Origin of the sequence: Rhodococcus sp. Eu-32, from assembly GCF_003336925.1 — a bacterium.
GTDB lineage: Bacteria > Actinomycetota > Actinomycetes > Mycobacteriales > Mycobacteriaceae > Rhodococcoides > Rhodococcoides kyotonensis_B.
Genome location: NZ_QGNK01000006.1, coordinates 57,672 through 111,860 on the forward strand (window position 1 = coordinate 57,672; position 54,189 = coordinate 111,860).

The 54,189-nt window shown below is 64.6% G+C and carries 63 protein-coding genes and 1 tRNA gene (1 of these 64 cut by a window edge); 20 read left to right on the forward strand and 44 right to left on the reverse strand.

The window, feature by feature from the left end; genetic code table 11:
- The 3 genes in view from DK926_RS09135 to DK926_RS09145 are tightly spaced (at most 60 nt apart) and all read right to left on the reverse strand, a layout consistent with a single transcriptional unit that may run on beyond the window.
- On the reverse strand, positions 1-157 hold the 5' end (the start) of the coding sequence (locus DK926_RS09135) for a DoxX family protein (RefSeq protein ID WP_114330302.1). 275 nt of this gene lie to the left of the window's left edge; only the first 157 of its 432 coding nucleotides appear in the window; it begins with the start codon at positions 155-157; the stop codon falls past the left edge of the window.
- Between the two features lie 60 nt (positions 158-217).
- Complete coding sequence (locus DK926_RS09140) at positions 218-577, reverse strand: GntR family transcriptional regulator (RefSeq protein WP_114330162.1); 360 nt, start codon at positions 575-577, stop codon at positions 218-220.
- An 18-nt stretch (positions 578-595) separates the two neighbouring features.
- Positions 596-1,261: an NAD(P)H-binding protein gene (locus tag DK926_RS09145; protein ID WP_165839544.1), complete on the reverse strand. Its 666-nt coding sequence runs from the start codon at positions 1,259-1,261 to the stop codon at positions 596-598.
- A gap of 54 nt (positions 1,262-1,315) precedes the next feature.
- Between DK926_RS09145 and arsC the strand changes: the two genes are divergently transcribed.
- Positions 1,316-1,663: an arsenate reductase (glutaredoxin) gene (gene arsC, locus DK926_RS09150; RefSeq protein WP_114330164.1), complete on the forward strand. Its 348-nt coding sequence runs from the start codon at positions 1,316-1,318 to the stop codon at positions 1,661-1,663.
- Positions 1,664-1,681: 18 nt separating this feature from the next.
- Here arsC and arcA read toward each other — a convergent pair whose 3' ends face one another.
- Positions 1,682-2,932, reverse strand: coding sequence for an arginine deiminase (gene arcA / locus DK926_RS09155; RefSeq protein ID WP_114330165.1), 1,251 nt, complete (start codon positions 2,930-2,932; stop codon positions 1,682-1,684).
- Positions 2,933-2,975: 43 nt separating this feature from the next.
- Here arcA and soxR point away from each other — a divergent pair, with 43 nt between their 5' ends.
- Positions 2,976-3,434 (forward strand): redox-sensitive transcriptional activator SoxR, encoded by a 459-nt coding sequence (gene soxR / locus DK926_RS09160; RefSeq protein ID WP_114330166.1) that lies wholly within the window; start codon positions 2,976-2,978, stop codon positions 3,432-3,434.
- Here soxR and DK926_RS09165 read toward each other — a convergent pair.
- A complete protein-coding gene (locus DK926_RS09165; RefSeq protein ID WP_114330167.1) occupies positions 3,429-4,259 on the reverse strand; it encodes an SDR family oxidoreductase in 831 nt (276 codons plus the stop codon). The two genes, soxR and DK926_RS09165, sit on opposite strands and share 6 nt — an antisense overlap.
- Positions 4,260-4,340: 81 nt before the next feature.
- Between DK926_RS09165 and DK926_RS09170 the strand changes: the two genes are divergently transcribed.
- Both DK926_RS09170 and DK926_RS09175 read left to right on the forward strand, forming a co-directional pair.
- Positions 4,341-4,940 (forward strand): sulfite oxidase-like oxidoreductase, encoded by a 600-nt coding sequence (locus DK926_RS09170; RefSeq protein WP_114330303.1) that lies wholly within the window; start codon positions 4,341-4,343, stop codon positions 4,938-4,940.
- 4 nt (positions 4,941-4,944) lie between these two features.
- Positions 4,945-5,658: a ferredoxin reductase gene (locus tag DK926_RS09175; RefSeq protein ID WP_114330168.1), complete on the forward strand. Its 714-nt coding sequence runs from the start codon at positions 4,945-4,947 to the stop codon at positions 5,656-5,658.
- Here the strand turns inward: DK926_RS09175 and DK926_RS26640 are convergent.
- The 4 genes from DK926_RS26640 to DK926_RS09190 form a co-directional block, all read right to left on the reverse strand.
- Positions 5,655-5,825 (reverse strand): hypothetical protein, encoded by a 171-nt coding sequence (locus tag DK926_RS26640; protein WP_165839545.1) that lies wholly within the window; start codon positions 5,823-5,825, stop codon positions 5,655-5,657. The two genes, DK926_RS09175 and DK926_RS26640, sit on opposite strands and share 4 nt — an antisense overlap.
- Before the next feature lie 48 nt (positions 5,826-5,873).
- Entirely contained in the window at positions 5,874-6,539 is a 666-nt protein-coding gene (locus DK926_RS09180) for a ScbR family autoregulator-binding transcription factor (protein WP_243636727.1), read from the reverse strand.
- A gap of 203 nt (positions 6,540-6,742) precedes the next feature.
- Positions 6,743-7,177 (reverse strand): effector binding domain-containing protein, encoded by a 435-nt coding sequence (locus DK926_RS09185; protein ID WP_068423920.1) that lies wholly within the window; start codon positions 7,175-7,177, stop codon positions 6,743-6,745.
- Positions 7,174-7,629 (reverse strand): effector binding domain-containing protein, encoded by a 456-nt coding sequence (locus tag DK926_RS09190; RefSeq protein WP_114330169.1) that lies wholly within the window; start codon positions 7,627-7,629, stop codon positions 7,174-7,176. Before DK926_RS09190 ends, DK926_RS09185 begins: the two co-directional genes overlap by 4 nt.
- 148 nt (positions 7,630-7,777) lie before the next feature.
- Between DK926_RS09190 and DK926_RS09195 the strand changes: the two genes are divergently transcribed.
- The gene (locus DK926_RS09195; protein WP_114330170.1) at positions 7,778-9,964 is read left to right on the forward strand and encodes an MMPL family transporter; all 2,187 of its coding nucleotides are present in this window, start codon (positions 7,778-7,780) and stop codon (positions 9,962-9,964) included.
- Between the two features lie 361 nt (positions 9,965-10,325).
- Here DK926_RS09195 and DK926_RS09200 read toward each other — a convergent pair.
- The 5 genes from DK926_RS09200 to DK926_RS09220 form a co-directional block, all read right to left on the reverse strand.
- A tRNA-Ala gene (locus DK926_RS09200) sits at positions 10,326-10,398 on the reverse strand.
- Positions 10,399-10,500: 102 nt separating this feature from the next.
- Complete coding sequence (gene glpR, locus DK926_RS09205) at positions 10,501-11,295, reverse strand: gephyrin-like molybdotransferase receptor GlpR (RefSeq protein WP_114330171.1); 795 nt, start codon at positions 11,293-11,295, stop codon at positions 10,501-10,503.
- A gap of 223 nt (positions 11,296-11,518) precedes the next feature.
- Positions 11,519-12,166: a GNAT family protein gene (locus tag DK926_RS09210; RefSeq protein ID WP_114330172.1), complete on the reverse strand. Its 648-nt coding sequence runs from the start codon at positions 12,164-12,166 to the stop codon at positions 11,519-11,521.
- Between the two features lie 81 nt (positions 12,167-12,247).
- On the reverse strand, positions 12,248-13,507 hold the full coding sequence (gene glp, locus DK926_RS09215; RefSeq protein WP_068423910.1) for a gephyrin-like molybdotransferase Glp: 1,260 nt from the start codon (positions 13,505-13,507) through the stop codon (positions 12,248-12,250).
- 34 nt (positions 13,508-13,541) lie between these two features.
- Positions 13,542-14,483, reverse strand: a complete 942-nt coding sequence (locus tag DK926_RS09220; protein WP_114330173.1) for a UTP--glucose-1-phosphate uridylyltransferase — start codon at positions 14,481-14,483, stop codon at positions 13,542-13,544.
- Between the two features lie 95 nt (positions 14,484-14,578).
- Between DK926_RS09220 and DK926_RS09225 the strand changes: the two genes are divergently transcribed.
- The 3 genes from DK926_RS09225 to DK926_RS09235 all read left to right on the forward strand — a co-directional run bounded on the left by DK926_RS09225 (position 14,579) and on the right by DK926_RS09235 (position 16,375).
- A complete protein-coding gene (locus DK926_RS09225) occupies positions 14,579-15,157 on the forward strand; it encodes a 5-formyltetrahydrofolate cyclo-ligase (protein WP_207890783.1) in 579 nt (192 codons plus the stop codon).
- A 143-nt stretch (positions 15,158-15,300) separates the two neighbouring features.
- The gene (locus DK926_RS09230) at positions 15,301-15,633 is read left to right on the forward strand and encodes an FmdB family zinc ribbon protein (RefSeq protein WP_084423665.1); all 333 of its coding nucleotides are present in this window, start codon (positions 15,301-15,303) and stop codon (positions 15,631-15,633) included.
- Between the two features lie 88 nt (positions 15,634-15,721).
- Positions 15,722-16,375 carry an SAF domain-containing protein gene (locus DK926_RS09235; protein ID WP_114330174.1) on the forward strand — a complete coding sequence of 218 codons (654 nt, stop codon included), beginning with the start codon at positions 15,722-15,724 and terminating at the stop codon, positions 16,373-16,375.
- Here DK926_RS09235 and DK926_RS09240 read toward each other — a convergent pair whose 3' ends face one another.
- Both DK926_RS09240 and DK926_RS09245 read right to left on the reverse strand, forming a co-directional pair.
- Positions 16,376-17,101 (reverse strand): MspA family porin, encoded by a 726-nt coding sequence (locus DK926_RS09240; protein WP_084423658.1) that lies wholly within the window; start codon positions 17,099-17,101, stop codon positions 16,376-16,378.
- A 51-nt stretch (positions 17,102-17,152) separates the two neighbouring features.
- Positions 17,153-17,821 (reverse strand): MspA family porin, encoded by a 669-nt coding sequence (locus DK926_RS09245; RefSeq protein ID WP_068423904.1) that lies wholly within the window; start codon positions 17,819-17,821, stop codon positions 17,153-17,155.
- Positions 17,822-18,039: 218 nt separating this feature from the next.
- On the opposite strand from DK926_RS09245, the gene mscL reads away from it, so the two are divergent.
- Positions 18,040-18,522 carry a large conductance mechanosensitive channel protein MscL gene (mscL, locus tag DK926_RS09250; protein ID WP_068423902.1) on the forward strand — a complete coding sequence of 161 codons (483 nt, stop codon included), beginning with the start codon at positions 18,040-18,042 and terminating at the stop codon, positions 18,520-18,522.
- 82 nt (positions 18,523-18,604) lie between these two features.
- On the opposite strand, the gene DK926_RS09255 is transcribed toward mscL, so the two are convergent.
- From DK926_RS09255 to DK926_RS09300, 11 genes are all read right to left on the reverse strand, one after another.
- Positions 18,605-18,910, reverse strand: coding sequence for a hypothetical protein (locus tag DK926_RS09255; protein ID WP_114330175.1), 306 nt, complete (start codon positions 18,908-18,910; stop codon positions 18,605-18,607).
- 163 nt (positions 18,911-19,073) lie between these two features.
- On the reverse strand, positions 19,074-19,691 hold the full coding sequence (locus DK926_RS09260; protein WP_114330176.1) for an MspA family porin: 618 nt from the start codon (positions 19,689-19,691) through the stop codon (positions 19,074-19,076).
- A gap of 340 nt (positions 19,692-20,031) precedes the next feature.
- On the reverse strand, positions 20,032-20,805 hold the full coding sequence (locus tag DK926_RS09265; RefSeq protein ID WP_165839546.1) for an MspA family porin: 774 nt from the start codon (positions 20,803-20,805) through the stop codon (positions 20,032-20,034).
- A gap of 158 nt (positions 20,806-20,963) precedes the next feature.
- Complete coding sequence (locus DK926_RS09270; protein WP_114330178.1) at positions 20,964-21,395, reverse strand: hypothetical protein; 432 nt, start codon at positions 21,393-21,395, stop codon at positions 20,964-20,966.
- A gap of 166 nt (positions 21,396-21,561) precedes the next feature.
- Positions 21,562-22,233 carry an MspA family porin gene (locus DK926_RS09275; protein WP_114330179.1) on the reverse strand — a complete coding sequence of 224 codons (672 nt, stop codon included), beginning with the start codon at positions 22,231-22,233 and terminating at the stop codon, positions 21,562-21,564.
- A 548-nt stretch (positions 22,234-22,781) separates the two neighbouring features.
- Complete coding sequence (locus tag DK926_RS26845; RefSeq protein WP_167674253.1) at positions 22,782-22,949, reverse strand: hypothetical protein; 168 nt, start codon at positions 22,947-22,949, stop codon at positions 22,782-22,784.
- Positions 22,950-22,960: 11 nt separating this feature from the next.
- Entirely contained in the window at positions 22,961-23,458 is a 498-nt protein-coding gene (locus DK926_RS09280) for a MogA/MoaB family molybdenum cofactor biosynthesis protein (protein ID WP_206031301.1), read from the reverse strand.
- An 89-nt stretch (positions 23,459-23,547) separates the two neighbouring features.
- On the reverse strand, positions 23,548-24,987 hold the full coding sequence (locus tag DK926_RS09285; protein WP_114330180.1) for a trypsin-like peptidase domain-containing protein: 1,440 nt from the start codon (positions 24,985-24,987) through the stop codon (positions 23,548-23,550).
- Positions 24,988-25,094: 107 nt separating this feature from the next.
- Complete coding sequence (locus tag DK926_RS09290; RefSeq protein ID WP_068423896.1) at positions 25,095-26,546, reverse strand: HAMP domain-containing sensor histidine kinase; 1,452 nt, start codon at positions 26,544-26,546, stop codon at positions 25,095-25,097.
- Entirely contained in the window at positions 26,546-27,232 is a 687-nt protein-coding gene (locus DK926_RS09295) for a response regulator transcription factor (protein ID WP_068423894.1), read from the reverse strand. Before DK926_RS09295 ends, DK926_RS09290 begins: the two co-directional genes overlap by 1 nt.
- 44 nt (positions 27,233-27,276) lie before the next feature.
- Positions 27,277-27,894, reverse strand: a complete 618-nt coding sequence (locus tag DK926_RS09300; RefSeq protein ID WP_114330181.1) for a trimeric intracellular cation channel family protein — start codon at positions 27,892-27,894, stop codon at positions 27,277-27,279.
- A gap of 119 nt (positions 27,895-28,013) precedes the next feature.
- Here DK926_RS09300 and DK926_RS09305 point away from each other — a divergent pair, with 119 nt between their 5' ends.
- Positions 28,014-28,280 carry a PASTA domain-containing protein gene (locus DK926_RS09305; protein WP_165839547.1) on the forward strand — a complete coding sequence of 89 codons (267 nt, stop codon included), beginning with the start codon at positions 28,014-28,016 and terminating at the stop codon, positions 28,278-28,280.
- A 1,228-nt stretch (positions 28,281-29,508) separates the two neighbouring features.
- Here the strand turns inward: DK926_RS09305 and DK926_RS09320 are convergent.
- The gene (locus tag DK926_RS09320) at positions 29,509-29,943 is read right to left on the reverse strand and encodes a VOC family protein (RefSeq protein ID WP_114330185.1); all 435 of its coding nucleotides are present in this window, start codon (positions 29,941-29,943) and stop codon (positions 29,509-29,511) included.
- 78 nt (positions 29,944-30,021) lie between these two features.
- Here DK926_RS09320 and corA point away from each other — a divergent pair, with 78 nt between their 5' ends.
- Positions 30,022-31,038 (forward strand): magnesium/cobalt transporter CorA, encoded by a 1,017-nt coding sequence (gene corA, locus DK926_RS09325; protein ID WP_114330186.1) that lies wholly within the window; start codon positions 30,022-30,024, stop codon positions 31,036-31,038.
- Positions 31,039-31,144: 106 nt separating this feature from the next.
- Here corA and DK926_RS09330 read toward each other — a convergent pair whose 3' ends face one another.
- The 6 genes from DK926_RS09330 to DK926_RS09355 form a co-directional block, all read right to left on the reverse strand.
- The gene (locus DK926_RS09330; protein ID WP_114330187.1) at positions 31,145-32,326 is read right to left on the reverse strand and encodes an RtcB family protein; all 1,182 of its coding nucleotides are present in this window, start codon (positions 32,324-32,326) and stop codon (positions 31,145-31,147) included.
- A 35-nt stretch (positions 32,327-32,361) separates the two neighbouring features.
- A complete protein-coding gene (locus tag DK926_RS09335) occupies positions 32,362-33,504 on the reverse strand; it encodes a lipase family protein (RefSeq protein ID WP_114330188.1) in 1,143 nt (380 codons plus the stop codon).
- 45 nt (positions 33,505-33,549) lie between these two features.
- The gene (locus DK926_RS09340; protein ID WP_114330189.1) at positions 33,550-34,611 is read right to left on the reverse strand and encodes a VIT1/CCC1 family protein; all 1,062 of its coding nucleotides are present in this window, start codon (positions 34,609-34,611) and stop codon (positions 33,550-33,552) included.
- A gap of 178 nt (positions 34,612-34,789) precedes the next feature.
- Entirely contained in the window at positions 34,790-34,954 is a 165-nt protein-coding gene (rpmF, locus tag DK926_RS09345) for a 50S ribosomal protein L32 (RefSeq protein WP_114330190.1), read from the reverse strand.
- A gap of 3 nt (positions 34,955-34,957) precedes the next feature.
- Positions 34,958-35,218: a type B 50S ribosomal protein L31 gene (locus DK926_RS09350; protein WP_068423879.1), complete on the reverse strand. Its 261-nt coding sequence runs from the start codon at positions 35,216-35,218 to the stop codon at positions 34,958-34,960.
- Positions 35,215-36,498, reverse strand: coding sequence for a GTP-binding protein (locus DK926_RS09355; protein WP_207890784.1), 1,284 nt, complete (start codon positions 36,496-36,498; stop codon positions 35,215-35,217). The genes DK926_RS09350 and DK926_RS09355 overlap by 4 nt, the downstream gene beginning before the upstream one ends.
- A 77-nt stretch (positions 36,499-36,575) precedes the next feature.
- Between DK926_RS09355 and rpmB the strand changes: the two genes are divergently transcribed.
- The 7 genes from rpmB to DK926_RS09390 all read left to right on the forward strand — a co-directional run bounded on the left by rpmB (position 36,576) and on the right by DK926_RS09390 (position 39,683).
- Entirely contained in the window at positions 36,576-36,812 is a 237-nt protein-coding gene (gene rpmB, locus DK926_RS09360; RefSeq protein ID WP_019664486.1) for a 50S ribosomal protein L28, read from the forward strand.
- Positions 36,809-36,979 (forward strand): 50S ribosomal protein L33, encoded by a 171-nt coding sequence (gene rpmG / locus DK926_RS09365; RefSeq protein WP_174551391.1) that lies wholly within the window; start codon positions 36,809-36,811, stop codon positions 36,977-36,979. Before rpmB ends, rpmG begins: the two co-directional genes overlap by 4 nt.
- 2 nt (positions 36,980-36,981) lie before the next feature.
- Positions 36,982-37,287: a 30S ribosomal protein S14 gene (gene rpsN / locus DK926_RS09370; RefSeq protein WP_068423876.1), complete on the forward strand. Its 306-nt coding sequence runs from the start codon at positions 36,982-36,984 to the stop codon at positions 37,285-37,287.
- Between the two features lie 14 nt (positions 37,288-37,301).
- Positions 37,302-37,556 carry a 30S ribosomal protein S18 gene (gene rpsR, locus DK926_RS09375; RefSeq protein ID WP_008719028.1) on the forward strand — a complete coding sequence of 85 codons (255 nt, stop codon included), beginning with the start codon at positions 37,302-37,304 and terminating at the stop codon, positions 37,554-37,556.
- 113 nt (positions 37,557-37,669) lie between these two features.
- Positions 37,670-38,593, forward strand: a complete 924-nt coding sequence (locus tag DK926_RS09380) for an AEC family transporter (RefSeq protein WP_114330192.1) — start codon at positions 37,670-37,672, stop codon at positions 38,591-38,593.
- A gap of 56 nt (positions 38,594-38,649) precedes the next feature.
- Positions 38,650-39,111 carry a hypothetical protein gene (locus DK926_RS09385; RefSeq protein WP_114330193.1) on the forward strand — a complete coding sequence of 154 codons (462 nt, stop codon included), beginning with the start codon at positions 38,650-38,652 and terminating at the stop codon, positions 39,109-39,111.
- Between the two features lie 14 nt (positions 39,112-39,125).
- Positions 39,126-39,683 carry a DUF1707 domain-containing protein gene (locus tag DK926_RS09390; protein WP_114330194.1) on the forward strand — a complete coding sequence of 186 codons (558 nt, stop codon included), beginning with the start codon at positions 39,126-39,128 and terminating at the stop codon, positions 39,681-39,683.
- A gap of 4 nt (positions 39,684-39,687) precedes the next feature.
- On the opposite strand, the gene DK926_RS09395 is transcribed toward DK926_RS09390, so the two are convergent.
- The 9 genes from DK926_RS09395 to DK926_RS09435 all read right to left on the reverse strand — a co-directional run bounded on the left by DK926_RS09395 (position 39,688) and on the right by DK926_RS09435 (position 51,595).
- The gene (locus tag DK926_RS09395) at positions 39,688-41,637 is read right to left on the reverse strand and encodes a VWA domain-containing protein (RefSeq protein WP_114330195.1); all 1,950 of its coding nucleotides are present in this window, start codon (positions 41,635-41,637) and stop codon (positions 39,688-39,690) included.
- Positions 41,637-43,022 carry a sigma 54-interacting transcriptional regulator gene (locus DK926_RS09400; RefSeq protein ID WP_114330196.1) on the reverse strand — a complete coding sequence of 462 codons (1,386 nt, stop codon included), beginning with the start codon at positions 43,020-43,022 and terminating at the stop codon, positions 41,637-41,639. Before DK926_RS09400 ends, DK926_RS09395 begins: the two co-directional genes overlap by 1 nt.
- Before the next feature lie 21 nt (positions 43,023-43,043).
- Positions 43,044-43,886: a hypothetical protein gene (locus tag DK926_RS09405; protein WP_114330197.1), complete on the reverse strand. Its 843-nt coding sequence runs from the start codon at positions 43,884-43,886 to the stop codon at positions 43,044-43,046.
- A 148-nt stretch (positions 43,887-44,034) separates the two neighbouring features.
- The gene (gene purH, locus DK926_RS09410) at positions 44,035-45,585 is read right to left on the reverse strand and encodes a bifunctional phosphoribosylaminoimidazolecarboxamide formyltransferase/IMP cyclohydrolase (RefSeq protein WP_114330198.1); all 1,551 of its coding nucleotides are present in this window, start codon (positions 45,583-45,585) and stop codon (positions 44,035-44,037) included.
- Positions 45,582-46,202, reverse strand: coding sequence for a phosphoribosylglycinamide formyltransferase (purN, locus tag DK926_RS09415; protein WP_240931091.1), 621 nt, complete (start codon positions 46,200-46,202; stop codon positions 45,582-45,584). Before purN ends, purH begins: the two co-directional genes overlap by 4 nt.
- A 115-nt stretch (positions 46,203-46,317) precedes the next feature.
- Positions 46,318-47,850 carry a DUF6350 family protein gene (locus tag DK926_RS09420; protein ID WP_114330200.1) on the reverse strand — a complete coding sequence of 511 codons (1,533 nt, stop codon included), beginning with the start codon at positions 47,848-47,850 and terminating at the stop codon, positions 46,318-46,320.
- A 104-nt stretch (positions 47,851-47,954) separates the two neighbouring features.
- Positions 47,955-49,151 (reverse strand): DUF5336 domain-containing protein, encoded by a 1,197-nt coding sequence (locus DK926_RS09425; protein ID WP_114330201.1) that lies wholly within the window; start codon positions 49,149-49,151, stop codon positions 47,955-47,957.
- An 82-nt stretch (positions 49,152-49,233) separates the two neighbouring features.
- Positions 49,234-50,346: a dimethylsulfone monooxygenase SfnG gene (gene sfnG / locus DK926_RS09430; protein ID WP_114330202.1), complete on the reverse strand. Its 1,113-nt coding sequence runs from the start codon at positions 50,344-50,346 to the stop codon at positions 49,234-49,236.
- A gap of 25 nt (positions 50,347-50,371) precedes the next feature.
- Complete coding sequence (locus DK926_RS09435; protein ID WP_165839549.1) at positions 50,372-51,595, reverse strand: acyl-CoA dehydrogenase family protein; 1,224 nt, start codon at positions 51,593-51,595, stop codon at positions 50,372-50,374.
- Between the two features lie 278 nt (positions 51,596-51,873).
- On the opposite strand from DK926_RS09435, the gene DK926_RS09440 reads away from it, so the two are divergent.
- Together DK926_RS09440 and DK926_RS09445 are read left to right on the forward strand one after the other, a co-directional pair.
- On the forward strand, positions 51,874-52,389 hold the full coding sequence (locus tag DK926_RS09440) for a hypothetical protein (RefSeq protein WP_114330203.1): 516 nt from the start codon (positions 51,874-51,876) through the stop codon (positions 52,387-52,389).
- 7 nt (positions 52,390-52,396) lie between these two features.
- Entirely contained in the window at positions 52,397-53,401 is a 1,005-nt protein-coding gene (locus tag DK926_RS09445; protein ID WP_114330204.1) for a hypothetical protein, read from the forward strand.
- A gap of 261 nt (positions 53,402-53,662) precedes the next feature.
- Here the strand turns inward: DK926_RS09445 and DK926_RS26450 are convergent, their stop codons facing one another.
- A complete protein-coding gene (locus tag DK926_RS26450) occupies positions 53,663-53,857 on the reverse strand; it encodes a hypothetical protein (RefSeq protein ID WP_125833394.1) in 195 nt (64 codons plus the stop codon).
- Positions 53,858-54,189: the final 332 nt, after the last annotated feature.

Genomic DNA, 54,189 nt, shown 5'->3' on the forward strand with positions numbered 1-54,189 from the left:
ACACAGCAGGTAGCGGTACGCCCATTCCTTCGAATCCGGCTTTGGTGGCGTCGAGACCGTTGGTGTTGAGCTTCTGCCAACCGTGGGCGATGAAGACGATGCCCAGGCCGATCCGGGCAACCAGGGTGGCGAAGTCGCGGAAGATGGTCGAGTTCATGAGAATTCCTTCGGGCACGGCAACGGGACCCGACCACCCTGGCACATCGTTGTTGAAGCGTCAACCTCGACGGAGTGCTGTGTCGACGAGTTCTCTGATGCGATCGTCGTCCATTCCCAACGCGCGCAACTCCGCCACGTACGCGACGGCTGCGCGTGCGGCGTTGTCCTCGGTGGGGTCACCACCCGACGCGATGAAGGTTCCGAGCCGACCGCGTGCTTCGATGACGCCCTGGGCTTCGAGTTCCTTATACGCCTTCGCAACGGTGTGCGGCGCGATCTGCAATTCCTCGGCGAGACCGCGCACCGTCCCAATCTTGGTCTCCGCGATCAGTTCTCCGCTACGCACCTGGTCGAGAATCCCGGCGCGAAGTTGTTCGTACAGCGGGGTCTTCGACGCCGGGTCGATACGCACGTGCATACGGTGAACCTACGCCGGCTACACGCCCTTGACCGCATCCTCGACCGGGGTGTCCCCCGACGTCAACATCACGGTCTTCCCGATCGTCGACGGCGTTTCGAGCATCAGGGCGATGACGTGCGCGACGTCGGCACGCGGCACGGTTCCGCGCTCCAGCGGTGGTTCCGACAGCGTGACGTGCCCCGTCGGGTCGTCGTCGGTCAATCCGCCCGGTCGGACGATGGTCCAGTCCAGCTTCGTTCGCGCTTTCAAGTCCTCTTCGGCCGCGGTCTTGGCCGCGATGTAGGCCTTCCACGTGTCCTCGGCGTCGTCGGCGACGGGTTCGCCCGCGCCGAACGAGCTGACCTGAACGAACCGCTTCACGCCTGCCTTCTCGGCCGCGTCGGCCAGCAACACCGAGCCCGCCCGGTCGACGGTGTCCTTGCGTTCGACGCCTCCCGACGCTCCCGCGCCCGCGGCGAAGACGGCCGCGTCGGCGTCGTGCAACAGTGCGGCGACGTCGTCGACCGACGCGTGTTCGAGGTCGATGACCTCGGGCAACGCCCCCAAGGCCGCGACGGCATTGCTGTGGTCGGGATTTCGGATCAACGCCACCGCCCGATCGCCCTGCGCAGTCAGCACTTCGGCCAACTGCTGAGCGATTTTTCCGTGTCCTCCGGCAATCACTACTCGTCGATCAGTCATTCCCGACGCCTACCCGCCGGGCCCCGTGGACAAACAGTGGCAAGATCCACTGTCATGACCACCAGCGCGATCATTTACCACAACCCTCGCTGCAACACGTCCCGCACGGTTCTGAAGGCGATCCAGGAGGCAGGTATCGAGCCGACCGTCGTCAAGTACCTCGAGACACCGCCGACGAAGGACGGGCTGCGCAAGCTGCTCGACGACGCGGGCCTGACGCCGTCGCAGGCCATCCGCACGAAGGAAGCCGTCTACAGAGAACTGGGTCTTGCGGACGCGTCGGACGAAGAATTGATCGCCGCCATGGTCGACCACCCCATCCTCATCGAGCGTCCGATCGTGAAGACCGACAAGGGGACCGTGCTCGCGCGGCCTGCGGACAGGGTGCAGGACGTCTTGTGAGTGCGAATGTATAGCGGGCTACACATTCGCACTCACGGGGGGCGAAGCCGCACTGTCCCGCGCAATCGGGCACGACATACAGCGCGGCCCACCTCGACCGGACCCGAGTTCCGACCCGCTGATCGTCAACACCTCGATTCCCGACGCGGCCAGCCGGGCATTCGTCTCCACGTTCCGCTCGTAGGCGACGACGACGCCCGGCGCTAGCGCGAGGGTGTTGTTCCCGTCGTCCCACTGCTCGCGTTCGGCGGTGACGTGGTCGAGTCCGGTGTCGATGACGCGGAGCTTCTCTATGCCCATCGCGTCGGCGGCGGCGGCGAGGAACGGGTCGGCGCCGCGGATGCGGACGCCATGGCCTTCCTTTCGAATCGTGAACGCGGACAACGCGTCTCGGATAGCCGGGTACATGACGACGGCGTCGGTGTCGACCATCGTGCACACGGTGTCCAGATGCATGGACGCACGCTCCTGCGCGATGGGCACCACCAGCACCGTGTGCGCCAGATCGTCCTCGAAGAGGCTGCGCGCCAACGCTTCCGCGCCCGCAGGCGTCGTCCGCTCGCCGACGCCGACGGCCACCACACCCGGCGCCAGCAGCAGCACGTCGCCGCCCTCGACCGGCGCGGTGCGCGACTCGTACGCCCGACGCACCCCGAGAAAACGCGGATGGAACGCGTAGATCAGATCCGTCAGCGACGTCTCCCGCAACCGAGCGGGCAGCGCGAGCGACGTGATGGCCACCCGGTTGCGGATCCAGAACGACGAATCCCGCGTGAACAACAGATTCGGCAGCGGATCGATGACGAAGTCGGCGCCGTGATGCATACGTCGCACCAACGAGGATCCACCCACCTCGGGCACCCCGGTCTCGGCAGCGAGCAGTTCGTCGAACGTCATGCCGGCCATCAGGACCTTGGCCAGCTCGGGGGCAGGAACGCCGCGAAGGTGAACGCTGAGGTCCTGCGCAAGAGCCCGGCCCAGTTTGCGCTCGTCGACCGCGGCAGAGATTCCCTGCATGCGCGCGGCACCGCTCGCCGTCAACGTCTCGGTGAGCAGATCCGACAACAACAGCACCTCGACGCCTCGGCCCCGCAGGAGTTCCGCGAACGCGTCGTGCTCCTCCTGCGCCCGGTCGACCCACGGCACACCGTCGAACAGCAGTTGGTCGTTGTTGCGAGGGGTGAGGCGGCGCAACTCGTCGCCCGGTCGATGCAACATGACGGTGCGCAGCGTGCCGACCTCGGAATCGGCGCCCAGTCGATCAGTCATCGTTCAATGATGCGCCTTCCGACCGCTGCGTACTCTCGTCACCATGCCGATGCCCGAATGGAACGTCCGCGAACTCACCCCGGGACAACTTTCAGATCGCAGCGGAGTTGCCGTGTCGGCGCTGCATTTCTACGAGAAGCAAGGGTTGATCAGCAGCAGACGGACGTCGGGCAACCAGCGTCGCTACCCGCGCGAGACGCTCCGGCGTGTCGCGTTCATCCGCATCTCGCAGAAGGTCGGCATTCCGTTGGCCGAGATTCGCGACGCCCTCGCCGAGCTTCCGGAGGAGCGCACGCCGACGAAGCGAGATTGGGCCCGGCTGTCGGGCCGCTGGCACGACGACCTCGAACATCGCATCGCGCAATTGATTCGGCTGCGCGACGACCTGACCGGCTGCATCGGCTGTGGCTGCCTCTCGCTGACCAGCTGCACTCTCGCGAATCCGCAGGACCAGTTGGCGCAATCCGGACCGGGCGCACGTCGACTCGATGTGGATCTATAGCAGTTTGCTGAACTGATCGTTCGCCTTCTGCAGCACGAACTCGTACGGCGGCGCGAATTTCCGAGCCCACCAGTACCCGAACCTGATGTCGTTCGACGAGTACACGAGATAACGGTTCTTGTAGATGCCCTTCAGAATGGCATCGGCCACCTTGTCCGGTGTGACAGCACGCTTTTCGAAGCGGTGCTGCAGCTTCTTCACCCGCGGATCGTCGCGGTCCACGCCCGCGATCTCGACGGTGTCGACGAGCCCGGTCTTCACCCCTCCCGGCACGACGAGGCTGACGCCGATGCCGTGCCGCTTCATGTCGTACCGCAACACTTCCGACGCACCGCGCAGACCGTACTTGCTCGCACTGTAGGCCGCGTGCCACGGCAACGGAATGAGTCCGGCCGCCGACGACACGTTGACCAGATGCCCACCGCGTCCGGCGTGGATCATCGGTGGCAGGAAGTTCTCCATCACGTGGATCGGGCCCATGAGGTTGACGTCGACCATGGACTTCCACTGCCGATGCTCGAGATTTTCGACGGTCCCCCACGCCGACACTCCCGCGACGTTCATGACGACATCGAGGCTGCCCGCCGCGTCGTGCACCTCGGCCGCGAACGCGGTGACGGCGTCGTAGTCGGAGACGTCGAACGCCTGCGACATCGCTGCGGCGTTGCCGACGGCCGCGACCGTGTCCTTCAGCGAAGCCTCGTTGATATCGGTCAGATACAGCTCGGCGCCCTCGTTCGCGGCGGCAAGCGCGGTGGCACGGCCGATCCCACTGCCCGCCCCGGTGATGAACGTCTTCTTTCCGCGTAGATTCGTGATGGTCATCGGGTGCTGGTCCCCCCACATTCGAAGATCGATTCCCTACTGCACGATACGCGGCAGGCACGCGGCACCACCGGAGGTTTCATGGCAATCGTCTCGAAGGGGTTCCACGGCAAGCGCCGCGGCAACGACGGTCGTACCCCACCTGGTCAACATCTGACGACGGATTTCCCTGTGCTGTCGGTCGGTCCGACGCCGCGGGTCACGACGGACCGCTGGGAATTCGCGATCGTCACCGAGCGGGGCGAGAAGCATCGGTGGAACTGGCAGCAGATGCGCGCGCTGCCGAACGAGAAGCCGGTGGTGGACATTCATTGTGTGACGACGTGGTCCAAGCTCGACACTCGTTGGCGCGGCGTGTCGCTCGACACGTTGTTGGATGGAATCGACACTGCGGCAACGCATGTCATGGCAAGCAGCTACGACGGTTACACCACCAACCTCCCGTTGACCGAATTGCGCGGTGGCAGAGCGTGGCTCGCGTTCGAATACGACGGCGCGCCGCTGCGGCCCGAACATGGCGGTCCTGCACGACTTCTCGTGCCACACCTGTACTTCTGGAAGTCCGCCAAGTGGGTGAGCACGCTGACGCTGATGGTGCGCGACGAGCCCGGGTTCTGGGAACGCAACGGCTATCACGACTACGGAGATCCATGGCAGGAGCAGCGGTATCAGGGAGACTGAACGCGTGAACTGGCTCGTCGCTACCCTGACCGACAGAACGACCGAAACGCCCACCTCGACCACACTGACGTTCGATGTCGACGGGTGGCCCGGCCATCGGCCCGGCCAGCACGTGGATGTCCGCCTCACCGCCGAGGACGGCTACAGCGCGCAGCGCAGCTACTCGATGGCAACACCCGCCGACGGCAGTACCGTCGTGCTCACCGTTCAGACCGTCGACGACGGCGAGGTCTCGCCGTACCTCGCCGACGTGCTGGAGGTCGGCGCACAGGTCGAACTGAAGGGGCCGATCGGAGGCTGGTTCGTCTGGGACGAGGCCGACGACGCGCCGGTGCTGTTGATCGCAGGCGGGTCCGGCATCGTGCCGTTGATGGCGATGATCAGAGCGCGTCGCCGAAGCGGTTCCACCGCACCGTTCCGACTGATCTACTCGGTGCGCTCACCCGCGGAGGTGATGTACGCGTCGGAACTCAGGGCGATGAACGGCACAGTGGAAGTTGCCATCCGCTACACGCGTGAGGACCCGAACGGCCATCCGGGACGGCTCACTCCCGACGCGATCGCATCGGGCGGCTGGTCACCGGACATCGCCCCGCGGTGTTTCGTCTGCGGCCCGACAGGGTTTGTCGAGATGGTCGCCGACGTCCTCGTGACGCAGGGACATATGCCGTTCAGGGTCAAGACCGAGCGTTTCGGCCCGGTCGGAATCGCACGCTAGAGCCGCCTGCTCATCTCTTCTCGATACTCGGCGACAGTCCGTTCGATGCTGTCCGCGTCCTGGTCGGCGCCGCGCTTGCGGGCGTCGTCGGCACGGCTCTGAAGTGTGCCGATTGCCTTGCGGAGTTCGGCGTCGGACATCCTGTGATTCACTGCTGTGTGCTCCATGTCACACAGTGTCCGCCCGACGCCGACTCCCCGCAAGGAGCATGGGAACTAGGCGTCGACGGGCGACGTCGCCATCTCGGCGGGCACGAAGCTGGACAGGCTGCGAGCCGCGAATTCCCGGAAGTATCCGAGCTTGTTCGGCGGCACGAGCGACGGCAGCACGGTGTGCCAGACCTTCTCCATGCGCGACGGTGCCGTCTCGAGCGTCGACTGAGCCTCGGACACCATCAGCACGCCGGCGAGCATCTCGCAGACGAGCAGTGCGGCATTGGAGGAGTCGAGGTGATCGGCGACGTCACCGTGTTCGATGGCACGGTCGAAGAGGTGCTCGAAGATGTTCCCCCACGTTCCGAACACGCTGCCCCGCGCGGTCTCGGACCCGTCGATCTCCATCTGCAAGCGGTACATGACGCGCACGAGGGGGTCGGAGGCAGCCAGTTCGAGCACCGAGTACGAGATGCCGATGACCGATTCGAGAGCAGGCGAGCGGCTGTCGACCAAACCCGCGCATGCCGTCGAGACGCGCTCGTGTCCCTCGTCGACGATCGCCTTGGCCAGCTCTTCCTTGGACGCGAAATGGAAATACAGCGCGCCCTTGGTGACACCGGACTGCGCGGACACCTGACTCAATGTCGCATTTGCATGACCTACAACTTCGAGAAAGAGATCGGCTGCCGCGCGCAGCGCTGCCGCACGTGTCGCTTCTGCCCTCAATTGCCTAACCATGTAGCTTCACCCCTGCTCAGTTGCCTGTTTGACACCGACGCCGACCAGCTGTGATCAGTGGTGGCCTGGGCGAATCCGTGGGCTCGATCTTCGCCGCACCTACCGTCTGTCCGGTTGCGCGAGATAATACTAACTGCAACGAACCACTCTTCGTGATCCAGAAGTGACATTCGGTCGGCATAATCGCCGCTTCACATAACGATCGAAATAAAAAGTTCCACTTCGCCGGAATTTGTAACGACCTCGATGTCCTCTTTGTACGCGCGGAATATCGCACCCGATTCCGTCGCTTCCTCTGCCTGCGCCCACACGTCCTGGATCGGGTCGCGCAGGGTGCCACTCGGAGAGAAGACGGCGTACACGCCGCTCGGAACCTCGACGAAAACGTCACCGATGGGCACGTCGCCGGGAGACAGATGCTTGACCGCCACGACCGCGTTGTAGACGCCGTGCGCGTCGGGCACGAAGACGGTGCTGACCACGATGTCGTCGGCCGAACGCTCGCGGATGCGCTCACGGAGGAAACGGATCAACTCGCTGTTGCTCACCTCGGCGCCGGGGGTGATACGTGGCGCGACCAGGCCGCCGAACAATTCCGCGGACCGCGCGGTCACTCGGTGCGTCACGCCTTGAATCCTGTCTGCTCGATCGACAGGTACAGATCGATCTTGTACGCGTGCGGGTAGTACTCGTAGTCCGCGGTGAAGGTGCGCGTGATCTCGCCCTCCTCCTCCGCGTGGTCGATCTGCTTCCACAATCGCGTCATGATGTCGGGAAAGTGGCCGACGGACGAGAACTTCGCGTACTTGGCGCGCGGAACCTTGGCGACGAGATGCCCACGCGTCACCTGGCTCAGCGCAGAACACCGATAGCCGACGATCTGCGTGTTGTACGAACCGATTCCGGGCGCGAAGTCCGTGTAGATCGACGCGAGCGGTCCCGGAATCTCCTGGTTCAACACCGACGACCACGCCGCATCCAAATTCGGATCGTTGAGTCTTCCCAGCGCCCGCTTGGGGCTACGAACCGGAAGACCGGCGACCCACGTTTCCTCGAGGTCGACAATCTCGAAAGCCATTCACACTCCACGTAGCGGCCAGTTGCGTACTTCTGACGAATGCTACCGGGATGCTCACCCCGTCGTTCCCTTCACCCGCGCGATGTCACCGTGGTCTACTTGGCCAGCGACTTTCTCGTGTGCATCCGGCATCTACAGGAGAACGACGATGGGTCAGACGGCGAAGCTCCTCTCCCGATGGCCGGTCTTCACCGTCGTCGCACTCGCGGTCGCGGCCCTGCTTCTCGGCGCGTTCGGTGGCACCTACCAAGGCAAGCTCGGCGAGGTACAGAAGAACGACAACGCGTCGTACCTTCCGGGGTCGGCCGAATCCACCGTCGTCGCGAACGAGTCGACGGCATTCCTGTCGGTTCAATCCATCCCCGGATTCGTCCTGTTCGATCGCGATTCCGGACTGACCGACGACGACAAGCGCGCGATCGAGGACGCGCGTCGGCAGATCTCGGGCACCGACGGGGTCGACGGCAAGGGCATGACGCCACCCCAGTACTCCGCGGACGGACAGACCGCCGCGCTGTACGTACCGCTGGTGGCCAAGGCCGACGGCGTCGACGTCAGCGGCGACGCCCTGGCCGCCACCGAGGAAGCCGTCGTCGACACTGCGCGTGGGGCCGTCCCCGACGGCGTCGACGTCCTTCCGGCCGGCCCCGGTGGCCTGCTCGTCGCGTTCATCGACGCGTTCGCCGGGCTCGACGGGGCCCTGCTCGGTGCGGCACTACTGGTCGTCGTGCTGATCTTGCTGGTGGTCTATCGCTCGCCCGTGCTCTGGGTCTTTCCGATCCTGTCGGCTGTGCTTGCGGTCGGGTTGGCGTCGGTGATCATCTACTACTTGGCCAAGCACGACGTCCTGACGCTGACGGGCCAGAGCCAGGGCATTCTCTTCGTCCTCGTGATCGGCGCGGGGACCGACTACGCGCTGCTGCTGATCGCGCGGTATCGAGAGGAACTACACGCGCATCCGAGCAGGTTCGACGCGATGGCCAGGGCGTGGAAGGAGTCGGCGCCTGCGATTCTCGCGTCGGCGGGAACGGTGATCATCGGCCTGCTGTGCCTGATGTTCTCCGAGTTGAACTCGAACAAGAGCCTCGGACCCGTCGCGGCGATCGGCATCGCGTGCACCGTCCTGGTGATGATGACGTTCCTGCCGGTCGCACTGTCCCTGTGCGGCCGGTGGGTGTTCTGGCCTCGCCGCCCCGACGTCGACGACAGGACCGACCTCGCGACGCATGGGCTGTGGGGACGCGTCGCCGGCGCGGTCGAACGCAGGCACCGGCCGGCATGGATCGGCGCGACGGTTCTGCTTCTACTGTGCCTCGTGGGCATCACCAGCCTCGACACCGACGGTTTGACGACGACCGAGAACTTCACCAACGAGCCGGAGGCCGTCGTCGGTCAGCAGTTGTACACGTCGAAGTTCGACCCAGGCACCGGCGCGCCCGCAGTGATCGTCACCTCCCAGGATTCGGCCGACGACGTCATTCGTGCCGCAGAACGCACTCAGGGCGTGGCGCAGGAACCCGGATCCGTTTGCGTACAAGTCGATTTCGCGAAGCTGACCGATCTGATCGCGACGGTCGGTCCGGCAGCACTGGCCGGCCAGAGGGGGTGTCCGCCCCCGACCCTGCAGGTTCAACCGGTCGACGGACGAATTCTGATCAACGCGACGCTCGCCGACGCGCCCGATTCCCCCGCGGCCTTGGACACCGTCGAACGACTGCGGGCGAATCTCCACGGGATCGACGACACTCTCGTGGGCGGCAATTCGGCCGCGACGGTCGACGTGCAGGCGGCGTCGGTGCACGACCGCAATCTGATCATTCCCATCGTGCTCGTCGTCATCTTCGTCGTGCTGTCGATCCTGTTGCGCGCGTTGTTGATTCCGTTGATTCTCATCGCGACGGTCGTGCTGTCGTTCGCGGCGACTCTCGGCGTCAGCGGTTGGATGTTCTCGCACGTGTTCCACTTCGCGGGCGCGGACCAGTCGTTCCCGTTGTTCGCGTTCGTCTTTCTCGTCGCACTCGGCATCGACTACAACATCTTCCTGATGACGCGTGTGCGCGAGGAGACCCTCGGGCACGGCACGCGACCCGGCATCCTTCGCGGACTCGCGGTGACGGGTGGTGTGATCACGTCTGCGGGCGTCGTCCTGGCGGCGACGTTCGCCGTGCTCGGGGTACTCCCGCTCGTCTTTCTCGCTGAGATCGGGTTCGCAGTGGCATTCGGCGTTCTGCTGGACACCATCGTCGTGCGCAGCATTCTGGTGCCCGCGCTGTCCTACGACATCGGCCGGACGATCTGGTGGCCGTCGGCGTTGGCTCGTCGCGCGTCGCGCTAGCCCTGGGACACACCACCAGAGGTTCTTTTCGGCGTAGTGCTATCTCCCAATCGACAAGAATTCATCCGAAAACCTCTTACGCAGTCTTCTTTGGTCCGGTATCAATACCTGTGGTTGGCAGCAATCCAGGGCACAACCAGTTCACATGCTTCATCCACTGAAACAAGGGGTTTTCCGAAATGGATCTCGCAACCTTCATCTCCAGCATCCTGTCCACCGACAGCACCACGGGAAGCTCTGCTTCCGACATTCCTCTGATCGAGCTCCTCGGCGCCCTCGGATCGGGATCCGCTTCCTGATCTTCCGCACTGAACGCAGTAAGGCCCGGTCGACGCCTGTCGACCGGGCCTTACTGTTGGGGTGGAGCTGAGGGGAATCGAACCCCTGACCTTCTCGATGCGAACGAGACGCGCTACCAACTGCGCCACAGCCCCTCGCGGTCGGTGAACCGCGCTGCGCAACAGTACCAAAGCACTGCTCGATCCACGAAATTCGGGGTCGCCTTCGTCGACGTAGCGACGGCACTCCTACCGGAATCACGCCCCCGATGCGCGGCGGATGTCGTCGTGCACCGGAGCGGACTGCTGGAACGGCTCCTCGTAGTGATCGAGGTGGTCGAATTGCGGGTCCTCGTCGTCGATTTCGAGAACGACAGCACCCGGCCGGCGCAGTCGCTGCGGCACGAGCCTGAGTTCCTCGTCGGTGCGGGACTCGACGCCGAGGCGCGATCGACCCATCCGGTTCATGCGCCGTCGGCGGATCTCCTGCTCGATCTGCACCTGGCGACGGAGGTAGTACATGTATCCGGCGAGGGCGACGACGGTCAGTCCGCACACCCACCACAACATCGACGAGACGATGACGGCCAGCGCACCCGACGCGATGATCGCGAAAACCAGTCCGAGAACGGCACGTTGACGGAACGAGTATCTGGCGGCCCGGGCGATCGCGTCGGCTTCGGGGTCGAATCCACCGCGTCCGCGACGGTTCGGAACGTAGGCACGCTCGTCCACGTCGTCCCGATCGGTGTCCTCGGCTTCTGCGTGAGTGTCCATCGGGTCCTCCGCGTCGATTCTCGGTACGTTGCGCCCGAAGACGACGCTCGCGGGCGCCGACACTCGCTCGTCGTATTCGGGTCGCCAATCTGGGTCGCTCGCATGCCCTACGGCGGGACCGCGGGCGGGCTTCTTGCTGCCGCCGCGATGCAAAACCCGCGTGGCGAGCGCCGCATCGGACGTCTGCATGATGCGCGGCCGCTTGCTCATCATCATCGGGAGCAGCACGAACAGCCAGATGGCGACCAGACCGATCCAGATGATCGAGTTGGGCATTCCGGCGTTCCTTCCTGTTCGTCGGCTGCGACAACGGTGACCTGATCAGGCTAGGCGGCTACACCGGCGGAACCGGGTAGACGCGCCGACCAGAACTACACTCACGTCACTTTAGTCACATCAGTCTCGAGCCTGCAGTGTCAGGCGGCGCCCCAGTGGGCGTGGTGTCCCACTCGGGCGCCGCAGACGTGGAATTCCTGACGACGCGGTCGCTGGTGGGACGTCAGGCCCAGGCAGCTCTGCCCGTGCGCACCAAGCGATCCGCGACGGTGGCCTGAACCTCGTCGACGGTCATCGCGACGAGAAGGTGGTCCCGCCACTGGCCGTCGACGTCGAGGTACCTGCGCAGCAGTCCTTCCTCGCGAAAGCCCACGTTGCGCAGTACGGCTTGGCTGGCCAGGTTCTCGGGACGCACCGTCGCTTCGACGCGATGCAGTCCGACGGCACCGAAGCAATGGTCGAGCCCGAGCGCCAATGCTGCTGTCGCAACGCCGCGCCCGTTGACTTCCTTGGCGACCCAGTACCCGATCCACGCCGAACGTAACGCGCCGCGCACGATGTTGCCGACGGTGATCTGTCCGCAGAACTCGCCGTCGATCTCGATGGCCATCGGGATCATGTGTCCCTTACGGGCTTCGGACTTCAGCCCGGAACACAGTGCGGGCCACGACGAAATGTGGTGTCGCGCTTCCCACGAACCCTCGCCGGTCGGTTCCCACGGCTCGAGATGTTCGCGGTCGCCGATCCGCAGGCGACTCCAGGCGGCCGCGTCGCGCAGACGCACGGGACGCACGGTGACGATGCCCGCAGCAACGGTGAGGGGTCCAAGTTTCGCGGGCCAACCAGGGTGGCTCGACCACGTGCGCGGCATCAGTCGATATTAGGCGCTCCGCCCACGTGCGCAGAAATGTATAGCCCGCTACACATTCGCGCGCACGTGCGACGCAGTCGCCTACCCCCGCTGCGCCAGGAAGGACACGTCCACTTCCTCACCCGTACGCACTTCGGTGACGTCCGGGTCGATGACGACGAGACAGTTCGCTTCGGCGAGCGTCGCGAGCAGGTGCGACGACGCCCCGGGCGCCCCGCCGAGTGCTTGGACGAGATATTCGCCGGTGGCCTCGTCGCGCATGAGCTGTCCGCGGAGGAAGCCCTTACGGTCCTCGATCGACGTGATGGGCGCGACGGTTCGCGCAGTGACGATGCGGCGCATGGGCTGTCGACGTCCGAGCGCGATTCGGATCAGCGGACGCACCATCACCTCGAACACGACGAGCGCGCTGACGGGATTTGCGGGCAACAGAAACGTCGGCACTTCGTCGCGACCCAGTTGTCCGAAGCCCTGCACGGATCCGGGATGCATCGCGACGCGCTCGACTTCGAGATCGCCGAGGTCCGAGAGTGCTTCTCGGACACCGTCGGACGCGCCTCCGCCGACAGCGCCTGCGATGACGACGATCTCGGACCGAATCAACTGACCTTCGACGACCTCGCGCAGTCGCTTCGGATCGGTACTGACGATGCCGACGCGGTTGACGTCGGCACCGGCGTCACGGGCCGCTGCGGCGAGTGCATAGGAGTTGACGTCGTAGACCTGGCCCGCGCCGGGCGTGCGATCGATATCGACGAGCTCGCCGCCCACCGAGATGACCGACAGCCTCGGCCTCGGATGCACGAGCACCTTGTCCCGGCCGACGGCGGCGAGCAGACCCACCTGAGCCGCACCGATGATGGTTCCAGACCGCACTGCGACGTCGCCGGGCTGGACGTCGTCACCGACCTTGCGAACGTAGTCGCCCGACCGCACCGGCCGGAACACCTTGACGCGCGCATGGCCGCCGTCGGTCCGGTCGAGCGGCAGAACCGCGTCGGCGAGCGTGGGCAACGGGGCGCCGGTGTCGACGCGCACTGCCTGACGCGGCTGCAACCGAATCGGTTGCCGCGAACCCGCGGTGACCTCGCCGACGACCGGCAACGTCAGGTCGATGCGCTCGTCGTCCTCGTTGCGCAGATCGGTGCCCGCTGCCGAGACGTCGACGCTGCGGACCGCGTAACCGTCGATTGCAGCCTGATCGAACCCGGGCAACGGCCGCTCGGTGACCACTTCTTCCGCACAGAGGAGACCTTGCGCTTCGGAGATCGCCACCCGAACCGGTCGTGGAGCTACCGCCGCAGCGGTCACCCGGGTCTGCTGATCCTCAACCGAGCGCAATGTGGCCCTTCCTCTATCCGGTCATACGTCGGGCCTACTCGTAGCTGGTGAGCTGCGGCGCCCAATCGTCGCTCAGACGCTCGGTCAGCCACTCACGCAACGCAGGCCCGTAATCGTCACGTTCGAGAGCAAAGTCAACCGCAGCACGAAGATATCCCCCGGGATTTCCGAGGTCGTGTCGGGATCCTCGATGGACGACGACGTGAACCGGGTGGCCCTCGGAGATCAGCAGCGCGATGGCGTCGGTCAGCTGCAGCTCGCCGCCCGCGCCGGGCTCGATGCGTCGCAACGCGTCGAAGATGGCTCGATCGAGCAGGTAGCGACCCGCCGCGGCGAACAGCGACGGCGCCTCCTCGCGCTTCGGCTTCTCGACCATGCCGGTGACCTTGAGCACGTTGGGGTTGACGGCGTCCGGAACCGTCTCGACGGAGAAGACGCCGTACGACGACACGTTCTCCTCGGGAACCTCGAACGCGCACAGCACAGTTCCGCCGCGCTTGGCACGCACGCGCGACATGACGTCGAGGACGCCGCGTGGGAGAACCAGGTCGTCGGGAAGCAGAACGGCGACCGCATCCTCGTCGTCATCGAGGACTTCCTCGGCGCAGGCGACAGCGTGCCCGAGACCGAGGGGCTCGTTCTGTACGACGGACTGGACGTCGAGCAACGCGGGTGCGACGCGCACCTTCTCGAGCATCTTGAGCTTGCCGCTGGCCTCGAGCTTGGTTTCGAGAACGAGGTCTTCGACGAAGTGCGCGACGACGCCGTCCTTGCCCGGCGAGGTGACGATCACGAGACGCTGAGCACCGGAGTCGGCGGCTTCACCCGCGACGAGTTCGATTCCCGGTGTGTCGACGACCGGCAGCAATTCTTTCGGAACCGTTTTCGTTGCAGGCAGAAAGCGAGTTCCCATTCCTGCTGCAGGAACGATCGCCGTCCGAAAATGGCGTGCTGCTGCTGTCGCGGCTTCTGTCATGCTTCCCACCCTATCCATGGTCCCTGCGGATCTGCTCCGCATGTTCTGACGCTTCCCTGCTTGCCTAAACTCGAATCCATGTCTCTGGAGACCCCGTGACGCCGATTTCGAAACAGGAATGGCGCAGCCGAATACTGGCCTCTCGCCGCACTGTCGAAGCCGACGTTCGCGTCGCAGAATCAATGAAACTTTGTCATGCCGCAGCCGATTCGGCGCGACGAACCACCGCGGTGGCGGCCTACGTGCCGGTCGGCAGCGAGCCCGGTTCACTCGATCTGCTCGACGCGTTACGCCGAGAATCGAATGAGGTTCTGGTGCCGGTCGCACGTGAACCAGGGCCGCTTCACTGGGCAGAGTACACAGGCCGAGACAGCCTCAGATCCGCTCGGTACGGATTGCTCGAACCGACCGGAGAAATACTGGACCCAGGGTCCGTGAGCAGGTGCGATGTCGTGTTCGTACCCGCTCTGGCGGTCGATCTTCGGGGCGTTCGCTTGGGCCGGGGCGCAGGGTTCTACGACAGGACGCTCGACCTCGTCGGACCGGGCGTTCCGATCGCGGCGGTAGTCCGAGACGGGGAGTTGGTCGACGAATTACCGGAGGAACCGCACGATCGTCGCGCGACGCATGCGCTCACGCCGTCGCACGGACTCGTGACGTTGAGCGAGGAATAGCCGACCGAATCGCTGTGTTGGCAGTCTTGACTGTAGAGTGCTAATGCTCTTGCAGTTTTCAGCAGTTTTTCGGCACACCATGGTCTCGACCGAGTAAGGCGACGTCTCCTTGGTGACCAGTGGACCAGCGCGGAGGAACATCGATGCCCACCTATTCGTACGCCTGCACCGAGTGCGACAACCGATTCGACATCGTGCAGTCGTTCAGCGACGATTCGTTGACCGTCTGCCCGCAGTGCAGCGGCAAGCTGCGCAAGCTCTTCAACTCGGTCGGCATCGTGTTCAAGGGCAGCGGCTTCTACCGGACCGACAGCCGCGGCGGATCGAGCACGGCCAGCGAGAGTGCGGGCGAGTCCAAGAGCGACAAGTCCAGCACCAAGACCGAGTCGACGACGTCTACCAGCACTTCCTCGACATCGAGCACGTCGTCGAGTTCGTCCTCCTCGACGACATCGACAGCTGCTGCCAGCTCGTAGATTTTCGGCTTTATCCACAGGCCCCGGCTATCCACAGCCGGGGCCTGTGGCGGCTTTAAGGGGTCCGCTCCCCCGCTAGCGTGACGCCATGCCTCAGCGATCATCGCGACTCGACGTCACTCTGCTCGATCGGCTTCTGCTCCGACCTGGCTGGACTCGGACTGCGACGGCTCGTCGCATCGTCGCGGGAGTACTCGCGCTCGTCGCGGTGGTCCTGTTCGTGAAAGACGCGTCCGCGAGTGATCGGGCGGCCGTCGTCGTCGCCGCTCGCGATCTTGCGCCGGGTGAGCCGCTGACCGAAGCCGACGTCCGTCTCGCCGAATTCGACCCCAGTTCGACGCCGTCCGGCGCCCTCACCGACATCGCCGACGCGACGGATCACACCGTCGCTGGTCCGATTCGTGCCGGCGAACCACTCACCGACGTCCGACTGCTCGGTTCCCGGCTCGCCGGGGCCGCGCTGGGCACAGCCGACGCCAGGATCGTTCCGATCCGACTCACCGACGCAGGCGTGACGGATCTGCTGCGTGAGGGCGACACGGTCGACGTCCTGACCGTCGGCGGCACCGAGGATCAGGCAGCACGGATTCTGGCGACGCGATCGGTCGTCGTACTCGTGTCACCGAAGGACGCGCGGGAACGCGGCAGCGACCGCGTCGTGCTGATTGCGATGCGCCCCGACGACGCGACGACCGTGGCCGCCGCGTCGTTGGTCAGCTCACTGACCGTGACACTGCACTGATCAGCCAATGCTGAAGGGCTGTCCCCACAGCGTGACGGTCGACGTCACGGTCGGCGTCTCGATGGTGACGTCGACGTACGACCGGGCTTCGGCGAACCCGGCACAGCCTGCGACGCTCAGCGTCTCGTCGGCGTAGGTGAATCCGCCGCCGTTGCCGTCGAACGAGAAGGAATTGTCGACCTGGGTGGCGACGTCGACGCCGTCGATCGTGGCCGTGGTCTCGTCGCCGACCAGTTTGACGTCGTTCAGCTGACCGGGCGCGAGGTCCAGGTAGACGCCTGCACCGATGTTGTAGGTGTTCGGCTGGGTGCGGTCGATGCTGAGCGACAACGGGTTTCCGGGATCCATCTCCACGGTGTTGCCCTGTCCGAACGATGCGCCGGCGCCGCCGCCGATGCCTGCACCGAAGTCGACCTGGCATCCGACGAGGAATCCCGGCTCGATCTTTCCGCCGGTAGCGTTGGACGTCTCGACCGTGTAGTTACCCGTGACCCAGACGTTGCGCTGTGTCGGGGTCGCGCTCATCGACGGCGAGATGAGTCCGCTCTGGCCGAAGCCCTTGACCGTGACGGTCGTGCCGTCGATCAGGGTCTTGCTGATCTCGTTGTCCGGCAGCGGTACGAACGTGTCGGCGCTTGCCGCACCCGCGGACCAGAAACCGATCGCGACGGCACCCACCGCACCGACGGCTGCCATACGAACAGCCGCAGTCTTGTTGTTCTTCAACGTCTTTCCATCCCGTCGTGAGGTTCGTGCGAAGTCTGGGGAGCGCATCGATCAGCCGATGCTGAACGGCTGGCCGTACAGCGTGCCCTTGTAGCGGTAGTTTCCGGTCAGCTCGAGCGTGGTGTACGCACGTGCCTGTGCGTATCCGCCGCAGTTCTGCACGGAGATGCCGACGTCCTGGTACTGGATGGCCGTCGTGGGGCCGGTGACGTCCTTCGACGCGATCTCGACGGCTGCGACCTCACGGTCCTGCAGCGGGATGTTGAACTCCGCGCCGCCTTCGATGGTGTTCTCGGTCCAGCCGGCGCCGCCGATGAGGAACGGGATCGGGAACAGCGTGACGATGTTGGTGTTGCCGCCTTCGATGCCCGCGCCCGCTTCGAGGCCGAGTTCGAGGTCGGTCATGTCGAGCTGGCAGCCGACGAGGTAGCCGGTCTTCAGCGTGCCCGTCGAGCCTGCGGGGACCTCGGCGAGAGCGGTGCCCGTTGCCCATGCGTTGCGGTTCAGACCGTTGAACGCGATCTGCGGGGCGACCTTGGCGGACTCGTCGAACCGGGCGATCTTGTACGGGCCGGCGACCTTTTCACCACCCGGCAGCGGGACGAAGGTTTCGGCGTTGGCCGCACCAGGCGACATCAATCCGACGGCTACTGCCGCTGCCGCACCGATCGAGGCCAGGCGGCCGAACCTGCGCAGCGCCGACGAACGAGACTTTCCCATGGTTCCCCTTAAAAGCACGACTCCGACTACCTCGAACCGAGAAACGAGGCACATTCTCCCGGGGAAGGATACGGGACGAATGCCTCACAGTCATTGACAAGAGTCCATTAATTTTGCTGTATCGGGGAAATACATACATTTTCAAGCAGTCCTCACGTGGGCTAGCCTCGTGGGGAGCGTCAACATCTCGTCCGCACCATCGACATCCGGGAGGGTTCATGCTCAAGGGGTTCAAAGATTTTCTGCTTCGCGGAAACGTCGTCGACCTCGCCGTCGCAGTGGTCGTCGGTGCAGCGTTCACGGCCATCGTCACCGCGTTCACCAACAACATCGTCAACCCGCTCGTCGCCGCGATCGGCGGGTCGAACGAATACGGCTGGGGCTTCCAGATCACCTCCAGCCCAGAGACTTTCATCAACGTCGGCGCAGTCGTGACCGCGGCGATCAACTTCATCATCATCGCCGCCGTCGTCTACTTCGTCCTCATCCTTCCGGTCAACACCGCGAAGAAGCGCTTCGTCAGCCAGCCCGAGAAGGAACTGAGTGACGTCGACGTCCTCGTCCAGATCCGGGACATCCTGGCCGGCGGCACCGACGTCGGACGGAAACTGTCGACGCCCGCCGACGACACCGGCGGCAGCGGCGAGGCAATCGGCGACACCGACGGTTCGGCGCCCAGCGGTCAGCACGCGAAGCCATAACTTTCGACGGAATCCAAAAAGCCCGCTTTCCCGTATTCCCCGGGAAAGCGGGCTTTTCGTTCGAAATTCTTTGCTGCGGGGTTCAGTCGTCCTCTTCGACGCCGCATCGGACGCCCAGAAGGATAGTGAACTCGCCTTCGAACTCGTTCTCGAAGTCCGGCGGCCGCGTCGTAGGCGACTGACTCAATACCGTGCATTCATCACCCCCACCGATACGCGTGCTGACCACACCTTGATAGTCGGCCACCGCGAGCGTTCCGATGGCGTCATCCAACTCCATCCCCACCACGTACGGAGGTGGGCCGGTGGGCACAGCCTGAGCCACCCCACTCACCCCCAGCGCCAGCAACCCTGCCGCCCCCATCGCAAAGACACCCTTGTTCCACATCGCAGCCCCCTTGTCCGACGGACTGCGTGCGCGGTCCGGAACACGAATACGTGCAATCTCGATTCACTCTCGCGCAGATCGAGTCCGTGCACAAAGGGCAAAAGACCCGTTTCCGCACTTGAAACGGAAACGGGTCTGGTCGAGCACAGCGCCGAGGCGTCTGTTAGTTCAGCCGCCACGGCGCGCCGTACGACACCACGGTGCTGCCGCTCGACGACACTGCCTTCACGTAGGGCCGCACAGTCACGTTGCCCAGAATTCCCGTAGCGGTCCCATGGACGTTCGCGAACTGGATTTCTGTGAGTTCTCCCGACGCGGATCCCGACGCCACCTCGACCTCGGTGACGCCCGGCCCCGGAGCGATTGCAGCATTGAAGCCGACCGTCGGCGCCGAGATAACCACCTTGGGCTTCACCGCGGAATCGATTGTCACCGTCGCCTCTGGTGTCTCGAACTCGAACGTCACCGAACCACCCAAGCTCATCGGATACGCAATCTGATATCCAGCGCTGACAGTGCCGTCGAAATCGACTGCGTTCGAGCCGGTCACCGCTACCGAGGCTCGTCCGTTGTGAAACCACTCGCGGGTTAGAGGACTGCCGTCGAGCGGCGCAACGCCATTGATGAACGTGTCCAGCTGCGTCACCTCGATGGTATTTCCGCTATCGGTGATGCTATTGACGCTGTCGACGCCGGCCTGCGCAACGCCCGCTGTCGCGAGAGCTGCGGCGAGTGCGAGCACACCTCCGGCCATCACGCGCCGACCATTTTTCGAAGCCATTTTCGGACTACCCCTTCCCAGCCGAACGCTAAATCCGTTCGGATACAGGACATCTCGCCTTGAATGGCGAGGACCCAATCAGTACCTCATGCTTGAGGATGAAGTAACCTTAACCTAACCTAACTCCGAACATGCCGGTCAGTTTTGTGAACCACGTCACCAACCAGGACCGGGCGCTTGAACATCGGGGCCGGTGAAAGTGCTTGCGCGATAGCCACTTCGAGAGCAGCGCTCGTTCTGCCACAACGAAAAGCCCGTCGTCACCGAGATCGGTGCCGACGGGCTATCGGAGCATGGCGTTGCTGACTGCGTCCAGATTTCGGACGCAGTCAGCAAGTGGTCAGCCGAGGGTTTGCGGGTCCCCGTACGAGACGACTGACGAGCCATCGTCAGCGGTGACCTTGACGTACGGACGAATCGTCAGGTTGCCGAGCACACCCGTGGTCGTGCCGTGGATGTTGGAGAACTGGAGCTCGGACAGCGCACCCGAGACATCACCAGCGGCAACCTCGACTTCCTGAGTACCGGGGCCGGGAGCGATGGTCAGCTGCGATGCGGTACGAGGAGACGTGACAACGAGCTCTGATTCGACCGTGGTCGTTGTCTTGGTAGTGGCTGCAGGAGCCCCATCCTCAGCGGCAGAAACGGTGGCGTCGCCTGCATCTGCGCCAGCGTCGCCTTCGTCTGCGCCAGCGTCGCCTTCGTCTTCGTCTTCTACAGGCGACGTTGTGGTCGGTTCAGGCTTGACGGTCTCGGTCTTCTGCTTTGCCTTGGCCGTCAGGCTCGGGGTGTCGAACGAGATATTGATCGATCCGCCGATGCTCATCGGGTAGGCGAACTGGTACCCCACACTTACAGTTCCGGCAAAATCGTCCGCACCAGCGACTGCGATCCGGCCGTTGTGAAACCACTCGCGTGTCAGCGGGCTGCCGTCGAGCGGAACAACACCGTTGATGTACGTGTCCGACTGCGTCACCGTAACGGTATTTCCACTTCCGTCAACGAACGAGTCGACGCGGTTGACATCCGCCTGCGCGACACCGGATCCAACCACCGAGGCCAGGACTCCCGCCGAGACCACCGCAACTGCGCGCGAACGCGCACCGATCTGCATGTTCAAAACACCCCTCACGTTCCGGATTTCATTACCCGGCATTGGAAGCGACCGACACAGAATGGAGTGCGCGGCCGACTGTACGTCTCCTCAAGTTTGAGACTTGTTTACCATACCGCAGATTTTATGAAATTCGTGGACTACGTTTCATGCGCAAGTCAGTTGAACTTCTGGAGTGGGAACTCGGCGAGTGTTATTGCGGTGCCGTCACTTTCACACGCCGATGACACAGCGGCAGAGTTGTCGACGAATGCCTGACCGGACTCGCTGTCCGCTTCGGTCAATTCGAGCGAATCGGCCGGAAGAGCAGTCACCAAAGTCTGAATCTTCTCTTTCACGCCACCTTCGGCCTGGTCACCCAACGGCGCGAACTTCGCGACGGCAGCATCCTTGTCCGCGGTCCAAGCGTCGACGTCACCACCGACGGGGCCTGCCTTGGTGAGTTCAGTGAACTCGTCGTACGCCGCCGCGAATTGCTGGCACGCATCTGCATTTGCGCCCGAACCCGAGTCACCGCCCGAGTCGTTGCTGCAGCCCGCGAGAGCGAGCAACGCCGAAACGGCAACTACTGGAATCAATGTGGAGCGCATGAAGTATCAGCCATTTCTCGCACGCTCGAGCGCACCAGCTCGGCGGACGGTCTCTTTTGTATACGAGGAAGAACACGAAAATCGGGCCCGACCGGAAAGATCCGGTCGGGCCCGATTCTATTCAGCGCGTCAGCGCTGGGATGAGGCTGTCATCAACCGATCGAGATCAGTTGAAGGTCCACGGGACACCGTAGGTGACAGCAACGTCACCCGTGGAGCTGGTGACCGAGACGTACGGGCGAACGCGGACGTTGCCGAGGATGCCGGTCGCGGTGCCGTGAGCGTTGGCGATCTGGATGGTTCCCGAAGCGCCTTCAGCGTCGCCGCTGGTGCCCTGGATTTCACCCGAAGCTGCAGTGGCGTCGACGATGCCCGGTCCCGGAGCGATCTCAGCCTCGAAACCAGCCTGCGGGATCAGGTTGCCGAACCCAGCGGCGAGCCCGTCCTTGTCCGCCGACAGGTCAAGCGTCGGGGTGGAGTAGTTGAACGTGATGGAGCCGCCGAGGCTGGCCGGGTAGCCGACCTGGTAGCCGACAGCAACCGTGCCCTCGAAGTCGTCGGCGTCAGGTCCGGTGACGGTCCAGCCGGCAACGCCGTTGGCGAACCACTCACGGGTGAGCGGGTTACCGTCGAGCGGCGGAACGCTGTTGATGAAGGTGTCGGACAGCGACACGGTGATCGTGTTGCCGTTGGCGTCGACGACCGTGTTGGTGCTGTCAACTGCAGCGGACGCGGTTCCGGTACCGAGCACCAGGCCGGCAACCGAAGCGCCGGCAACGACCGTTGCGGCAATGGACTTCAGTCCACGGCTGCGCCGCGGCTTCTGGATCTCCGTCATTTAAATCCTCATCATGTTCAGTCCCAAGCGCGTTCGCACGGGAAGCTTGTGGCTTGCACCCTCGAGGCCAGTCGGCATGTTGCCGAAGGTTCCCGAGCAGAACTAGATCCTGGGATCACGTTCGTAAGTAGTCCCGACACAGGGGCTCGGAGCGTGTGTTCCAGCCCTTGCTGCCGAAGCTGAGGGGAACATTAGAGGAGTTGCCGGATCGTGACAATCCCTACGAACCTGCGCCAAACATGGCCGAATCGTGATGTGTTTCCTGTGTGTGAACGGCTTTCACACCATACTTGCGGGTAACCTGCGTCACAAAATGGGCGTTGTTGCCGTTCCGTTACAAACCTCACCGCTAGTTGAAACGGCTCTGAAATGGGCAGACATTGCAGGGGACGGGCGAGAAGCGGATCAATCGGTCTTTTGGGACGCACTTCTGCTCATCGTGATTCGAACCCGAAAGCTCGGCACCGCGGGCCGCGTCCCGCTAACACCAGGTAAACGTTCGCCCAACACGGATGTGATTTACATTTCCAAATGTGTTGTGGATCACATCACAAGTGGTGCGGGGGGCGCTCTCGATCGAACCAATCGTCCGTCGTGCCCTCGTCGCGGCGCGAGCGCTCATCGCTCGTCGTGTCGGGCAGGACGTCCCCGAAGATGCGAGCGAGCCGGGCCCGATCGATACGGGCCCGGCTCTCGTCGTTGTTCTTCTCTGTCATGTCAGGTGCGGTCAAGCATCGAGCCCGGACAGTTCTGCGATCACTTGGCTCGCCAGCGGGGTCAGGGTGGCCATGCCGTCGCGAATCGCCGCGCGCGAGGACGCGAGATTGACGACGAGGGTGCTTCCCGACACTCCGACGAGCCCCCGAGACAGGCCTGCGTCCATCGCTCCAGCTGCAAGCCCGGACGAACGCAGCGCCTCGCTGATGCCAGGAATCTCACGGTCGAGGATCTCGGCGGTCACGTCCGGGGTGACGTCGCGCGGAGACACCCCGGTGCCTCCGACCGACACGACGAGGTCGACTCCGCCGATCACGGCAGTGTTGAGAGCGTTACGAACATCCACCTCATCCGACGTGACAGCCACGACTCCGTCCACCAGAAAACCTGCTTCGGTAAGGAGTTCCGTTACCAGCGGGCCGGTCGAATCCTGTCCATTACTGTGCGCGGTGCGGTCGTCGACGATCACGACCAACGCTCGGCCAGCCAGAGGGGTCTCGAGTTCCATACTGCTCACCGTAGTAGTAGCCCTCTGCTCGGTCTCACGCTGTGCGTAAATCGTTGCAACGGTCGCCAGGCGCTCGGTGTCCGAGAGCATCAGCGGCCTCCGGGAAAGCCAGGGATCTCGAATGGCGACTGCGAGGTCGAGGACGGTGTCTGGACCGACGCGGTCTGCGGTTCGGCGGTTCCCAGCGTCACGTCCACAGTCTTCTCGTTGCCACCCTCGGTGTAGGTGATCTTTACCGAGTCGCCGGGTGCATGCGACCGCACCGCGGCAATGAGGGCGTCACCGCTCGAGACCACGCGGTCGTCGACCTTGGTGATGACCGCGCCCTTCGGAATGCCTGCCGACGCCGCCGGACCGCCTTCGGTGACCTCGACGACCGTCGCACCGTTCGCATCATCCTGCGACGGCACCTGGACGCCGATCATGGCCTGCGTGGCCTTGCCGGTCTTGCTCAGCTCGTCGGCTATCCGCTTGGCCTGGTCGACCGGAATCGCGAAGCCGAGGCCGATGGACCCGCTCTGCGTGCCGGAGGACTCGCTGCCGCCGAGCGTCGCGATGGCCGTGTTGATACCGATCAGCTGCCCGTCCGTATTGACGAGTGCGCCACCCGAGTTGCCCGGGTTGATGGCCGCGTCGGTCTGGATCGCGTCGATGACCGAGTTCTGATTGCCCGACTCGCCGCTCGTGGATACCGGACGATTCAGCGAGGACACGATGCCCGTGGTGACGGTTCCGGCGAGACCGAGCGGGGAACCGATCGCGACGACCTGTTGTCCCACTTGCAGATTCGACGACGTGCCGAGCTCGATGGGCGTCAGATCGCTCTTGCCTTCGGCCTTGATGACGGCCATGTCGGAGACCGCGTCGGCGCCGACAAGCGTTGCGTCGGCAATCGATCCGTCCGAGAAGGCCACGGTCAGCTTGCCGTTGGCGCCCGCACCCGTCGCTACGTGGTTGTTGGTGAGGATCAGGCCGTCGGACGACAGAATAACGCCGGAGCCCTCGCCCTCTGCTTTGCTGCCCTTGACCTGGATCTGCACGACGCTCGGCAACACCTTGTTCGCGACGGCCTGGATCGAGCCGTCCGGGATGTTCGCGGCCGGTTGCGCTGCAGTGACAGTCGAGTTCAGCGAATTGGTCGCCGCGCCAGTGCCATTGGCACCATTCGTAGCCAGAGCGCCTACAGCACCGCCGATTCCACCTCCGACGAGGACCAGGGCGATTGCTCCGGCCACGAGCGTGGTGCGACCCGGCCGACTCTTGACGGCTGCCGGGGCCTGCTGCGACGGCTGGTGATTCTGCGGCGCAGCGTGTTGCTGGTTGTAGCCGTAGTTCGGCTGCTGATAAGCGTTGTGGCCGTAGGCGGAATGACCGTATTGTCCGGCCTGCTGGCCGTACCCACCCTGCGGTGCGTGCTGCTGCGTCGGGAACTGCTGGGTCGAATTCTGCTGTGCCGAATTCTGTTGGGTCGGATGCTGCTGCGTGGACTCGGAGTCGTTCTGCTCGGAGTCTCTACGATCGTCGGTCATCGGCTTGTCGCTTCTTTCAGTAGAAACCTCGCCCTGAGGACGAGGTCGCCCGCCTTGTTAACGACTACTTTGCCGTGCGGGACTGAGAGCGCGCTGAGACAGAGCTATCAGTTTGCCGAGACTGTTCCAGACGGGTCGATACCACTTTCACCAGGCAAGACGACCCGAATCAGCGCCCCACCACGGTCCGAGACCTCGACGCCGATCGTCCCACCGTGCTTGATGACGACCTGACGCACGATCGCGAGACCCAGCCCGGAGCCCGGCATCGAGCGAGACGCCGTCGAACGGTAGAAGCGCTCGAACACCAGCTCGCGGTCCTCTTCCGGAATACCGGGACCTGCGTCGTCGACGGTCAATTCCATGAGCCCATTGCCGATCTGACGCATGATGACGCGCACCTCACCGCCACTAGGACTCCATTTGGCCGCATTGTCCAGAATGTTCAGTACGGCGCGTGACAGTCCCGCCTGATCGCCGTACACGAACCACGGTTCGAGGACGGCCTTGAACTCGATCTCGTTGCGGCGACGTCGCGCACGCTCGAGACTGCGTTCGACGGCGTCGGCAAGATCGACCCGCTCGAACACCGTCTCGGGCGCATCCTCACGGGCCAGGTCGACGAGATCGCCGACGAGCGTCGACAATTCCTGAATCTGTGCGACGACATCGGACCGCAGTTCTGCCATGTCTTCGTCCGGAATCGACGGCGCCCCAGGACGTCCCGACGCGATCAGCAACTCCATGTTCGTTCGCAGCGACGTCAACGGCGTCCGGAGTTCATGACCGGCGTCGGCGACGAGACGGCTTTGCCTCCCACGGGATTCGGCGAGAGCCCGAAGCATCGTGTTGAAACTCTCGGTGAGCCGGGCCAACTCGTCGTCGCCAGTTACTGGAATCGGCGTCAAGTCGTCGGTGCGCGCGACGCGTTCGGCTGCCGCGGTCAACCGCGCGATCGGCCGCAGGCCTGTTCTGCCGACGGCCATTCCCGCCCCTGCTGCGAGTACGACACCGCAGCCGCCCACGATGAGCAGAACCCACGCGAGCCGGTCGAGCACTTGCCCTGTGGGAGAGAGCCTTTGGGCGATCACGATCGCGCTGCCGTCCATCGCACGCTGACTGAGGACGCGTTGTCCGTCGACCGTGCGCAGCGAACTGTCGACCTTGCCCTCGGCGACGGCGATCTCGTCCTCGCCGATCGGCACCTTCGAGCCAGGCGGGACGTACTTGGTGAGGTCCGGGAAGATCAGTGCGACGGACACATCGGTGCTGTACAGCGTCGCACCGGCCACGTACCGCGGGTCGAACGTGACGACGTTGCTGTTGATCAACGCGTCTGCGCGACTCCGCAATTGGTTGTCGACGTCGCCGTACAGGGCGCGGGACACCACCGCGTAGGCCGCGATCGCCATCACCGCGACGGCGATGGCCACCACCGACGCAGCGAGGAGCGTCACGCGCCAACGCAGCGACACCGACCGGGTCAACGGCATCGGGGGACGCATCGACGAGTCGGTGGTGAGTGGGCCAGGAGGCCGTCGAGCGAAAGGAGCGACCATCACGGAGGCGTTTCGCGGAGAACGTATCCGACACCACGGACAGTGTGGATCAGGCGCGGCTCGCCGTCGGCCTCGGTCTTGCGACGCAGATACCCGACGTACACCTCGAGGGCATTGCCCGACGTCGGGAAGTCGTAGCCCCACACCTCTTCGAGGATGCGGCTGCGCGTCAGAACTCGACGCGGGTTCATCATGAGCATCTCCATCAGGGAGAACTCGGTGCGGGTCAGGCTGATCGACCGGCCGCCGCGTGTGACTTCGCGCGTCACCGGGTCCAGCGAGAGGTCGGCGAATTCCATCGCTTCCGATTCTTCGCCTGCTTCCATCGCCGTGCGACGGAGAAGGGCGCGGAGTCGAGCGAGAAGTTCTTCGAGCGCGAAAGGCTTCGGCAGATAGTCGTCGGCACCCGCGTCGAGACCTGCCACGCGCTCGGACACCGAGTCGCGGGCGGTGAGGACGAGGATCGGAAGGTCGTCGCCGGTGCTGCGCAGCCGGCGGCACACTTCGAGGCCGTCGAGGCGGGGCATCATGACGTCGAGAACCAACGCGTCGGGGCGAGCCGCCGCGATCTTCTCGAGTGCATCCAAGCCGTCGACAGCGAGCTCGACCGTGTAACCGTTGAAGGTGAGGGACCGCCGAAGCGAGTCGCGGACGGCTCGATCGTCGTCGACAACCAGGATGCGCATCGTTACAGTTTGGCCCGACGGACTGAGATATGTCTGAGAGGGTCCTAGTCTTCGGCGGGCAAACGTCGGGCAATGGGTAAATTCCAGCGTCGCCACAGCGCAAGAAGGCGCAGGCCGGTCGCGATGACGGTCCCCGCGATCAGTCCGATGTTCACGGGCCACCCGAAGCCCACGACGGCCGCTACCGTCGTCGAGCCTAGCAACGCGGGCACCGCATAGAGGTCACGACGAAGCAACAACGGAACCTCGTTGACCAGGACGTCACGGATGACGCCACCGGCGACCGCCGTCGTCGCACCGATGAGGCAGGCGGCCAGTGAGCTACCGCCGGTGTCGAGGGCGATCGTTGCACCCGTCGACGCGAACAGGCCCATTCCGAATGCGTCGAAGATCAGGACGCCACGACGTACCCGGCTCATGGCGGGATGCGCGACGAACACCAGCAGCGACGACGCCAACGCCACCGCGATGTTCGGCCACTGGTCGAGCGACGTCGGCGGATGAATGCCCAGCAGAAGGTCGCGGATGATGCCGCCGCCAATGCCCGTCGTGATTCCGACGACGCACACGCCGAACAGGTCCAAGCGTTTCCGGACACCGATCAACGCGCCGGAGGCCGCGAACGCGGCGATACCGACATAACCGAGGACATCTACGAGCACGGGGTAATGGTCGCACTTGACTCGGCTGTGACCTCCGAGAGTCGATCGGTATGGGCTTGGTACCTCGAACGCTGCCGGCCGTCCCAGGTGCGGATGACGATGGGGACATGAGAACTTCGATGAGAAAGGTTGTGGCGGGTGTGGTGGTCGCGGCAGCCGTATCGTTCGGCGCGGCCGGGGTCGCACAGGCTGATGAGCTGATCCGGGTACCCAACGTGACGGGGATGTCGGTGTTCGGTGCGACGGAAAGACTCAGCGAGGCCGGTTTCGACAACGTGATCGCCAGCTCCCCCGATGCGACGGGTCTGGTCGCCGGTACGACGCCCCGAGCCGGAACCTTGGCTGACGAGGACACGACGGTGATCTTGTTGGTGCCGAGCGACTGAGCCGTCGTGGTGGGTCGATAGTGGTCGTTCAGGGCCGGATGCGGCTTCTCGGCCGACTACGCCATGGAACCGCGCCGCCTGCCTCTGCGTCTAAACCCTCGACAGCGACGAGGGGGGGCCGATGCGGAAACGGTGGGCGGTGATCGCTGCTGTGACTTGTTTCATCGCCGGATGTGGGGGCGGCGTCGATGGGGTCGAGGTCAGGGGGGTGCCTCAGGAGCGTTGGGATCCCTGCAGCATCCCCGCAGACGCCATCGCGGGGACGGGGTTGGATCCGGCGAGCCAGAAAACGTGGTCCGCTGGTGTGGTCGTTGACGACTGGACCATGTGCGCTTGGCGGGGCCCGATTAGCACACCTTGGTACTTCTTCAGTGTGCGATTCTCAAATGACTACACGCTCGACGATGCCCGTGCGGACTCGACATACTCAGACGTCATCGACGTAGCTGTGCAAGAGCGACAGGCAGTTCGCTACCGAACGAACATCCGTGGTCAGCCTGAGAACTGCAACCTTGCAATGGCATCGGTAGACGGAACAATCAAAACCTCGGTCGATGTCATAGGCAGCGAACGCGCAAAGCTCGACCCATGCACGGTACTGCTTGCGCATGCAACTGACCTGTTGGCCTCCTTCCCGCCCCATACGAGATGAGCCCCTATGAATCCAATGGATCCCGCTGTCGCATATTGGAATTCGCTATCAGACGCCGCGGAGTCCGGGCAACTGTACTTGTCGCCAGAGGCGGCTCGAAAGTGTGATTACGCGTGCACCGACTTCCTCTCCAAGCTCTCCGACCACCAACTTGAAGCGGGTCTGCTAGCAGACGTAAAGGGGCTCGGAAGCCTTCCATCCGGAATTAGTCTTGCGACACGTTTCTCCGAGAAGGCAGCAGGCGGTCCTAACAACCTCGTCGACGTGCTGCAAAGTCACATCGACGTTGTCATGGCTATGCAAGCGGTATTCAGGAAGTTCTTCACCGACACTGCAGATACCGATCGGGAGAACGCGTCGGGAATCTCGGCGCAGGGCCCGAGGTAGCTCCGCTCCCGGCTATGAACGACCGGGGCACCGCAGGCTCATGCGGAATCCTAATCCTCACTCGATGCATCGCTTGAGAATCGAGAACCGGGGTGAGGATTCGACCAAAACTCACCCCGCGCGCACCTTCCAGCCGGCGCGCATGTTGCAACCTGCGCATCCGCTGCAACCTGCGCGCCTGGGGGGCGGCTACAGTTCCTGCAGCCGAACGGTCCCGTCGTCGGCGATGGAGAAGCCCGGGTTGTGGCAGATTTCCCACAGCACACCGTTCGGGTCCGCGAAGTGCCCGTGATAACCACCGAACGCCGCTTGCTGGGGTGGCTTCACCAGCGTCGCGCCGGCCTTGACAGCTCGGTCGACGATCGCGTCGACCTCGGCCGGACCGTCGACGTTGTGCGACAACGTCAACCCGCTGACCTTTGCCGGGCCACCGTCGTGCCCAAGGTCCTCCGTGAACTTCTGCGCGTCGAACAGCCCCATGACCAGCCCTGGGCCGATCTGGAAGAACAAGATTTCACCGGGGACGTCCAACAGGGCCGTCCAACCCAGGCCATCACGGTAGAAGGCGCGGGCAGCGTCGAGGTCGGGGGTGGCAAGCGTCGTGAAGTGAATGCGCTGGTCCATCCACCCATTCTGACGGCTGAGGCCGCGGTCTGGCAGGCTTTGCACTGTATGAACTCCCACAGACCAGAGTGAGGAACGTTGCCTATCGTCGACAACGCTGTCTACGTCGACGGCGTGCGCACCGCGGACCCCGACAGCCTCGACCACACCTACGAGGCGATGCGCGAGCGCAACGGCATGGCCTGGATCGGCCTCTATCGACCCGACGACGATGAGATCGCCTCCATCGCAGCAGAATTCGGTCTGCACCACCTTGCTGTCGAGGACGCGATCGCAGCACATCAGCGGCCCAAGCTCGAACGCTACGGCGACCAGCTGTTCGTAGTGCTGCGGCCTGCTCGCTACATCGACGAGACCGAAAAGGTCGAGTTCGGCGAACTCCATGTGTTCCTCGGTCCGGACTTCGTCGTCACCATCCGCCACGCCGAGTCCCCCGAGCTGGGGACGGTCCGCAAACGACTCGAAGAGGCACCCGACCTGTTACGGCAGGGAACGCAAGCCGTCCTCTACGCCATTCTCGACCAGGTCGTCGACGAGTACGAACCCGTCGTGGTGGGGCTGCAGAACGACATCGACGAAATCGAGGACCAGCTCTTCTCCCGCGATCCCTCGGTATCCCGACGCATCTACACTTTGTCCCGCGAAGTGACCGAATTCCAGCGCGCCGCCGCCCCCTTGGTGGCCATGATCGAATCGCTCAAGCGCGGCGAAGACAAGTACGACGTCGACATCGAACTGCAGCGCAACCTCCGCGATGTGCTCGACCATTGTGTACGCATCGCAGAACGTGTGGAATCGTTCCGCGTCAACCTGCAAAATGCGTTGCAGACGAACGCGACTCTCGTTGCGCAACAACAGAACGACGAGATGCGCGCGATGACGCAGGTCAACCTGGATCAGACGGAGCAGACCAAGAAGATCTCGTCATGGGGCGCGATCCTGTTCGCCCCGTCGCTGATCGCCGCGATCTACGGCATGAACTTCGACTACATGCCAGAACTGAAGTGGCACATCGGCTATCCGCTCGCATTGCTGACGATGCTCGCCTGCTCCGGCGTGCTGTACCTCGTATTCAAGCGTCAGAAATGGTTGTGACGCCCCGCCGAGCGAAATTCACCCTCCTATTGTGCGGTTCGAGCACCGAAAGCCACACAACAGGAGGGTAAATTTGCGACGGCCCGATTTTCCGGGCTTTCGAGCGCTATGTCCCCTTCACGTTCAGGATCTGCCGCAATTCGTGCTCGATGTCGACGAGATCGACCGCGTCGGCCATGACGATGTCGATGTCCTTGTAGGCGTCGGGGATTTCGTCCACGAACTCTTCGCCGTCGCGAAATTCGATGCCTACCATTCGCTTCCGCAGATCCTCGACGGTGTAGCGCCTCCTGGCCTCGGTCCGCGAAAACCTCCGTCCGGCGCCGTGCGGCGCCGAGCACAGACCTGCGGCGCTCCCCTTGCCGACGACGACGTACGACCTCGTCCCCATCGAGCCGGGAATCATCGCCTTGACGCCCTCGTGCGCATCGACGGCGCCCTTACGCGTCAGCCACACGTCCTTGTTTCCGTGCTTCTCCGTCACGGTGTAGTTGTGGTGGCAGTTTATTCGCTCGAGCTCGTGGTGATCGTCGACACCCATCCACTCGGCGAAGACGGCAGCGAACCTGTCCATCATCTCGGCCCGGTTGAGGTAGGCGAACCGCTGCGCCCACTTCAAATCCTCGATGTACCGGCCGAACTCGGGCACTCCCTCGGGAATGTAGGCGAGGTCCTTGTTCGGCAGATCGATCCACCACTGCTTGCACAAACGCTGCGCAATCGCGATGTGCTTCTTCGCGATCTTGTTCCCGACACCCCTGGATCCGCTGTGCAGAAAGAGCCACACAGAATCAGTTGTGTCCAAACACAATTCGAGGAAGTGGTTGCCCGATCCCAACGATCCAAGCTGCTCACGCCACTTCGGCGAGTGCGACAGATCGACGCCGTTGGCCTCGGCAAGTCCCTCCAACTCCGCGAGCTTCGAGGCGGTGAAGTCCCATACGTCGAATCCACGGTTGTAGTTGCCCATGGACACAGGGATGGCCCGCTCGATCGCCGCCCGGAGGTCGGCGAGGTTGCGGTCCCCAAGATCGGACTTGGTGAATCCCGTTCGTACACCGATCATTCCGCAGCCGATGTCGACACCGACGGCCGCTGGAATGACCGCGCCGAGCGTCGGGATGACCGTGCCGACGGCACTGCCCATCCCACTGTGCGCGTCGGGCATCAGGGCGACGTGCGGATGCACGAAGGGCATGGACGCGGTTTCCCGCGCCTGCGCAAGCGTGTTGTCCTCGATGTGGGAAGCCCAGTTGAGCAGCTTCGAGCCCACCTTCTTCGGGGGCATGATGTTTCCTTTCAGCCCCCTCGGAGGAGGAGGCGCTATTCGAACAGTTGCTTCACGAACGGGATGGAATCCGCCTGTGACTGAAGTAGTGCACCGCTGTGGTCGGTGGGATAGGTGTGCAGACGGACGTCTTGGCCGTTCAGTTTCATCTGGGCGACAAGCGAGAGCGCTGCCGGCGCAGGCACATCCACGTCGGTCAGACCTTGGCCGATGAAGACCGGTCGGTCGTAGCCACTCGTCGGCACACCCATGTAGTCGTTGAGCAGGCCGTAATAGTTGGGAATCTGGTTGAGCGGTCTCGAGAACAGATCACCCGACACCAAGCCGTCGAGCTCTTCCTCGGCCTCGATGACGCACAACGTTTCGGCCTTGTCGACTGCTCGCCTGCCTTCCTCGGTGAGGTACGAGTCGATGTCGACCTCCGGATGCGCCTCCCGCAGCCCCGACAGGATGTACAGCAGATACGTCGTCAGCGCTTTGCTGGCCGATACCGGCAGCACACCGGGACCCAGTGGCAGCAATGCCAATTCGATGTTCGCCGGAACACCGGTGCCGACGGCGCCGCGGTAATCCAGTTCGGGGCCACCGTATTCCGTCGCGTAGCGGGCCGTTGTGATCGCTGCGCCACCGCCCTGCGACTGGCCGACGACGACCCACTTGTCGGACAGGGACGCGTCGACCGCTCGCGATGCCTTCACTGAATCGACGACGCTGTGCGCGGACACCTTGCCATCGAGATACGGCATGATGCCCGGTGTCCCGAGGCCGACGTAATCCGTCGCTGCGATGGCGTACCCCTGTCCGAGCCAGGCCCCCAGGTACTGTCGGTCGCGCTCGGGATCGGCAGGGCCGACCAACGAGGGCGCGCACGCGTCGTCGACACCCGAGGTGCCATGCGCCCATCCGATGACAGGCCAACCACCCTCGGGCGCAGTGCCTTCGGGGACGAAGAACGCGCCGGTGCTCAGTGCGGGCCGATTGTCCGACCCGACGGTCCAGTACGTGATGCGCTTGGCCTCGGCAGTGCCGGGAAGCCACAGTTCCGGTGCCAACTCCTCGACCGCGACGACGGTGCCCGGCGTCCGATCGACCTCGTCCGCGAATGCGGTGGTGGCACCGGCGAACACCAGAGATGCAGTCGCACAGACAGCGACGAGCGAACGAGAGAGAGTCGACATGGCAATGACAGTAACGCGCGTCGACCCGAAAAAGCGCGTGATTTGTTATCCGGCACCGCCGCCGAACACCATGCCCAGCAGATAGGTCGCCCCAGCAGCTCCGTAGCCGATCGCGAGCTGACGCAACGCACGCTTGACCGGCGGGCCTCCACTCAGCAGACCGACCACCGCTCCCGTCCCCAACAGAGCAATGCCCACCAACACCGATGCAACCACCAGCGCCACATAGCCTTCCAGGCCGAACAGGTACGGAAGCACCGGAATCACTGCACCCGATGCAAAGAAACAGAAGCTGGCCGACGCGGCCCCGAGGCCGGTTCCGACGGCTTCGTGCGCATCGACCGACGACTGCATCTCGTCGTCGGGACCGAGATTCCTGAGCACTTCGAACGCGCGAGCTTCGGCCTCGTCGGGCGTCATTCCTCGTGCGCGATACACCAGCGCGAGCTCGTTCGCGTCGACGTCGAGATGCTGGACGGCTTCACGCGCCGACCGATCCGGCGACGACGCCTCCAACAACTCCCGCTGCGAGCGGACGGATACGTACTCGCCCGCGCCCATCGACAGTGCACCGGCGAGCAGACCGGCAAGGCCGGTGACCAGCACGATATGGTTCGACACTCCGCTTCCACTGATGCCCAACACCAGCGCGAGGTTGCTGACGAGCCCGTCGTTCGCGCCGAACACCGCGGCGCGGAACGTTCCCGACAGCCGGTTGCGACCCCGCGCCGCCAGCGCGCGCACCACCTCGGCGTGAATCTGCTCGTCGGCCGTCATGGCGTCGGTGGCGTCGGAATCCGACGCGTACGGCGACCGTGTCTCGGCGCGCTGCGCCAACGCGAGCACGAACACCGAACCGAATCGCCTGGCCAGCAGGCCGAGAAGTCGCGTCCGTCGACTACCCGGCTGCGGCTTCCCGACGCGATCGCCGAGCAACCGTCGCCAATGTTCCTCGTGACGGCCCTCGGCATCGGCCAGCGCGAGCAGGATCTCGCGTTCCTCGCCGGTGCGTCGGCTCGCGAGGTCGCGATAGACGGCGGCCTCCGCACGCTCGTCGGCGAGATAGCGTCGCCACCTCTTGACATCCTTCGCGGAAGGTTCGGCCATAGCGCTCAACGTACCCAGCCGGGGCACCCGCGAACGACCGAAGGCCTCCCGTGCTCACTCCAAGTGAGCAAGGGAGGCCTTCGGTCCGGTCGGCGCCCGGCCCCGGATACCAGCGAGGGCGCCCCTCGCTCACTCAGAGTGACCAGATGTCACCTTCGGTCCGAAAAGGGGGGCGGAGCTAGGGCGTGTATGCACCAGTCTGCACTGCCTTCACCAACCGACGAGGAACTCTGAACTCCTGCCCACCTACCCGGACGGTGACGAGATCCGGTGCGACGGCTTTCCACTGCGCCCGGCGGCTCCTCGTGTTGGAGCGGGACATCTTTCTCTTCGGAACGGCCATGGCTCAGGCTTCCTTTCGGGTGCGGCGCCCGTACCGCTTCTCGAACTTCTCGACGCGGCCCTGGGTGTCCATGATGCGGGCGGCGCCGGTCCAGAACGGGTGCGATTCGCTGGTGACGTCGACGATCACGAGCGGGTAGGTGTTGCCGTCTTCCCATTCGATCTCGCGGGTGGACGTGATGGTGGACCGGGTGAGGAACTTGCTTCCCGTGCCTGCATCCTGGAAGACCACCGGGTGGTAGTCGGGGTGAATTCCCTGCTTCATTCCTTTGCCTCTCTCGATTGCTCCGAGTACGGAGATTCTGTTGTCTCACATGGGTCTTCGTGGAATTCTCCGAACGGATCGGTCCACGAGGCCCACTCACCGGGCGAGGCCATCTCGTCGTCGGACACCAGGGCCCACTGCAGAGTTCGATCGATCTCCGACGGGTCGGCGGCGTGCACCAGCACGACGAGCGAGGTGTCGCGGTCGCCGTTCTCGTCGTCCCACCGCAGCGCCGCCATCGCACGACGCATCGTGCCGACCTGTTCCTGTTCCTCGGGAGTCATTGCGGCGAGCCACTTTCCGGCACTCGCGACGCGCAGACCCCCGCCCGCGGATTCGATCCACAGCGCTTCGTCGGGTTGCGTTGCGACCCAGGCTCGTCCGCGGGCGGTGACGACGCCGTCGAGCAGAACGTCGATCGCCTCGTGCAGACGTTCGGGATGGAACGGCCGCGTCGCAGCGAATTCGACGAGCGTGACTCCGCAGTCGGCCGTCAGCGGCGGCTGTCCGCGCAACAACGGCGAATGAGCGTCGGTGATCTCTCCGCGTCGCGCGTCGAACGGCACCGCTGTGAGGAGCGCTTCGACGTCGAGCGTGTCCCCCGGCCCGACCCACGCGACCGGTGCGCCGGGTGCGAGACGCGCGAGGACGGCCGCCAGTTTCGCGCGTTCCCAGCCGTCGACCTCAGGGCCTGCCGAGACGACCAGCGCGTCGGCGTAATCGACCTGTCCGACGACCACCTGCGCGACGGTACGGTCGTCGTCCCCGCTCGCGACGATGCCCCGGTCGGCCAACGCGTCGTCACCGGTCGCGTCGGCGAGCCACGTCGCAGCATCAAGACAGTCGACGACCGCGGAGATACGCACGTCCCGCGCGGCAGGTCCGTCGATCTGTCCGACGACGCCTGCGACGACGACGTTCTCGATCGCCCAGCACAGCGCTTCCGGTTCGAGCGCCGGATCCATCGCCAGCACGATGCGCTGCACCGAGCTGCGGGCGGACAAGGCGCGCAGCAGCGGCAGCAGGTCCTCGCGCAGCGTGCACGACACGCAGCCGTGGGCCAGCTCGAGAATCGTCTCGCGCGGAGCCTCCCCTGCCGCGTAGAGAGTGCGACGGACGACGCCCTCGTAGACCCGGCCGAGGTCGTGACGGACGGCGACGGTTCCTGGCGCGAGTAGTGCCGTCGTCACATCCTCCATGGCTCCCGTCCAACCGGACACGAGCACGAGTGGCGTGCGACCGTCCACGAGCAAACCCCTTCTTTCGACAACGATTGTCATTTCTTCTCGCTGCACGCTACATTCGAATCAACGCTTTGTCGAAAACGATTGTCATAAACGGCAAGAGAGGAGCGCGCATGTCCGCGCACTGCCAGGTGACGGGGAGGAAGCCGGGATTCGGTAAGTCCGTCTCGCACTCCCACGTCAGGACCAGCCGCCGCTGGGACCCGAACATCCAGAAGAAGACGTACTTCGTTCCGAGCCTGGGCCGACGCGTCACGCTGACGTTGTCGGCGAAAGGCATCAAGACGATCGACCGTGACGGCATCGACGCGGTCGTCGCCAAGCTGGTCGCACGAGGGGAGAAACTCTGATGGGCAAGAGCACGGACGTCCGCCCGATCATCAAGCTCAAGTCGACGGCCGGGACCGGGTACACGTACGTGACCAGGAAGAACCGTCGCAACGATCCCGACCGCGTCGTGCTGAAGAAGTACGACCCGGTCGTCCGCAAGCACGTCGACTTCAGGGAAGAGCGGTAGCGATGGCGAAGAAGTCGAAGATCGAGAAGAACGAGCAGCGCAAGCTCGTCGTCGCCCGCTACGCGGCCCGACGCGCCGAGCTCAAGGAGCTGATCAGGAAGCCGTCGACACCCGATTCCGAGCGCGCAGAGGCCCAGGCGGCACTGCAGCGTCTACCACGCGACGCGAGTCCGGTACGATTGCGCAATCGTGACGCTGCGGATGGACGTCCGCGCGGTCACCTCCGGAAATTCGGACTGTCACGCGTGAAGGTGCGCGAGATGGCTCACCGGGGGGAGCTGCCAGGCGTCCACAAGTCGAGCTGGTAAGGGAAAAGGTAGAGATGGCAGTCAAGAGAGCACCGTCGAAGAAGGTCCGCGCCGAGGCAGGCCGTCGACCCAAGAAGAACCCGCTGAACGCCGCCAAGGTCACCACGGTGGACTACAAGGACATCAACCTCCTTCGTCAGTTCATCTCCGACCGCGGCAAGATCCGCAGCCGCCGCGTCACCGGCCTGACCCCGCAGCAGCAGCGTCAGGTTGCCGTCGCGGTCAAGAACGCTCGTGAGATGGCACTGCTGCCCTTCACCAGCCGCTAAATCGTTCAGATCGGAAAGGCCACGCACCCTCCTCGGGTGCGTGGCCTTTCTGTGTAAGCACTAGAGTTGGCTCGCACTGTAGACGAAGCGAAGAAACGAGATCCGTAGCCCTCATGTCCGGAGTACTCGAGGGTTTCACGGTCATCTTCATCGTCATCGCGCTCGGCTACCTGCTCGCGCGTCTCGGGGTTCTCGGCCCACACGGTCAGTTCGTGCTCAGCCGGCTCGTCTTCTACGTCGCCACTCCGTCGCTGCTGTTCGTCACACTCGCCACGTCGGACCTGTCGGTCATCCTGTCGCCGATTCTCGTCGTCGCGGGCGTGACAGCTCTCGCCGTCGGCGCGATCTACTTCGTCGTCGCCAAGTTCGTGTTGAAACGTGACGTGCCCGAGGCGACGATCGGCGGGCTTGCGTCGTCGTACGTCAATGCCGCGAACCTCGGAATTCCGATCGCGGTCTTCGTGCTCGGCGACGCGAATTTCGTCGCGCCGCTGCTGCTGTTCCAGATCATGGTGTATTCGCCGCTCGCGTTGACGATTCTGGATCTGTCGACGATGGGCAAGAAGGCGTCGATCCGAAACATCGTGGTCACGCCGTTCAAGAACCCCATCGTGCTCGCGGGCGCTGCCGGCCTGCTGCTGTCCGTCCTCGGAATCGAGTTGCCGGAAGCGCTGATGCAGCCGTTCGATCTCGTCGGCGGCGCGGCGGTGCCCGGAGCGCTCCTGGCGTTCGGACTGTCGCTGTACGGAACGCGAGTACTGGAGAAGGGCAGCAGCCCTAGGCGCGACGTCGTGATCGCGTCGACGCTCAAGATGATTCTGCAGCCGCTGCTCGGGTTCCTGATGGCTCTTGCCATGGGCCTCGAAGGCCACGAGCTGTTCGCAATCACCGTCATCTCTGCACTTCCCACCGCGCAGAACGTATTCGTCTTCGCTCACCGCTACAACCGCGGTGTCGTACTGGCCAGGGATACTGCCTTCGTCACGACGCTCGTCTCCATCCCGGTCATCGCGCTCGTGACGGCGCTGCTGGCCTGAGCAGACTTTGTGCATGCTCAAAGGTTGTACTCAGCTCTCGGCGCTACCTTGGTGGCATGAGGAAAGTGGCTGCAGGGCTGATGCTGTGCGTCCTGCTCGGCGGCTGTAGCAGCCAGGCGGTCTCCGACGACGTGGATGCCGACGGGCCGACGAATGCGCCCGCAGGACTCATGCACAGCCCCAGTGCACCGCCGGTTCCGATCGAGGTCCCCGTCGGCGAGGTGGGCACGATGTTCGATTCGACGCCCGGTCTGGTGCGCGCGACGGCCACGCCGTTCGAATCGTGGAGTCAGGTCTCCCCCAACACCATCGCCATCCATTTCGTCACGGGCACTCCCGAGTGCTACGGCGCCGAAGCCCAGGTCACCGAGACCGACTCGCACGTGGTCATCGCTCTGCGGACCGGCACCCTTCCGGAGGCAGCAGACAAGTCGTGCATCATGGTCGCCGTCTACGGAACCATGCAGATGACGCTGCAATCGCCACTCGGTGACCGAGCGGTGGTCAACGCAGCCTGAGTAAACTGCTCGTCGTGACCGATGAGCTCCCGGACAACCACCGAGCCACTGTTCGTGCGGCCGACGCCGACCGAGCTCTGGTCGCCAAACTACTGAGCGACGCCTTGGCCGACGGTCAACTCTCCCTGTCCGAGTACGACGCGCGCACCGCGGCCGCGTACAAGGCCAAGACGTACGGCGAGCTGGACGTACTGACGGGCGACCTCGCGTTGACGACGCCGAGCCCGGCGGACGGCCCCGAGAACGACCGCGCCATCGCCATCATGAGCGGCTTCACCCGCAAGGGCGAATGGACCGTGGCGAGACGCGTCGACGCCGTCGCATTCTGGGGCGGCGGTGAAATCGACCTGCGCCGAGCCCGGTTCAGTGCCCCCGAGGTGACCATCAACTGCATCGCCATCATGGGCGGCATCGAGATCACCGTGCCGTCGACCATCCGCGTCGAAGTTCGCGGGGCTGGGATCATGGGCGGCTTCGACCACCTCAGCCAGGTCGGTCAGCCCGGTGCGCCGCTCGTCGTCGTCACCGGATTCGCGTTCTGGGGTGGCGTCGAGATCAAGGTCGCGGATTGACGCGTCACGACTTCCTCCGCCGCTTCAGGTAGTCGCTGACCACGGCCGCACCGAGCCCGTCGAGATCCGGTGCGATGACGCGTCCGCCCACGCGCTCGGCCATTCGGTCCACCACTCGCGCGAGTCCCGGATCGTCGCCGAGCCGGAAAATAGTCACCTGCGCACCGAGTTTCGCGATGGTATCGAGCTCCCGCACCGTCAGCCCGAGCGTCCGTGGATGCGGCGGATAGTCGAAGAACGCGTGACCGTCCGGCTCGAGGTGGGCCGTCGGCTCCCCGTCGGTCACGATCAACACGACGGGTTGCGCATTCGGGTGGCGACGCAGATGCCTACCCGCGAGCAGCAGGGCATGATGCAGATTTGTGCCCTGGTCGTAGGCGCCGTCGAGACCGGCCAACTCCGACGCCGTCAGCTTCTGCGCGTGCCTGCCGAATCCGATCAGCTGTAGATCGTCACCCCGAAAGCGGGTACCGACAAGGTGATTCAATGCCAGCGCGGTGCGCTTCATCGGCACCCAACGCCCGTCCATGACCATCGAGAACGACGTGTCGACGAGCAACGCCACGGCTGCCTGCGTGCGCGTCTCGGTTTCGCTGATCTCGACGTCGGTGACCTGCAACCGAACCGGGAACGTCGAACCCTCCGCGGCCGTCCTGAGCACCGCGTTGCCCACCGTCCGCGTCACGTCCCACGGTTCGGTGTCCCCGAACTCCCACGTCCGCGACGCCCCAGTCGGCTCTCCCATCGCGCCGGCCTTGCGCGTGTCTCGCTCGCCGCCGCGTCGGGAAATCTTGCCGGCGACGTCCCGCAGTGCGGACTGGCCGAGCTGACGCATCGCCTTCGGAGACAGTCGCCACTGACCGTCGCTGCCCTTGTCCATGAAACCCTGCTGCTGCAGAGCCTTTTCGAGATCGGACAGCATCTTCGCATCGGCCGCGGCCTCCGGCCCCAGCTGACGTAGCAGCGACTCCGCGTCGATGTCGTCGAGCGCGGCCCCGTTGTACTGCTGCGACAGCTGATTCCCGAGGTTCTCGAGCTCTGCGATGTCCTGCAGTGCGCCGGTGCCGTCACCGAGTCCCATGCCGTTCTCGCCGCGGAAGTTCTGCGAACCGTCCCAGTCCTCACCGGGACGTGCCTGCTGCAGGTTCTGATCCAATTGGTCGAGCTGGCTCAGCAGGTCGGCGTCTCCGAAGGCCTGCTGCGCCAACGCATCCAGCTCGGCCCGCTGCTCGGGGCTCAGGGAATTCCGCAGCCGCTGAGCTGCTGCCGCACGCTGGGCCAACGCGTCGAGAAGCTCGTCGATGCTCGATGGATTTTCCGGGAAATGCTGACCGTGTTTGCGCATGAATTCGTCGAACTGCCGGTCGGTGTCCTCGCCCCGATTGTGCGCGTCGAGAAGCGAATTCAAGTCTTTCAGCATGTCGCCGATGGCTTGACGGTCCTCGTCCGTTGACCCTTCGAGCGCCTTCTTCATTCCCGCGAAGCGCTGGTCGAGCATCTCGCGTCCGAGCAGGTCCTTTATCTTCTCGTAGTTCTCGCGAGCCTCCGACGACCGCCACTCGTAGTCCGAAAGCTCCTGCACCGCTTGCGCTGTCGACGGCGACAGATCGCCGATCTGCATCTCCTGGAACCGTGCGTCGTCGTCGAGTGCCCGCGCGAGGGCCTTGCGTTCTTCGAGTACCGCCTTGTCGAGCAACTCACGGACTTCCTGCAAGGTTCCGTCGAGATTGTTCTTGCGCAACAGATCTCGTCGACGACGGTGCGCATCTGCCGCGAGATCGTCGAGTCCGCGCATGTTCTGAGTACCGCGTCGGAGCATCTCCTGCATCGCCCGACGCGGCGACGACCCCTCGAGCACGTCGTTACCGATCGCGTCGAGCGCCTCGCGCAGATCCACCGGTGGGGCCAGCGGATCAGGACCCCCGTGGTATCTCCCGTATCTGCTGGCGGGCATCAGCTGTACACCGTCTGTCCGTCGTCGTCGGGATCTTTCGCGATTCGGCGCGCCAAATACAGCCCCTCCAAAGCCAATTCGGTGGCCGACGCCCGTTCGCCGTCGGATTTCGCGTGGAGGCGCTCGTCGATCTCCTGCAGCACCTCGAGGTCGGGCAGTTCGGCGATCAACGTCTTGGCCGCGATGCGATCACCGGTGACGACGGGCTCACCGTCCTCGATCGCGGTGACCAAGGGCGCCAGGTTGATTCCGCCGAGCCGGTCGCGGACGGTATCCGCGGTCGCGCGTCGCAGCAGATGCTCGAGCACCTCGACCTCGCGGCCTTCTTCGCCGGATTCGAATTCGACCTTGCCGCGCAACACCTCGATGACGGTGCCGAGGTCGACAGGTCGCGCGACGGCCTCGGCTTCGCCGAGGACTGCGGAGCGATGCACGGCAGCGGCGGCGATGGTCTCGGCGGCCGCGATCGCGAAGCGAGCCGACACACCGGACCGCTGATCGACCGACGGCGACTCGCGCAGCAATCGGGTGAACCGGGCCAACACCTCGAGCAGATACGACGGCACGGTCGCCGGAAGGTTCGCCTCCTGCTCGATGACGGAGACCTCGTCGTTCAGCGCGTGTGGGTAGTGGGTACGGATCTCGGCGCCGAATCGGTCCTTCAGCGGGGTGATGATGCGTCCGCGGTTGGTGTAGTCCTCGGGATTGGCGCTGGCGACGAGAACCACGTCGAGCGGAAGTCGCAGCGTGTAGCCGCGGACCTGGATGTCGCGCTCCTCCATGACGTTGAGCAACGACACCTGAATGCGTTCGGCCAGGTCGGGCAGCTCGTTGATCGCCACGATGCCACGGTGGCTGCGCGGCACGAGGCCGAAGTGGATGGTCTCGGGATCACCCAGGCTGCGGCCTTCGGCCACCTTCACCGGGTCGACGTCGCCGACCAGGTCGGCCACCGACGTGTCGGGCGTCGCCAATTTCTCGGCGTAGCGCTCGCTGCGGTGACGCCACTCGACATCGAGGTCGTTGCCCAGCTCTCGCGCCCGGCGGATGCTGGCCGGGGTGATGGGATCGTAGGGATGCTCACCGAGTTCCGAGCCCGCGATGACGGGTGCCCACTCGTCGAGCAGAAGGTTGAGTGTTCTGAGCAGCCTCGTCTTGCCCTGCCCGCGTTCACCGAGCAGCACGACATCGTGACCAGCAAGAATGGCCCGCTCGAGCTGGGGCAGGACCGTCCTGTCGAATCCGAGGATTCCCGGCCACGCGTTCTTGCCCTCCCGAAGCGCCTCGAGCAGATTGTCCCGGAGTTCTTCCTTGACCGAACGCTGCACGTGTCCGGACGCGCGCAACTCGCCGACGGTAGTGATGCCAGGTTTGGTAGAGGTCACTTCTTCAAAGTACGCCGGTCGTCATACCGGTGCCCCTGCTGCGCGCAGCGTCGCCCGGACCCGCTCGACAACGGCTAACGGCCGCAACTTCAGCTGCTCGGAGTCGACGCGCACGACGGCCCAGTCGACCTCGTCGATTCGGTCGATCTGCTCCCGCGTCCGGTGGGGTGAACCGTCGTACATCACAGCGACCTTCCACCGACTCCACCCCAGGTCGCAGCACGCGAACACGTGGCCGAACTCGTCACGAATGCGGACCCGGGTTTCCGGCCGCGGGAGTCCTGCATCGAGAAGCAACAGTCGGACCCGGGTCTCCTGGGGAGACTTCGCACCCCCGTCGGCCAGGCTCAGCACCTCCGCCGCGCGGGTGACGCCCCGTACTCCCGGATTCGTCCGGACCAGCTCTTGTGCTTCGCCGACCGAGACACCACTCGCATTCGCCAACGCGTCGACCGACTGGAGAGCGCGGAGTCGGGGCAACCGACGTGCAAGATCGAACATCGTGCGAGGAACGGTGGTCAGCGTCATGTCGCCGAGTGACGTGACGTCGGCATCCGCGAGCGAATCGTAGCGAACGAGAATCCCGTCGAGCTGCCGCTTTCGCCGGGGCCAGATCAGTTCGGCCGGTTCACGCGCATCGATCCATTTCGCCCCGTGCACTGCAGACGCCGACAGTCCGCAGATTATTGCGTCGTCGCCCGCGAACACCTGTGCCGCACGGGCTTTGACGACCGCGTCGATCTCTACTGCCTTCGGAACGTACACATCGCGGTAGACACGCTGGAAGTCGGCAGCGAGCGCGTGACGCGTCAGAAGACCGTCGCGAACAGCCTGGGATCCTCGGAATGGATGGTCGAGTTGCACCCGCCGACGATGTCAACGAAATGGGCTCGAAAACGCGCCAGAAGAAGAATGTGGATAGCGCGAATAGTTATCCACAAACAGGCGAATCCGCACTTATGCAGGAGAATATGGTGTATTCAGCTGCACAAGTGCGGACTCGGCGTGAAACCTAGTGCGCGAAGTGCCTCGAACCCGTGAGGTACAGCGTCACACCGGCATCCTGCGCTGCTGCGATGACCTCGTTGTCGCGGACGGATCCGCCGGGCTGAACGACGGCCTTGACGCCTGCGGTCAGCAGCACCTGGAGGCCGTCGGGGAACGGGAAGAACGCGTCCGACGACGCAACCGAGCCTGCCACCCGATCACCCGCGCGCTGGACAGCCAGGTGAGCGGCATCGACGCGGTTGACCTGCCCCATACCGACGCCGACCGAGGCGCCGTCCTTGGCCAACAGAATAGCGTTGGACTTGACGGCTCGTCCTGCGCGCCAAGCGAATTCGAGATCCTTCAGGGTCTCGGCGTCCGCGGGCTCGCCGGCCGCGAGGGTCCAGTTCGCGGGGTTGTCGCCGTCGGCGTCGATCGCGTCCCGCTGCTGCAGCAGGGTGCCACCGGAGATCGGCTTGAGTTCGACTCCACCGGCGGACGGCGGCGTGGCCAGCAGAACGCGAACGTTCTTCTTGCGCTGCAGAACTCCGAGTGCACCGTCGGCGTACGACGGGGCGACGACGACCTCGGTGAAGATCTCGGCGACCTGTTCGGCCATCTCGACGGTGATCTCGCGGTTGGCCGCGATGACGCCGCCGTAGGCACTGACGGGGTCGCAGGCGTGCGCCTTGCGGTGCGCCTCGGCGATGTCCGCGCCGACGGCGATGCCACAGGGGTTGGCGTGCTTGATGATCGCGACGGCGGGAGCGTCGTGATCGAACGCGGCGCGCCATGCGGCGTCGGCATCGGTGAAGTTGTTGTACGACATCTCTTTACCGTGCAACTGCTCGGCCTGCGCGATGCCGTCGTTCGACGGTGAAACGTACAGCGCGGCAGCCTGGTGCGGGTTCTCGCCGTACCGCAGCACTGCCGAGCGCTCCCAGGTTCCGCCGAGCCACTCGGGGAACTGCGAATCGGATTCGACGAGAGTGCTGCTCATCCACGAGGCCACGGCGACGTCGTAGGAAGCGGTGTGCTGAAAAGCCTGTGCCGCAAGCGAAGTGCGCTCGGCCAGCGTGAAACCGCCACCCTTGACGGCGTCCAGCACATCGGCGTACCGAGCAGGGTCGACGACGACGGCCACCGACGGGTGGTTCTTCGCGGCGGCACGCACCATCGACGGACCGCCGATGTCGATCTGCTCGACGCACTCGTCGGGCGTCGCGCCACTGGCGACCGTCTCCGTGAACGGGTACAGGTTGACGACGACGAGTTCGAACGCCTCGACACCCAGCTCCTCGAGCTGCTGCAGATGCTCCGGACGACGCGTGTCCGCCAGCACGCCCGCATGCACGCGCGGGTGCAGCGTCTTGACGCGACCGTCGAGCGTCTCCGGGAAACCGGTGAGATCCTCGACCTTGGTGACCGGGATGCCCGCGTCGGCGATCTTCGACGCCGTCGATCCGGTGGAGACCAGAGCGACGCCCGCCTCGTGCAAGCCGGTGGCGAGCTCGGTCAGTCCCGTCTTGTCGTAGACACTGACCAGCGCACGCCGCACTGCTTTACGTTCACTCATCGCCTTATCTGAGCCTTTCGTCCATCGGAGACAACACCTCGGGTAGCGACGGCCGCGATCACCTCGACCAACAACCTGCGTTCCACAGTCTTGATTCGCTCGTGCAGCGACGCTTCGTCGTCGCCCTCCTGCACGGGCACGGCTTCCTGAGCCAGGATGGGCCCGGTATCGACACCGGCATCGACCAGGTGGACCGTCGACCCGGTCAGTTTGACGCCGTGCTCCAGCGCGTCACGTACCGCGTGCGCGCCCGGGAACGACGGCAGCAACGCCGGGTGCGTGTTGACGATGCGGCCGGCGAACGCGTCGAGAAATCGCGGCCCGAGAATCTTCATGAAACCTGCGGTGACGACCAGATCCGGCTCGTACTTCGCGACGGTCTCCGCGAGGGCCGCGTCCCATTCGGCGCGGTCCGCGTAGTCGCGTAGGCCGACGCGGACATGCTCGATTCCAGCGGTGTGCGCGTGCCGGGCCGCGTCGCAATCACGGTCGACGCCGACGGCCACGATCCGTGCCGGGTAGTCGCCCTGCGCCGCGTCGATGAGTGCCTTCAACAGCGAGCCCGTCCCCGAGGCGAGGACGACGACTCGTGCTGGGTGCACGCGTGTGGCTGTCAGCGCAGTTCTCCTGGGTTTCGTCGGGGGACGCCCGGTCGTGTCGGTACCGGGGCCACTCAGGAGCGTAGTCGCTGCGGTATGCAGCGTTCTCAGGCAGGTCGGGTTTCGTCGACGCTCACTTCTCGGGTACGTCCGAGCTCGACGGCGCGTCCACATCCTCGGTCGTCTCCGCCTCCACGACCTCGGGATCGGCGGCAACGGGGTCCTCCGAAGCCTGCTCGGGAGTCTCCTCCGCGGCCCGCTCTTCGAAGACTTCGGCCTCGACGACCTCTGCTTCGACGACGTTCTCCTCGTCCTGTGACGAGGCGGTGTCATTCGACGAAGCGGTGTCCTTCGACGGAATTGCGTCGGCTTCCGCAACGACCTCGGCATCCACCGCGCGTTCCTCGTGGACGACGGGGGCGGCGATGGCGGCAACCGGCTCGTCCGTGCGCGCCGGCTCGGGTTCGGCGTCGACGGCCGGCTGCTTCGAGCCGCCACGCCAGGCGGTGATCGCCGCGGACATCGAACCGACGACGGCGAGCCACGCGAACGTCAGCAAACCGAGCGACCAGACGGTGACCTGCACCGTCCCGAACGTTCCGAGACTGCCGCCCGCCGCAACCCCGAGCAGAAGCGTCGCGACGCCGACAACCGCCGACCCGAGCCACACCGACGACAGCGCGTAATGCAGGTCGACGGTCCGGTGCGCACAATCCCTGCCGAGCAGAATTCCCGCCGTCAGCGGCACCACCAGCATCAGGAACCAGATGCTCTGCGCAGGTCCCTCGGGCAGGACGGACAGCACCGGCAACGGCGGAACCGGTCCCCCGGTCGTGGCGAAGAAGCTGACGACGACGTCGCCGACATGCGCTTCGGATCCGACCGCGACGGCAAGTGCGCCCAGTACGACGTTCGGAAGATAGAGAATCGACAGGATGGTCAGGCCGAGGACACCGACGAATCCGTTGCCCGCGGTCAACAGCATCTCGGTCGTCGACCACGACGCCAGCATCGACGCGAGCACGATGCCGGCCGCGCCTGCGACCAGAACCATCGCCGCGCGCAGCATCGGGCGCAGTGTGCTTCGAACCCACTCGGGAAGCGCGCCGGTGACGTCGAGGTGCCACGTTCCCATGGCGATGCCGATGCCCGCGGCAATTCCGTGGACGGCCGCGACCCAGACGAACGCGAGCAGCGCATTCGGGCTCGACAGCCCGATGGTTCTCGACGCGTCGGCTGCGACGGCGAGTGCTACCGCCGTGACCGACACCGGCCCCAGAACGGCGGCACCGCCGATCATCGACAGCGTCCGGCGCGACGACGACTCGTCGACCGCCGCAGCGACACCGCGTGCGACGGTCGTCATGAGCACGAGCGTCGGCAGCAGGGGCAGCACCCCGAGCGCAGTACCTCCGATGGTCATCGGAACCTGGTGGACCGCGAACCACATGCCCGCAATGGCACCGAACGTGCCCGTCAACTCGCTGTTGGCCGACACCAGCGTGATCAGGACCACCGCGGCGATCGCTGCGATCAGTACCCCGGGCTTGCGGAAACCGATCCGCACCACCAGTCGGGATTCTTCCGGTGTCAGCAGCGGTGCCCGCTTGGGCGCGCGGGGCGTACGAGGGGCCCGCCGCTTCTCGTCGTTCAGTAGAGCGCTCATCACATAAGAGCGTTGCACCAACCGTCGAGACGGTCACTCAGGCGCGCCGACACCTACCTGTTCTGCCGCCCACCTCTGGTCGTTTCTGCAGGCTCCACTCCCGCCTACTTCTGGTCGTCCGTGTCCGGTGTGGTCCCGAATGCCTGAGTCGGGGCGCTGTACGGGGTCTGCTCGGAGGACGACTCCTCCTCGCGCTCGGTGTGCGACTCCGACGGAACCGCATGCTGAGCTGCACCCTGGCCGGATGCGCCGACCGGCGGCTGTCCGTACTGGTATTGGCTGTACGGGGAATTCTGTCCCGCAGGTCCGGTGAGCCCGCTTGACCCGGACTCGCTCTTCGACTGGCCGACCGGATAGCCGAGGCCGCCCGTGGCGTTCTGCGTGCCGGACGGACCGCTGTAGGTCGGCGGCGTGTACCCGCCACCTTGGCTCGACGAGCCGTAGGACTGTGGCGACTGTCCGTAACCGTAGCCCTGCGGATTCTGCGGCTGGGGGTTCTGACCTTGGTTCTGCTGACCGTATCCCTGGAACGGATTCTGCTGGCCGTACGAAACGGGCTTGGCCGCAGGCGCTTTCAGGATGTCCGCCGCGAACAGAGTTGCGGCGAGAGCAGCGGCGGTCTGCAGGAAGCCGAACACCAGCACGGTGATTGCGCCTGCCCCGAGACCGATGGAGCTACCGACGCCACTGCCGGTGTCGACGTTGAAGGCCTGGAACACCAGGACGAGCCATCCGGCGAATGCCAATGCCGTCGCGATGCCCAGCGTGTTCGGCTGCTTCGGCAGCAGTCCGACGGCGGCGACGAGGCCGGACGCGAGCAGCAGCGCGACCGACGTCGGATCACCGTTGCCCGGAAGGAAGAAGTTGTTCGCGATGTCGAACGCCGAGTATTGCCCCGCGAGACCCGCGAACAGGTTGACGATGCCGAACGCAACAACCACGAGGGTCAGGATTCGTGGCAGCAGCGACGCCTTGGCTGCGGCGAGAACCGGGTTGTACGACCCGGGCTGCGACGGCTGCGACGGCTGCCCGGTCTGATTCTGTTGCCCCGGCTGACCCGGGTACTGACCCTGCGCGTACGGGTTCTGCGAGTACTGCCCCTGCCCGGGCTGCTGCGACTGCCCGTAGGAAGGCGGTGAATACGGGGACTGCTGGCCGTACGGGGACTGGCCGTGCTGGGATTCCGGCGTGTTCTGCTGAGGCGTCGAACCCGGCGTCGATCCGTAGCCGCCGTATCCACCCGATCCGTATCCGGGTGAACCGGCGCCACCAGAGCCTGGGCCCTCGGGTGAATAAGTCATGACACACTCCTCGAAAACGAAAGATCGGGTCCGTAGACCAAACTAGTCTACGGACCCGACACGGTGTATCGCCGTCGAGAAGTCAGTGCGCATCCACCAACGTCGACGCCTTCTCCAACTCTCGTACCAACGGCAGAACTTTCGCTCCGAAGTACTCGATCTCCTCCTGAAAGTGCAGGAAACCGCCCAGAATCAGGTCGACTCCGCGTCGGCGATAGTCCACGATGCGTTCCGCCACCTGTTCCGGCGTCCCGATCAACCGACTGCGGAATCCGTCGTTGTACTGCACGAGATCGTCGAACGACGAGTCCGACCACATCCCCTTGCCGTCGGACGTCGACGAACCCGCTTGCTGCACAGCATTTCTGAAGCCTTCGACCGCCGGGCGGTTCGCCTTGTCGACGATCTCTCGAAGAGTGTCCTTCGCTTCCTTCTCCGTGTCGCGAGCGATGATGAATCCGTTGAGGCCGAACTTGACCTCGCGGTCATGTTCGCGCGCGACGCGTCGAATGTTGTCGAGTTGCTCGGTGACGCCGTCGAAATCCTTACCGTTGCTGAAGTACCAGTCGGAGTAGCGTCCCGCGTTCTCCTGCGCTGCAGTCGAATTGCCGCCCTGGAACAGTTCGGGATTGGGCCGCTCCGGCGTGTTGAGCGGTTTCGGCTTCAACGTGAAGTCGTGGATCCGGTAGAAGTCGCCGCGGAAGTCGACGTCGTCCTCGGTCCAGATCTTGCGCAGCACCTGGAGGAATTCGGCGCTGCGCCGGTACCGCTCGTCGTGCTCGAGCCAGGGCTCGCCGAGGTGAGTGAATTCGTCCTTGAACCAGCCACTCACGACGTTCACGGCGAAGCGCCCACCGGACAGATGGTCCGCCGTCGCACCGAGCTTGGCGAGAACGCCCGGCTGCCACAGTCCCGGATGGACGGCGGCGATGACCTTGAGCCGTTCCGTGGCGAGCAACAGCGCGAGGCTGAAACTCGTCGACTCGTGCTGGTATTCGGCGCCGTAACTCGCCTCGTAGCGCACCTGACTCAGCGCGTACTCGAAGCCGTTGTTCTCCGCGGTCTGCGCCAGCTTCTTGTTGTATTCGTAGTCCCAGCTGGTGCGCTGCTCGATGTCGCTGGTGACCAGTCCGCCGCTGACGTTCGGGACCCAATAGGCGAATTTGATTGCGTCGGCGATTTTTTCGGTGCTCATGTCTCTCCTTGGTGCGGCGCGCCTGTTACGAATACCAGGTCGGTTCGGGCAGTTCGCCGGTCAGAACCCAGCGGCCCACTTCGCGCCGCTTGTACGCGACCGGGTCGTGCAACGTGTGGGTACGGACGTTGCGCCAGAAGCGATCGAATCCGTACTTGCCTGCCGTCGCCCGTGCACCCAGAGCCTCGAACACGGTCGACGTGATCTCGAGCGACACTTCGGTCGCACGCGCTTTCACGGCGGCGACGCGGACCTCGTGGTCACCTCGCTCCTCGGCCGTCACGTTCCATGCGTCGTCGTGAATGCGCTGCGCTTCCAACGCAACTGCGTCGGCGAGTGCTTCGACGGCCCACAGTTTGGACGTCAGATCCCCGTAGATGTCGATGATGTAGGGCTCGTCGACGGCGCGGTCGACCGTGCTGTGCAGCCACGCACGCGTCTTGTCCTTGGTGTACGCCGCCGCTTCCTCGAGAGCACCCCTCGCGATACCGAGGTAGAAGTTGACGAACACCAACTGGATCGTCGGTACGTTGAGCGTGTTGTAGACCCGGGGCTGAAACTGCTTGTCCACGAAGCCTGCTGCGCTCGCCCAGTCGACGCGCACCTTGTCGATGGTGACGCTGCCGCTCTCCGTCCGGCGCTGGCCGATGTTGTCCCAGTCGTCGTGGAACGTCAGACCCTCGATGTTCGACGGCACGATCGCGAAGACGTGGGCGTCGCTACCGGACAACGCCCCCTCGAGCACCGTCACGTCCGAGACGCGGCTGCCCGTCGAGAACGTCTTGGCGCCGTCGAAGACGATGGTGTCGCCCTCGTCGGTGACGACGACATCGCTGTCCCGCGGGTTGACCGCGCCGCCGAAGAACCACTTGTTCCGAGTCGCGTCGGCTTCGACAGCGTCGATCTGTTCGGGGGTCCCGACGAGCCGTGCCGCCCAGAACCACAGCAGGTGGTACCCGAGCAGCTGACCGATCGACCCGTCGGCGGCTGCGACCCGGCGGATGACCTGATACGCCGTCGGCCAGTCCTGACCGGCTCCGCCGTGTTCGACGGGCCCGAGAAGGGTGACGAGGCCGGAATCCTTCAGCAACTGGACCTCGTCGTGCGGCGGTTCGGTGCCTCGGTCTCGCGCGACGGCGTCGACGGCGAGCAATTGCGCCACCTCCCCCGCCCGCGTGATCCACCCCTCCGGCGTTGTCGGGGCATCCGGCCAGTCCTTGTGCAGAGCTCGGTTCTCGGTGGTTGTCATGCAGCCAGTGAAACCGTTGCCCGCAGCGATGAACACAGTTCGGATCAGGGTGATTCTGAGACTGTGTTGGCGGCTCGATCGCTGCACGCAAGCAGACCTCGTGCTTCCGACAGGGCGCTCATCCGTACCGACCGTCCGCAGGTTTCCGCTACGCAAACATTTTTCGTGACTTATCTCGAGAAACTTCGTTCTGATCCGTAACATTACCCAAGCCGCGCCGATCTTAGTGACGCAAACCACATACCGACGGGTCCGCCCGTCTTCCCCTAGGACACTCCATGCGCAAGTCCCTCTTCGCAACAGTCGCCGTTTCGGGCGCACTCGCTGCAGCAGTCATCGCTCCAGGCGTATCGAACGCCGCCGACACGGTCGTGACGTTCACCGTCGCCGGTGGCGCTCTCAACATCACCGCTCCCGCGAGCCAGACCCTCACCGTCACGGGCAACCAGGCGACCGGAAGCATCACCCCGGTCGTCGTGTCGGACCAACGTCGCGGCATCAACGGCTGGACGGCGTCTGCGATCAGCACGGCTTTCACGAAGCCAGCTCCTGATCCCGCCACCATTCCCGCGACGGCGGTCACGTATCAAGGGTCGTTGCCGGCCGTGACCGGCGTCGCCGTCGTCACTCCTTCGCTGCTTCCGGTCGTCTTGGACACGAACAAGAACGTTCAGGTCGCAACCGCAGTCATCGGAGCGAACACGGCGACGTGGAACGGCGCCGTCACCGTCACACTGCCGTCCGACGTCGTGGCAGGCGTGTACACCGGAACCATCACGCATTCGGTGGCCTGATCCGTTCATGTCACGTAATCGGGGATTGGCGGCCGGAGTCCTGGCATTTCTGGCGTTCGCTTCGGCGATCGTCGCCCAGGCTCCGGCAGCCGCACAAGATTCAACTCCAGAGCCCGTCGGCAGCGTCGGTATCCGACTGCTCGAGGCTCCAGTGTCGTTGCAGGACGACCCGCGAGCGCTGGCGTACATCATCGACAACCTGCCACCCGGGACGACGATCACCCGTCGTATCGAGGTGAGCAACAGCAGCGATCAGGAGCAGGCGATCTCTCTGTATCCCGCCGCCGCGTCCATCGGCGACGGCGACGGTGGCTTCGAAGTCGCCGAGGATCGAACGGCCAATGAGCTGACCACCTGGATGTCGGTCGAGCCGACCGACGTCACTCTCGCGCCGAACTCGGCGGCGGAGGCCGTCGTCACGATCGCTGTCCCTGCTGACGCGCCGGAAGGCGAGCAGTACGCCGTCGTATGGGCGCAGACCGCAGGAGCGCCCGACGCCACCGGCATCCAGAACGTCAGCCGCGTCGGAATCCGAACCTATCTATCGGTCGGCCCGGGCAACGGACCACCGGCAGACCTGTCCATTGACAGCGTCACTGCCGAACGTGGTGAAGACGGGGCACCGAAAGTCGTTGCATCCGTGACGAACACGGGCGGCCGAGCACTCGACCCCAGCGGGACCGTCACACTGTCCGGTGGTCCAGGAGGGATCGCGACAGAACCGATCCAAGGATCGAGCGGGTCCATCGCTCCCGGGCAATCGGGTCAGGTCTTGTTCACACTGGACCCAGCACTTCCAGCGGGACCGTGGCAGGCAGCGGTATCCGTTGCGAGTGGCCTCGTGAACAAGTCGACCACCGTCGATCTCACGTTCCCGGAACAAGGTTCGACCACAGCTTCCACCGGCGAGTCCGGCGGCGTCCCTGTCTGGGTGTGGATCGTCGTGGTCGCAGTCGTTGTCGTTGCTGCAGCCGGGGCCGCTCTTGCAGTTCGGCGTCGAAAGGCCGACTGACGTGAGGCCTTTCGTCACGGTCCTTGCTCTGACGGTCGCGATCGTCGGTGCAACGTCTCCCCTCGCCGCCGCTCAGCCGGCGGCGGGGGCAGACTGCATCGACGTCGTCCTCACGACAACTCCGACGCCGACGCCAGTCGTCGAAACCACGGTTCCGCCGCCTCCCTGCGAGTCGGCAGTTATCGAAATCCCCACGACCACAGTGGCTCCTACGATGGCAATTCCACCGTCGACGACTGCCGTACCGACGACGACCACAGCTCAGCCGACGAGCACAGCCCAGCCGACGAGCACCGTATCGTCGACCACAACGTTGCCGACGCCTCCGACCGCCTCAGCTGTTCCGATGGTGCCGATTTCGCCACGACAGGGCCTTGTTCCGCCGGCGACGACCACCGCGACCACGCCCGCCGCTCCGAAGGCGGCAGCGGCACCGACTGCCGGCCTGCTCAACATTCAACTCGGGGGCGGACTGGTGGGGCAAGGCCCGATCAAACCCGGAACGGTGTGGTCAGGCACTATCGGCGTCAGTGTGGTCGACGTACTCGGGCCGTGGACATCGACGGTGAGCCTGTCCCCGTTCCGCGGGGCGAGAACGCAGACCACCGTACAACCGGTTGCGTACTATTCTGCACCCGAGTCCATGTGCACCCTTCTGTTGTCGAAATCCCCTGCAGTCAACCGGAAACCTCTGGGTCCCGCGGCCGTCGATGCGAAGAGCGGCGGCGGCGTAGCATGTGTGACCAGCTGGACTGCCACTGTCGACATCCTTGTTCCGGACTCGAATC

What these genes read in the sequence shown, in the direction of transcription:
- DK926_RS09140 (WP_114330162.1), bottom strand. Translation starts at nt 577, where the DNA reads ATGCACGTGCGTATCGACCCGGCGTCGAAGACCCCGCTGTACGAACAA.
- DK926_RS09145 (WP_165839544.1), bottom strand. Translation starts at nt 1,261, where the DNA reads ATGACTGATCGACGAGTAGTGATTGCCGGAGGACACGGAAAAATCGCT.
- arsC (WP_114330164.1), top strand. Translation starts at nt 1,316, where the DNA reads ATGACCACCAGCGCGATCATTTACCACAACCCTCGCTGCAACACGTCC.
- arcA (WP_114330165.1), bottom strand. Translation starts at nt 2,932, where the DNA reads ATGACTGATCGACTGGGCGCCGATTCCGAGGTCGGCACGCTGCGCACC.
- soxR (WP_114330166.1), top strand. Translation starts at nt 2,976, where the DNA reads ATGCCGATGCCCGAATGGAACGTCCGCGAACTCACCCCGGGACAACTT.
- DK926_RS09165 (WP_114330167.1), bottom strand. Translation starts at nt 4,259, where the DNA reads ATGACCATCACGAATCTACGCGGAAAGAAGACGTTCATCACCGGGGCG.
- DK926_RS09170 (WP_114330303.1), top strand. Translation starts at nt 4,341, where the DNA reads ATGGCAATCGTCTCGAAGGGGTTCCACGGCAAGCGCCGCGGCAACGAC.
- DK926_RS26640 (WP_165839545.1), bottom strand. Translation starts at nt 5,825, where the DNA reads ATGGAGCACACAGCAGTGAATCACAGGATGTCCGACGCCGAACTCCGC.
- DK926_RS09190 (WP_114330169.1), bottom strand. Translation starts at nt 7,629, where the DNA reads ATGGCTTTCGAGATTGTCGACCTCGAGGAAACGTGGGTCGCCGGTCTT.
- DK926_RS09195 (WP_114330170.1), top strand. Translation starts at nt 7,778, where the DNA reads ATGGGTCAGACGGCGAAGCTCCTCTCCCGATGGCCGGTCTTCACCGTC.
- glpR (WP_114330171.1), bottom strand. Translation starts at nt 11,295, where the DNA reads ATGCCCAACTCGATCATCTGGATCGGTCTGGTCGCCATCTGGCTGTTC.
- DK926_RS09210 (WP_114330172.1), bottom strand. Translation starts at nt 12,166, where the DNA reads ATGCCGCGCACGTGGTCGAGCCACCCTGGTTGGCCCGCGAAACTTGGA.
- DK926_RS09220 (WP_114330173.1), bottom strand. Translation starts at nt 14,483, where the DNA reads ATGACAGAAGCCGCGACAGCAGCAGCACGCCATTTTCGGACGGCGATC.
- DK926_RS09230 (WP_084423665.1), top strand. Translation starts at nt 15,301, where the DNA reads ATGCCCACCTATTCGTACGCCTGCACCGAGTGCGACAACCGATTCGAC.
- DK926_RS09235 (WP_114330174.1), top strand. Translation starts at nt 15,722, where the DNA reads ATGCCTCAGCGATCATCGCGACTCGACGTCACTCTGCTCGATCGGCTT.
- DK926_RS09245 (WP_068423904.1), bottom strand. Translation starts at nt 17,821, where the DNA reads ATGGGAAAGTCTCGTTCGTCGGCGCTGCGCAGGTTCGGCCGCCTGGCC.
- mscL (WP_068423902.1), top strand. Translation starts at nt 18,040, where the DNA reads ATGCTCAAGGGGTTCAAAGATTTTCTGCTTCGCGGAAACGTCGTCGAC.
- DK926_RS09255 (WP_114330175.1), bottom strand. Translation starts at nt 18,910, where the DNA reads ATGTGGAACAAGGGTGTCTTTGCGATGGGGGCGGCAGGGTTGCTGGCG.
- DK926_RS09260 (WP_114330176.1), bottom strand. Translation starts at nt 19,691, where the DNA reads ATGGCTTCGAAAAATGGTCGGCGCGTGATGGCCGGAGGTGTGCTCGCA.
- DK926_RS09265 (WP_165839546.1), bottom strand. Translation starts at nt 20,805, where the DNA reads ATGCAGATCGGTGCGCGTTCGCGCGCAGTTGCGGTGGTCTCGGCGGGA.
- DK926_RS09270 (WP_114330178.1), bottom strand. Translation starts at nt 21,395, where the DNA reads ATGCGCTCCACATTGATTCCAGTAGTTGCCGTTTCGGCGTTGCTCGCT.
- DK926_RS09275 (WP_114330179.1), bottom strand. Translation starts at nt 22,233, where the DNA reads ATGACGGAGATCCAGAAGCCGCGGCGCAGCCGTGGACTGAAGTCCATT.
- DK926_RS26845 (WP_167674253.1), bottom strand. Translation starts at nt 22,949, where the DNA reads ATGACAGAGAAGAACAACGACGAGAGCCGGGCCCGTATCGATCGGGCC.
- DK926_RS09280 (WP_206031301.1), bottom strand. Translation starts at nt 23,458, where the DNA reads ATGGAACTCGAGACCCCTCTGGCTGGCCGAGCGTTGGTCGTGATCGTC.
- DK926_RS09285 (WP_114330180.1), bottom strand. Translation starts at nt 24,987, where the DNA reads ATGACCGACGATCGTAGAGACTCCGAGCAGAACGACTCCGAGTCCACG.
- DK926_RS09290 (WP_068423896.1), bottom strand. Translation starts at nt 26,546, where the DNA reads ATGGTCGCTCCTTTCGCTCGACGGCCTCCTGGCCCACTCACCACCGAC.
- DK926_RS09295 (WP_068423894.1), bottom strand. Translation starts at nt 27,232, where the DNA reads ATGCGCATCCTGGTTGTCGACGACGATCGAGCCGTCCGCGACTCGCTT.
- DK926_RS09305 (WP_165839547.1), top strand. Translation starts at nt 28,014, where the DNA reads ATGAGAAAGGTTGTGGCGGGTGTGGTGGTCGCGGCAGCCGTATCGTTC.
- DK926_RS09320 (WP_114330185.1), bottom strand. Translation starts at nt 29,943, where the DNA reads ATGGACCAGCGCATTCACTTCACGACGCTTGCCACCCCCGACCTCGAC.
- DK926_RS09330 (WP_114330187.1), bottom strand. Translation starts at nt 32,326, where the DNA reads ATGCCCCCGAAGAAGGTGGGCTCGAAGCTGCTCAACTGGGCTTCCCAC.
- DK926_RS09335 (WP_114330188.1), bottom strand. Translation starts at nt 33,504, where the DNA reads ATGTCGACTCTCTCTCGTTCGCTCGTCGCTGTCTGTGCGACTGCATCT.
- DK926_RS09340 (WP_114330189.1), bottom strand. Translation starts at nt 34,611, where the DNA reads ATGGCCGAACCTTCCGCGAAGGATGTCAAGAGGTGGCGACGCTATCTC.
- rpmF (WP_114330190.1), bottom strand. Translation starts at nt 34,954, where the DNA reads ATGGCCGTTCCGAAGAGAAAGATGTCCCGCTCCAACACGAGGAGCCGC.
- DK926_RS09350 (WP_068423879.1), bottom strand. Translation starts at nt 35,218, where the DNA reads ATGAAGCAGGGAATTCACCCCGACTACCACCCGGTGGTCTTCCAGGAT.
- DK926_RS09355 (WP_207890784.1), bottom strand. Translation starts at nt 36,498, where the DNA reads ATGACAATCGTTGTCGAAAGAAGGGGTTTGCTCGTGGACGGTCGCACG.
- rpmB (WP_019664486.1), top strand. Translation starts at nt 36,576, where the DNA reads ATGTCCGCGCACTGCCAGGTGACGGGGAGGAAGCCGGGATTCGGTAAG.
- rpsN (WP_068423876.1), top strand. Translation starts at nt 36,982, where the DNA reads ATGGCGAAGAAGTCGAAGATCGAGAAGAACGAGCAGCGCAAGCTCGTC.
- rpsR (WP_008719028.1), top strand. Translation starts at nt 37,302, where the DNA reads ATGGCAGTCAAGAGAGCACCGTCGAAGAAGGTCCGCGCCGAGGCAGGC.
- DK926_RS09380 (WP_114330192.1), top strand. Translation starts at nt 37,670, where the DNA reads ATGTCCGGAGTACTCGAGGGTTTCACGGTCATCTTCATCGTCATCGCG.
- DK926_RS09385 (WP_114330193.1), top strand. Translation starts at nt 38,650, where the DNA reads ATGAGGAAAGTGGCTGCAGGGCTGATGCTGTGCGTCCTGCTCGGCGGC.
- DK926_RS09395 (WP_114330195.1), bottom strand. Translation starts at nt 41,637, where the DNA reads ATGCCCGCCAGCAGATACGGGAGATACCACGGGGGTCCTGATCCGCTG.
- purH (WP_114330198.1), bottom strand. Translation starts at nt 45,585, where the DNA reads ATGAGTGAACGTAAAGCAGTGCGGCGTGCGCTGGTCAGTGTCTACGAC.
- DK926_RS09420 (WP_114330200.1), bottom strand. Translation starts at nt 47,850, where the DNA reads ATGAGCGCTCTACTGAACGACGAGAAGCGGCGGGCCCCTCGTACGCCC.
- DK926_RS09425 (WP_114330201.1), bottom strand. Translation starts at nt 49,151, where the DNA reads ATGACTTATTCACCCGAGGGCCCAGGCTCTGGTGGCGCCGGTTCACCC.
- sfnG (WP_114330202.1), bottom strand. Translation starts at nt 50,346, where the DNA reads ATGAGCACCGAAAAAATCGCCGACGCAATCAAATTCGCCTATTGGGTC.
- DK926_RS09435 (WP_165839549.1), bottom strand. Translation starts at nt 51,595, where the DNA reads ATGACAACCACCGAGAACCGAGCTCTGCACAAGGACTGGCCGGATGCC.
- DK926_RS09440 (WP_114330203.1), top strand. Translation starts at nt 51,874, where the DNA reads ATGCGCAAGTCCCTCTTCGCAACAGTCGCCGTTTCGGGCGCACTCGCT.
- DK926_RS09445 (WP_114330204.1), top strand. Translation starts at nt 52,397, where the DNA reads ATGTCACGTAATCGGGGATTGGCGGCCGGAGTCCTGGCATTTCTGGCG.
- DK926_RS26450 (WP_125833394.1), bottom strand. Translation starts at nt 53,857, where the DNA reads ATGTTGAGCAGGCCGGCAGTCGGTGCCGCTGCCGCCTTCGGAGCGGCG.